Genomic DNA, 55,086 nt, shown 5'->3' with positions numbered 1-55,086 from the left:
CGGTCGGCCGGGGCGTCCAGAGCCGCCCGCAGCGAGGCCAGCAGGGCGTCGGTGTGCCGCTGGGCGAGGGCGGCGTACAGTCCCCCCTTGTCGCCGAAGTGCCGGTAGAGGATCGGTTTGGTGATGCCCGCCTCGGCGGCGATCGCGTTCATCGAGGCGTGCGGGCCGTCGCGCAGCACCACCCGGTCGGCGGCCTCCAGCAGCTCGCGCCGGCGGCGGTCGGCGGACCTCTGCTGATCGGTCCGCTGTGTGGTGTCCATGATCTCTCCCCACCCCTGCTGATTCGGTGACGCCCGGGCAAACTAACACTGACGGTGTGACCTGCGGCGGACGGGACGTCGGGAGGGCCGGGGGAGTTGACTTTTCCTACTTGCCGGTAACAGACTCTGGTTACTGCAAGTAACATGCGCGTGCGCCGCCGCTGGAGGGGACATGGCCGAGTTCACCATGGAGCTCAACGACGAACAGAAGGAAGTCCGGGACTGGCTCCACGGCTTCGCCGCCGATGTGATCCGCCCCGCGGCCGCCGAGTGGGACGAGCGCGAGGAGACTCCCTGGCCGGTCATCCAGGAGGCGGCCAAGGTCGGCATCTACTCGCTCGACTTCTACGCCCAGCAGTACTTCGACACCACCGGTCTCGGCATCCCCATGGCGATGGAGGAACTGTTCTGGGGCGACGCGGGCATCGCCCTGTCCATCGTCGGCACCGGCCTCGCGGCCGTCGGCGTCCTCGCCAACGGCACCGAGGAACAGATCGGCACCTGGATCCCCCAGATGTACGGGGAGGCCAACGACGTCAAGGTCGCCGCCTTCTGCTCCTCCGAGCCCGACGCCGGCTCCGACGTGGCCTCCCTGCGTACGCGTGCCGTGTACGACGAGGCCAAGGACGAGTGGGTGATCAACGGCACCAAGACCTGGGCGACCAACGGCGGCATCGCCAACGTCCACGTCGTCGTCGCGGTCGTCGACCCGGAGCTCGGCTCCAAGGGGCACGCCTCGTTCATCATCCCGCCGAACACCCCCGGCTGCTCCCAGGGCCAGAAGTTCAAGAAGCACGGCATCCGGGCCTCGCACACCGCCGAGGTGATCCTGGACGGCGTCCGCGTGCCCGGTTCCTGCCTGCTCGGCGGCAAGGAGAAGCTCGACGAGCGCCTGGCCCGCGCCCGGGAGCGGGCCAGGCAGGGCGGGGAGCGGGTGAAGAACGCCGCGATGGCCACCTTCGAGGCGTCCCGCCCCGCGGTCGGCGCCATGGCGGTCGGCACCGCCCGCGCCGCCTACGAGGTCGCCCTGGAGTACGCGCAGACCCGCGAGCAGTTCGGCCGCCCGATCATCGACAACCAGGGCGTCGCCTTCCAGCTGGCCGACATGCGCACCCAGATCGACGCCGCCCGCCTCCTGGTGTGGCGTGCCTCCTGGATGGCCGTGAACGGCAAGCCGTTCACGGCGGCCGAGGGCTCGATGTCCAAGCTGTACGCCAGCGAGACCGCCAAGACGGTCACCGCCCAGGCCATACAGATCCTCGGCGGCAACGGCTACACGCGTGAGTACCCGGTGGAGCGCATGCACCGCGACGCCGCGATCTACACGATCTTCGAGGGCACGAGCGAGATCCAGCGCCTGGTCATCGCCCGCACCCTGTCGGGCATGCCCATCCGCTAGGTACGGACGCCGGCGGCCGGGGGCGGGCAACGAGGGCGGCACGGCGGCGTGGTTCACGTTCCGGGCGCCGTGTCGCCGGAGGACTGCCGTGCCCCGGCCCGCCGGGCGCCGTGTCGTTTCGGGTGACGTCCACCGGCTCCTGGGAGACCATGGTGGGGGAACCGGTCACCCCACGGACCGGCCGACCGACGCGACGGAGACCGCGATGACGCGCACGGCCCGGGAACTGCTGGAGACGATCACGCGGGAACTGGCCCCGGACCCCCGGTCCAACCCGCTCGTACCGCTGATCGCCCGCGGTGAGGCCGGCCGGGACACCCTGGCCGCGCTCGCCCTGGAACAGAGCCGGGTGATACCCGCCGACCGCCGTGCCTTCCAGCACCTGGCGGACCGGTCCGCGGACCAGCCGGGGGCCGCCGCGTACTTCACCGCCCTCGCCGGGGGCGAGGACCTGGCGGCGGCCCGGCTGGACGCCTTCGCCGCCGCCTGCGGCGTGGACCGGGAGCGTGCGGCGGCGTACGATCCCCTGCCCGGCTGCCAGGCCTATCCCGCCTACGTCGCCTGGCTGGCCCTCAACGCGGCACCGGCCGACGCCGTCCTCTCCGTGACCGCCAACTTCTCGGCCTGGGGAGGCTACTGCGCCACCATCGCCCGGGCGCTGCGCACGCACTACGGCTTCACCGACGAAGCCTGCGCGTTCTTCGACCTCTTCGCCGAACCGGCCCCCGACCTGGACCGGACGGCGGCGGAAGCGGTCCAGGACGGCCTGGACACGGGCCGCCTCGACGAGAGCCTGGCGCGGCGGTACGGCCACCTGCTGCAGAGCTACGAGTCGCTGTTCTGGAGGACGCTGCTCCGGCCGGTCTGAACACATGACCGGCGGCCGCCGGCCGCACCCTAAGCCCTGCCCCCGCTGCTGTGCGCGATGCACGCCACGTCGATCCGGTCGGCCAGCTTCGCCAGTTCGATGGTGAGTGCGGCGACCGTGTCCTCGTCGAGCCGGTCGTCGCCGGACTCCACGAGATGCAGCCACCGGCCGCCCACCGTGCGCAGCAATTTGCTCACGTCCGCCGCGGAGACCTGCAAGGTACCGCGGTGGTCGACGATCAGAGGCAGAGTCACTTCGCGGTTCACAGACCGGATCGTAGCCGCGTGAGCGTCACGCACCGTGCCAAACCGTGGTGATGTTGCAGAACTCGCGGATTCCGTGCCCGGACAGCTCACGCCCGTACCCGGACCGCTTGACCCCGCCGAACGGGAACGCCGGATGGGACGCCGTCATCCCGTTCACGAAGACGCCGCCCGCCTCCAGATCGCGCACGAAGCGGTCGACCTCGGTCCCGTCACGCGTCCAGACATTGGAACTCAGGCCGAACGGGGAGTCGTTGGCGATCAGCACCGCCTCGTCCAGATCCGCCGCCCGGTACAGCGTGGCGACCGGGCCGAAGGCCTCCTCCCGGTGGACGCGCATGTCGCGGGTGATCCCGGCCAGGACGGTCGGCGGGTAGTACCAGCCGGGCCCGTCCGGGAGTTCACCGCCGCACAGCACACGGGCTCCGGACCGTACGGCGTCCTCGACCAGCTCCGCCAGATCCTTTCGGCCCTGCTCGCTGGAGAGGGGGCCGACGTCCGTCGCCTCGTCCATGGGGTCGCCGGTCCTCAGCGCCCGCATGCCCCGGGTGAAGCGCTCGGCGAAGGCGTCGTAGACGTCGGTGTGCACGATGAAGCGCTTGGCGGCGATGCAGGACTGCCCGTTGTTCTGCACCCGCGCGGTGACCGCGACCTCGGCGGCCCGGTCCAGGTCGGCGGACGGCATCACGACGAACGGGTCGCTGCCGCCCAGTTCCAGCACCGTCTTCTTGATCATCTCTCCGGCGGTGGCGGCCACCGCGCGTCCGGCGGGCTCACTGCCGGTGAGGGTGGCCGCCCTGACGCGTTCGTCCCGCAGGATCGCGTCGACGGCGGCGGAGCCGATGAGCAGGGTCTGGAAGCAGCCTTCGGGGAAGCCCGCCCGGTGGAACAGGTCCTCCAGGTACAGGGCGGTCTGCGGCACGTTCGAGGCGTGCTTGAGCAGGCCCACGTTGCCGGCCATCAGCGCGGGCGCGGCGAACCGTACGACCTGCCACAGGGGGAAGTTCCACGGCATCACGGCGAGCACCGGACCGAGCGGCCGGTAACGCACCAGAGCCCGGGAGCCGCCGGAGTCCTTCACGTCGGACGCGTCGGGCTCCTCGTCGGCGAGAAGGCCCGCGGCGTGGTCGGCGTACCAGCGCATCGCCTTGGCGCACTTGGCGGCCTCCGCGCGTGCCTGCCCGACCGGCTTGCCCATCTCGGTGGTCATCACCTCGGCGATGCTGTGCCGGTCCTCGTCGAGGAGCTCGGCGGCCCGGTGCAGCAGGCGGGCGCGTTCCCCGAACGTCGTCGTCCGGTACGTGCGGAACGTGGCCCTTGCGAGCCGGAGCCGGCGCTCGGTCTCCTCCTCGCCCATGGCCTCGTACGTCCTGAGCGTCTCGCCGTTCGCCGGATTCACCGTTGCGATGGGCATGGCTGGCCTCCCTGGGGACGGGGCGTTCATGTCGACCCTCCCGCGCGGCGGTGGGCGTCGCAACGCGGGAGCGTTCCTCGGGGCGAGTGCTCCGCCAAGCGGTCGAGAAACGCGACCTGGGCGGAGACGACCAGCGCCCGCGCCCGGTCCGGGGAGAGCCACTCCGCCCGGTCCAGCTGCGGGAACTCCCGCATCCGCCCCGATCCCGGCGGCCACTCCGTCCGGAAGGTGCCGGGCACGACGGCCGCCGGGTCGAGGTCGCCCTCGACCGCCCAGGCCGTGACGTTCTTGCCCCCGGCTGCCGGACCTCGCCGAGCGGCACGGCCTTTCCGTCGGGCGGCGGCAGCCCCAGCTCCTCACGGAACTCCCGGCGCGCCGCGGCCCAGGCCGTCTCACCGGTGTCGTACTCGCCCTTCGGCACGGTCCACGCGCCGGCGTCCCGGCGGGCGAAGAACGGGCCGCCCACATGACCGGGCAACACCTCGAGCCCGTGATCGGTGTGCCGGAACACCAGCAGGCCGGCGCTCCGGGCGCCGGTCACGGCAGCAGCCCGGGGTGCGCGGCGAGCAGGGACTCCACGGTGTCCGCCTCGTCCGGCCGCTTGTCCCCGCGGTAGCGGACCACCCGCGCGAAGCGGAGGGTGACGCCGGCCGGGTAGCGGGTGGAGCGCTGGAGGCCGTCGTAGGCGATCTCCACGACGAGCTCCGGGCGTACGGTGACGACGTACGCGTTCGCGTCGCCTCCGCCGGTGTCGACGGCCAGTTCGCGCAGCCGGTCGGTCTGCCAGGTCAGCATGGCGTCGGTCATTCCCTTGAAGGTCTTGCCGAGCATCACGAAGCCGCCCTCGGCGGTGCGGGCGCCCAGGTGCAGGTTGGACAGCCTGCCGGTACGGCGGCCATGCCCCCACTCGGCCGCCAGCACCACCAGGTCGAGCGTGTGCACGGGCTTGACCTTCAGCCAGGCCGCGCCGCGCCGCCCGGCGCTGTAGGGGGCGCCGAGTCCCTTGACCACGACGCCCTCGTGACCGCGCGCCAGCGTGTCGGCGAGGAAGTCCTCCGCCGCCGGTACGTCCCCGGGGCCGGACACTCTGGTGCCCCGTACCCGCATGGCCTGCGGCACCAGCCGGGCCAGCTCCGCGTGCCGCTCGGCGAAGGGAAGATCCAGCAGCTCACGGCCGTCGACGGACAGCGCGTCGAAGAAGACGGCGGCGACGGGCAGGTCCCGGGCGGCGGTGGCCACGTCCGACCGGGAACCGACCCGCCCGGCGGTCTCCTGGAACGTACGGGGACGCAGCCGCTCGTCGAACGAGACGACCTCGCCGTCCAGGATGAACCGTTCGCCCGGCAACGCCCGTGCCGCCGCCGCCACTTCGGGCAGCCGGTCGGTGATGTCGTCCAGGGTGCGGGTGTGCACGCGCACCGTGTCGCCGTCGCGGTGCACCTGGACGCGGATGCCGTCCAGCTTCTCCTCGACCGCCGCCGCCCCCAGCTTCTCCACCGCCTCGGCGACCGAGGAGGCGCTGTGCGCCAGCATCGGCAGCACCGGGCGCCCCACGGTGAGACGGAACCGCTCCAGCGCCTCGGGGCCGTCCGCGAGCAGTGCCCCGGCCACCGTCTGCAGCGAGCCCGCCAGCATCACCGCCCGCCGCACACCCGCCGGCGGTGCCCCGGTCGCCCGCGCCAGCCCCTCCACGGCGACCGCGTCCAGAGCCCCCTGCCGGACCTCGCCGGTGAGCAGGCCCAGCAGGAACCGCTGTTCCTCCTCGGTCGCCGCGCCCAGCAGCTCCCCGACCAGCAGGGCACGCGCGGCCTGAGAACCGGGCCCGGACACCTCGGCGAGCCGGCCGAGCCGGGCGTCGACCGCGCGCACCGTCAGGGTCGGCCGGCCCGCCGGGGCGACCGGCCGGCTCAGCGTCCTCCGGCCCACGCCGATCCGGCCCTGCGGCAGCCGGCCCGCCAGATACGGGATGACGACGGGCGCGTCGTCCGGCTCCGCGTCCCGGAACAGCTCGGCGAGCAGCTCGACCTTCCGGGACCGCGCCGAGGCGGCGGCGACCTCCTGCGACACACGGGCCAGCCGGGACAGCAGCATGCAGCCATGGTGCTACGGAGCCCGGCGCTCCACACCCGGGCCGCCTCGGACCACCAGCCGCGGATCACCCGGTCGTCGCGGTGTCCAGGTCCGTCATCAGCAGATCCCCGACGATCGCGGCCGCCGCGCGGTATCCGCCGCTCGCCGCGTGGACGACCTGCTCGGCGAAGCCGACCGCGTTGCCCGCCGCCCAGACACCCGGCACGGAGGTCAGCCCCGTCGGGTCCACCACCGGGTACGCGCCGAACGGGGTTTCGGACAGCTCGGCGCCGAGCCGCTCCAGCAGGCTCGTCCGCGGCACGGGACGTGGCCCGACGTACAGTACGGAGCGGGCGTGCACGGAGCCGTCGGCGAGGCGGACGCCGGTGAGCCGGTCGTCCTCGGCCACCAGCCCCGCGACCTCGCCGGGCACCACGTCGACGCCGGCCGCGGCCAGCCGGCGCAGGTCCTGGTCGGACAGTTCCTCCTCGGCGACCGTGTGCAGGAAGAAGACGACGTCCTTGGACCACCGGGACACCATCAGCGCCTGGTGCACACTCATGGCGCTCGACGCGAGCACCCCGAACGGCTGGTCGCGGACCTCCCAGCCGTGGCAGAACGGGCAGTGCAGCACGTCCCGCCCGAACCGTTCGGCGACACCGGGGACCGCGGGCAGCTCGTCCTTCAGTCCGGTGGCGACGATCAGGCGCCGCGCGCGGACGGTCCGGCCACCGTCCAGCAGTGCGGTGAAGTCCGCGGTGCCGGTGCCGGTGTCGTTCCGGGTCACGTCCGTCACCCGGCCCGCGAGCAGTTCGACGCCGTAACCCGCGACCTCCTCGCGGCCGGCTGCCAGGAACGCCGCCGGTGACATCCCGTCCCGCGACAGATAGCCCTGCATGTGGGACGAGGGCGCGTTGCGCGGCTCGCCCGCGTCGACGACCAGGGCCCGCAGCCGGGCCCGGCCGAGCACCAGCGCGGCGGACAGCCCGGCCGCACCTCCTCCGACGACCACCACGTCGTAGCCGGTGCCGTCCCTTTCTCCGGTCCCGTGCGCGAATCCGTCGCGGGGCTTCCCGCTCTTCTCGGTCATGCTGACCACCTCCACGTCGACCGTCGCCCGAGTACTGCAGGATTGACAAATGTCTTTGCCGAACCTGCAATATCCGTATGACCACCGACGACGTCCTCGCGGATGTGGGCCCCCGGCTGCGGCGGATCAGGAAGGAGCGGGAGGTGACGCTCGCCGCGCTGTCCGAGGCGACCGGCATCTCCGTGAGCACCCTCTCGCGGCTCGAGTCCGGACTGCGCAAACCCAGCCTCGAACTCCTGCTGCCGATCGCGCAGGCCCATCAGGTGCCGCTGGACGAACTGGTCGGCGCGCCGCCGGTCGGCGATCCGCGCATCCGTGCCAAGCCGTTCCAGCAGGGTGGCCGCACCCACTGGCCGCTCACCCGCCAGCCCGGCGGACTCCAGGCGTACAAGGTGCTCGAACCGCAGCGCGCGTTCGAGCCCGAACCCCGTACACACGAGGGCTACGAGTGGCTGTACGTGCTGTCCGGCAAGCTGCGCCTCGTGCTGGGCGAGCACGACGTGGTGCTGACGGCGGGGGAGGCCGCCGAGTTCGACACGCGCGTGCCGCACGCCTTCGGGTCGACGGGGGAGGGGCCGGTGGAGTTCCTCAGCCTGTTCGGCCCGCAGGGGGAGCGGATGCACGTACGGGCACGTCCCAAGCGGTCCTGACGGACGAGGCGCCCCCTGGCAGGCGCAGGTGCGGGAGGCCGTGATGTGCGAGACGGTTCCCCGGAAGGCAAGCGACCGCTTAGTATGCAGTGGACCCGGTCAGGCGAACACGACGTTCACAGTCCCGTGGAGGCTCCGCATGCAGGCATGGCAGGTGCACGAGATCGGCGAGCCGGGCGAGGTGATGCGCCTCGCGGACGTGGAGCGGCCGGCACCCGGTGAGGGCCAGGTCCTGCTGAAGGTGCGCGCCGCGAACATCAACTTCCCGGACGCACTGATGTGCCGGGGCCGGTACCAGGTCAGGCCGCCGCTGCCGTTCACCCCGGGCGTGGAGATCTGCGGCGAGACCGAGGACGGGCGCCGGGTGCTCGCCAGTCCCGCGCTGCCGTACGGCGGCTTCGCCGAGTACGCCGTCGCGGACGCCGCCGGACTGCGCTCCGCGCCGGACGCGCTGGACGACGCCGAGGCCGCGGCCCTCCACATCGGCTACCAGACCGGCTGGTTCGGGCTGCACCGGCGGGCCGGTCTCGAGGCCGGCGAGACCCTGCTCGTGCACGCCGCCGCGGGAGGCGTCGGCAGCGCGGCCGTGCAGCTCGGCAAGGCCGCCGGCGCCACCGTCATCGGCGTGGTCGGCGGAGCCGCCAAGGTGTCCGTCGCCCGCGAGCTGGGATGCGACGTGGTGATCGACCGGCGCGAGCAGGACGTCATCGCCGCGGTGAAGGAGGCCACCGGCGGCCGCGGCGCCGATGTGGTCTACGACCCGGTCGGCGGGGACGCCTACACCCAGTCCACCAAGGTCGTCGCGTTCGAGGGCCGGATCGTGGTCGTCGGCTTCGCGAGCGGCACGATTCCCGGCGCGGCGCTGAACCACGCCCTGGTGAAGAACTACTCGATCCTCGGCCTGCACTGGGGCCTCTACAACACCAGGAACCCGGAACTCGTCCAGCACTGCCACGAACAGCTCCTGGAGCTGGCCGCCCGGGGTGTCGTCAAACCACTGGTGAGTGAGCGCGTGCCGCTGTCCGGCGCCGCCGACGCCGTGCAGCGGGTCGCGGACGGCGTCACCACCGGACGCGTCGCCGTGCTGCCCGCAGCGAAGAACGGAGCCGCCGCATGACCGACGCAGCCGGACTGAGGCGGCGCACCCAGGAGCTGCTGTCCGCACAGCCGCCCGCCACCACCAGCCGCCTCGACTTCCTGCGCGCCCGCTTCGACGCGGGACTCGCCTGGGTGCACTACCCCGAAGGGCTCGGCGGGCTCGGCGCCCCCCGGTCCCTCCAGGCCGTCGTGGACGCCGAGCTGGAGGCCGCGGGGGCGCCCGACAACGACCCGCGGCGCATCGGCATCGGCCTCGGCATGGCCGCACCGACGATCCTGCGGTTCGGCACGGAGCAGCAGCAGCGCCGCTACCTGCGGCCGCTGTGGACCGGCGAGGAGGTCTGGTGCCAGCTGTTCAGCGAGCCGGGCGCCGGATCGGACCTGGCCGCCCTCGGCACCCGCGCGGTCCGCGTGGACGGGGACGGCTGGGTGGTCGACGGGCAGAAGGTGTGGACCTCCAGCGCCCATGCCGCCCGCTGGGCCATCCTGATCGCCCGTACCGACCCGGACGTGCCCAAGCACCGGGGCATCACCTACTTCGTCTGCGACATGACCGACCCCGGAGTCGAGGTGCGGCCGCTGCGCCAGATCACCGGTGAGGCCGAGTTCAACGAGGTCTTCCTCACCGGTGTCCGCATCCCCGACTCCTGCCGGCTCGGCGAGGTCGGTGACGGCTGGCGGGTCGCGCAGACCACCCTCAACAACGAGCGCGTGGCCATCGGCGGCATGCGGCTGCCCCGTGAGGGCGGCATGATCGGCCCGGTCGCGAGGACCTGGCGCGAACGTCCCGAACTGCGCACCCACGATCTGCACCAGCGCCTGCTGGGGCTCTGGGTGGAGGCAGAGGTCGCCCGGCTCGCCGGCGAACGCCTGCGCCAGCAGCTGGTCGCCGGCCAGCCCGGCCCGGAGGGCGCCGGGATGAAACTCGGCTTCGCCCGCCTCAACCAGCAGATCAGCGGCCTGGAAGTGGAATTCCTCGGAGCAGAGGGCCTGTTGTACGACGACTGGACCATGCGCCGGCCCGAACTGGTCGACTTCACCGGCCGTGGGGCCGGCTACCGCTACCTCCGCTCCAAGGGCAACAGCATCGAGGGCGGGACCAGCGAGGTCCTGCTGAACATCGTCGCCGAGCGCGTCCTGGGTCTTCCGGCCGAGCCGCGTACCGACAAGGACGTCGCCTGGAAGGAGCTGGCCCGATGAGTACGACGAGCCCGACGAGGACCGGCCCGGTGAGTCCGGCGGATGGGGAGAGCGCACAGCCCGCTCTCCTGTACTCGGAGGAGGAAGAGGCGCTGCGCGCCGCCGTCCGGGACCTGCTCACCGACCACTGCGACGCGGCCCGGGTGATCTCCCGCACCGAGTCGGACACCCCGCACGACCTGTCCCTGTGGAAGGCGCTCGCCGACGGCATGGGCCTCGCCGGGCTGCTGGTGCCCGAGGACCGCGGTGGTCAGGGCGCCACGCACCGGGAGGCCGCGGTCGTCCTGGAGGAGCTGGGCCGGGCCGTCGCCCCCGTGCCCTATCTGACCAGCGCCGTCGTGGCCACCGATGCGCTGCTGGCCTGTGCCGACGGGGGCGAGGTGCTCGCCTCGCTGGCGTCCGCGCGCAGGATCGGCGCCCTCGCCGTCCCTCTGCACACCACCCCCGGCGCGCCCTTTCCCGTCGCCCGCGCGGCGGACGGCGCCCTGCACGGCGAGCTGGCAGGTATCGCGGACGCGGACGCGGCCGATGTGCTGCTCGTACCGGCGGACGACGGTGGGCTGTACGCCGTCGGGGCGGACGCCGCCGGCGTCACCGTCACCCGGCAGACGTCCCTGGATCTGACCCGCCCCCTCGCCCGTGTCGTCCTGGACGGCGCCCCGGGACAGCGGGTCGGCGCCGCCGGACCTGCTGTGCGGCGGGCTCTGAGCACGGGCGCCGGGCTGCTGGCCTCGGAACAACTCGGGCTCGCAGAATGGTCGTTGACGGAGACCGTCCGCTACCTGAAGGACCGCAGGCAGTTCAACCGGCCGGTGGGTGGCTTCCAGGCGCTCAAGCACCGGCTCGCCCAGCTGTGGCTCGAGGTCGTCAGCCTCCGCGCTGCGGCCCGCAACGCGGCGGCCGCGCTGAGCGCCGGCGCGGCGGCAGCGGGTGAGGACGCCGATGCGGCCGTCGCCGTCGCCGTCGCGCAGGCCTATGCGGGCCAGGTCGCGGTCCACGCCGCCGAGGAGGCACTGCAACTGCACGGCGGCATCGGGATGACCTGGGAGCATCCGGTCCACCTGTACCTGAAGCGGGCCAAGGCCGATTCGATCGCCTACGGTACGGCGGGCGCCCACCGCGAGGCACTGGCCGAACTCGTGGACCTGCGAGCGCCCTGACGCAGCCTCACCCACCCGGTCGTACCACCGGACCCCACGGGGGAGCCCGCCCTCAGGCGCGGTCTCCCCCGTGCGTCTGCGCGTCCGTGCGCCTGTACGCGCGTGCGTCTGTGCGTCCGGCGGTTCCCGGAGGTGAACGGTCGACGGCGGATCGGCCAACTTGCTTCACAGCGCTGCTCCCCGGACCCGCGGGGACCTCATACTCCAGAGGTCCCCGTACGCCGTTCCAGGGAGGCGGAGCATGGCCCTCACCACCCGTCGCAGAGCCCTCACCACCCTCGGCGCCGCCCTCGCGGCCTCGATCGCTCTGCCGGCCACCCAGGCGCTGGCCGGTGAACACGGTTACCGGCCGCGGCCGTTGTGGCGGGCCCACGCCCACAACGACTACGAGCACCCGCGTCCCCTCATCGACGCCCTCGACCACCGTTTCGGCAGCGTCGAGGCCGACATCCACCTCGTGGGCGACCAACTCCTGGTCGCCCACGACCCCGAGGACCTCGACCCGTCCCGCACCCTCGAGTCCCTCTACCTCGACCCCCTCGCCGCCCGCGTGCGGGCCCACCACGGGACGGTGTACCGAGGGCACCGCACGCCGCTCCAGCTGCTCATCGACATCAAGACCGAGGGTGCGTCCACCTACCTCGAGCTCCACCGCCACCTTTGGCGGTACCGGCACCTGTTCACCACCTGCGCGGGCGGCCGGGTGCTGCCCGGACCGGTCACCGCCGTCGTCTCGGGCCACCGTGCCGCCCGCGCGCCCATGGAGGCCCAGCGGGTGCGGCACGCCTTCTACGACGGCCGGCTGACCGACCTCGGCGGCCCGGCCCGCTCCTCCCTGATTCCGCTGATCAGCGACAACTGGGCGCTCAACTTCTCCTGGCGGGGCGTCGGCGCCTTCCCCGACGCCGAGCGCCGCAAGCTGCACGACATCGTGGGCACCGCGCACGCGCGCGGCCGGACGGTACGGTTCTGGGCCACCCCCGACCTGCCGGGCCCCGCCCGGGACGCCCTGTGGGGCGAACTGGTCGCCGCGGACGTCGACCACCTCAACACCGACGACCTCGCAGGACTGGAATCCTTCCTCGACGCGTACCGCCCGCGGTAGGACGCCTGCCTCCCGCGCCGGGACGCGTACCGGCCGCGGTACGTCGTGGACACCACACGTTCGGAGGACAGGCCGGTCGCCCGGACGAACCCTCCGCTACGCCACACTTGCGGCCGAACGCCGCGAAGCGGACGTGGCGGAGGAGGTTGACGATGGCCGTTTCCATCTCTGTGGTGCTGCTGCTCACGATCCTGGCGGTGATCTTCCTGCGCAACGGAGGGCTGAAGCCCTCCCACGGGATCGTCTGCCTGTTGCTCGGGTTCTGTCTGGCCGGCTCGGACATCGCCCCCGCCATCCACAGCGGCCTGACCGCGACGGCGGACATCGTCAGCGGTCTGCGGCCGTGAGGCCGGGCGCCGCGGACGAGTGGGGCCCTTGACCCGCTCCGTCAAGGAGCGGGCGTCCTCTCAGCGTTCGGTCACCGGGTCGCGCGGCAGCACCGTGACCCGGTGGAAGTTGCATCCGGTGGCCGCCGGCAGGGGGGAGGGCGGCGGGGTGGCCTGGTGGGCCTTGAGGGCGACGCTCACCAGGGTCAGCAGCAGGTCGATGTCGGTCTCGCAGTCCAGATGCACCGTCACCCAGTTCGACCCCGGTACCAGCTGGATCGCGGTCGAGGCGCTGAGGTCGTAGCGGAAGCGCTGGATGGCGCGGCGGGTGAGGTGGAGGTCGACGTCCCGTCCCGAGTGGAAGTGGACGACCTCGTCCCGGACGGAACGGAGAGCCTGTCCGGTACCGCATCCTGCCGTGCAGGCGGTGAGGTCGGGCCAGGCCCGAAGTCGCTCCATGGCTCGCTGCGCCGGTGTCATGGCCTCATAGTGACTCGCTCACCGTGCAGTAACCAGTAGTTGGGCGTTTCGTAATCGATCAGTGAGACGACGCATCTCTCACGTACGATCACATCATGACAGACAGCCACCTCGTGGCGGTGCGCGGAGTCTCCGTTCTCACGGGTGACAACGACGGAACGGAACTGGGCGGTGGTCGGACCGCTCTCGATCCGATCGGTGCTGCCCTGGGGTGTCAGGCGGACACGGTGGCGGTCCCGGTCGGGCGAGTGGCGGACGACTTCTTCTCCCTGCGCTCGGGCATCGCCGGCGAGGCGGCGCAGAAGTTCGTCACCCACCGTCTCCGCCCGGCGGTCATCGGCGACATCGCCTTCCGCGTGGCCGGCAGTGATGCCCTGCGCGACGTCGTGCGCGAGGCGAACCGCGGCCACCAGCTCTGGTTCGTCCCCGACCGCGCGGAACTCGAGGAGCGGCTGGGGTGAGGACGGGCCCAAGGGCCGGGTGAGGACACCGCCCGGAGGCCCTCCGGGCTCTCCTCGGGGCCGGTCACGGGGGGCATGCGGGGCATCAGGCACACTTTGCGTGTCGTAGTCCGCCCCGACGAAGGAAGACCCACCCATGATCACGCTCACGAAGGAAGACGGCCCGGCAGACCTGGACGGAGTGACCCACCTGTCCATCGGGGTCTCCTGGGACCCGACCGCCGGCAGCAGCGGCGGAGTGCTGGGCAAACTGCGCCGCAAGACCGGCACGGACCTCGACCTGATCGCCGTCGCCCTGCAGGGCGGGGACCCGGTGCGCCTCGCGGGTCTCGACTCGCTCGACCCCCTGGGCAACGGCGCGTTGGTCCACAGCGGCGACAACCAGACCGGACACGGCGACGGGGACGACGAGACGGTCACCGTCGAGTTCGCCCGGGTCCCGCCCAACATCACGTCGATCGTGTTCGTCGCCGCCGCGTACAAGAAGGGCTCCTCCTTCCAGAAGGCGCGCAACATCAGCTTCAAGGTCTACGACGCGAGCGGGGGCAGCACGCAGCAGGTCGCCGACATCTGGCCGAGCCTGCTGACCCAGGACAACGGCTGCGCCGTGGCCAGGGCGATCCGGGTCGGTGGCACGTGGAAGCTCGAAGTGATCAACACCACCGGTAAGGTCAAGCAGGGCGACGAGCACGCCCTGATGCGCTTCGCTGTCGGCAACTAGCCGTCGGCGACCGACGGGGCGGTTCGGGCTCCGCCGGGCCCACCGCGTGGGCATGGGGGACGGGGGGTGTGGTGAGCAGGGTGCTCTACGGGGAGCAGTCGTGGAATCCGCTGGCGCGGACCGTGGAGCTTTCCGGGGACCGGCTGCGCAGGGGTGGCAGGAGCACGCCGTTGAGCGAGCTGAACCTCCACGCCATGGCCGAGGCGTTCCAGCGAGGCAACTGGCTCGGCGGCGGCGGCGGGGCGGAGCGCCCGCTGGCGTGGCTGCCGGCCGGGGCCGGGGCGGTCCCGGTGACCCGCGTCACCGGCACGAGCACGCCGGTGAAGGTACGGCGGGCCGCGGAGTTCGCCCGCACGCTGGGGGAACTGGCGGTCCGGCAGTGCGGCGGGCCCGACCGGGTGGCCGCCCTCGCGGCCCGGGCCCGCGCCGAGGGCGTGCCGCTGTGGATCGCGCGGCGGACCGCGGCGGGGCCCGCCGGACCGGTCACCGTCGCCGTGGACCGCCGGCTGGTGCGCGTGGACGTGTGGGGACCGGGTGCTCCCGTCGTACGGATCAGGGCGCCGCGCGGCTTCGACCCTGACAGCTTCGAACCGTCCAGGGGCCTGCGCCTGACCGTCGGCGAGGTTGCCGCGGAAGCCGTTCTCACGAAGAGGCTGCGCAAGTCCAAGCGGTCCGTGGAGGTGGGGCTGCCCGACCGGCGCTGGGTACTGCGGCGGGAGAACGCGGAGAGCTCGTGGCTGCTGCGCGACGAACGGCCGGTCGCCCTCCTCAGGCGTCCCCCGAGTCGGCCGGTGCCGGAGCGGGACACGGTGCTGCTGCCGCTGGCCCCTGTGCGGTACGAGGGCCCCGACCCGCTGGACGCCGTCATGGCGCAGGTCTTCGCCGTCGCCTTCGGGATCGGGGACACCACGGGGTCGGCGCGGTTCCGGTCGGGCCGGCGCCCGGTCGGCAGCGACGAGCCGCTCGTCGCCGACGACGAGTGGTGGGGCCGTCCCTGGTTCAGCAACCTCGGCCGAGGGAGGGACGACAACGAGCCCGGAGGCGGCGACGGCTGGGGCTCGGACGGCGGCGACAGCGGGGGGAGCGACGGCGGGGGCGGGGACGGTGGAGGCGGCGGTGGGGGCGGGGACTGACCAGGGCCCGCGGCGAGCGTGACGCCTGCCGTGCGACGCCCGGCAGGCACTCCCGACGCACCGCCCGGAAGCCCGGGTACGCCCGCCCGGTACGAGGGCTTCCGGACGGCACGCCGGGAGCACGCTTCCCCGAGCTCTCGGCTTCGCCGAGCAGAGATGGCCCCATGACGCCGCGCGGCCGCCCTCCGGGCGACGACGCCACCTGCGCCACAGGCCCTGGGCGCACTGACCCGCGGCAACCACCTTCCACGGTGGCTTGAACGGCACCGTGCGCACAGGGGCTGACTCAGGCCCGTTCGGTGGCGGACGCGGGGTCGTCCAGGACGCCCCGGATCACCGAGTGCGCCGCGCCCAGGAGGGGGCCCTCCGGGCCCAGGGCCGACACCGAGACGGGGCAGGCCGGGCCCGCCGTGCGCCGGGCCAGCTCGGAACGGAGCGAGGGCAGCAGCCAGGGGGCGAGCCCGGACAGCGCGCCGCCCAGGACGACACTCTCGGGGTCCAGGAGATTGACCGCCCCGGTCAGCGCGATGCCCAGCGCCGTTCCCGCGTCGTGCAGGGCACGTCGTACGGCGGGGTCGCCCTGCTCGGCGCGGCCCGCGAGCAGGCCCACGCGGTCCTCGCCGGGCTCCAGGCCGGCGGCGCGCAGCACGGCCTCCTCGCCGGCGTACTGCTCCAGACAGCCACGGCCGCCGCACGCGCACTCCGGGCCGTCCGGCCAAACCGGCACATGACCCAGCTCGCCGGCGAAGCCCCGCTTTCCGAGCAGTAGTTGCCCGTCCACGACCACCGCGGCGCCGATGCCGATCTCGGCCGACACATGGAGGAAGTCGCGCGGGGTCTCCTCGCCGAGCCAGAGCTCGGCCAGCGCGCCGCAGTCGGCCTCGTTGGCCACGGTCAGCGGGAACCGTGCCGGGAGCAGGGCGCCGAGGTCGGTGTCGTGCCAGCCGAGGTTCGGCGCGCGGACGACGGTCCGCGCGTCGCGTGCCACCAGGCCCGGTACGGCCACGGTCAGCCCGGCCGGCCACAGGCCCTCGTCCTCGATCGTGGCGACGACCCGGAGCAGCAGCGCGGTCAGCTCCCCGATCACCGCCCGGGGGGCACGACCGCGGTTCGGGACGTGCCGCACGGCCCGCGTCCGGACCTCCCCACGCAGGTCGACCGCGCAGACCGCGAGATGGTCGACGCCGATCTCGGCGCCGATCCCGGACGGCCCGCGCCCGCTGACGGCGAGGGCCGAGCCCGGCCGGCCCACGCGTCCGGGCCGTTCGGGGCCCAGCTCCTCCAGCAGGCCCCAGCGGATCAGCTCGTCGACCAGGGTGGACACCGCCGCCCTGGTCAGGCCGATGCGCGAGGCGACGGCAGCCCGGGACAGGGGTCCCTGGGCGCTGACGGTGTGCATCACCCGTGAGAGGTTGCGGCGGCGCATGCCCTGCTGGGTGTCGGGCAGCGCGCGCTCCGGACCGGCCGAGGGCAGTACCCGCCCCGGAGCGGCCGGTCGGGCCTCGTGCAGCGGTGCGCTCATGCCTCCGTCAGTCCTCGGTCGGTCAGGGGAGCGCTCGGTCGTTCCCGGTCGGTGGTGAGGGGGGCCCGGTCCGGTCCTGGATCGGACCGGGCCGTCAGGCGGTGTCCGTGCCGCGCTCCAGGAGGGGGGCCGCGTCGGAGAGTACCCCGGCGATCCTGGCCAGTGTCTCCTCGTCCCGCTCCACCGCCTCCAGTACCGGTCCCGCCGCCGTGTCCCAGCGGCGGGCGACCGCGGCCGGATCCTCGCCGGTGAGCAGACCGGCCGCCTGTGCCGCCGCTCCCAGCGCGACCAGCTCCCGTGCCTCGGGCACCTGCACGGGCCGCCCCGACAGCCGCCGTACGGTCCGCTGCCAGGCGGTGCCCCGCGCACCGCCGCCGATCAGGAGCAGGGGAGCCGACGGGTCCGCGTCCTCGTCGGCCACGCGGTCCAGCGCGCCCAGCAGTGAGTGCACGGCGCCGTCGTAGGCGGCCTGGAGCACCTGGCCGCCGGTCGTGTCGTGGCGCAGCCCGTGCAGCAGCCCGGACGCGTTCGGCAGGTTCGGGGTGCGCTCGCCGTCCAGGAAGGGCAGGAGTGTGACGCCGTCGCCCGGCTCGACGGCCTCGCGGTCCAGGCCCAGCAGCGTCGCGACCCGGTCCACGGCGAGCGTGCAGTTGAGCGTGCAGGCGAGCGGCAGCCAGTCGCCGCGCGCGTCGGCGAAGCCCGCCACGATGCCGGTCGGGTCGGCGGGCCGCCGCCGCGACACGGCGTACACCGTGCCGGAGGTGCCGAGGCTCATCACCGGCGTGCCGGGCCGTACGCCGAGGCCCAGTGCGGCGGCCGCGTTGTCCCCGGTGCCGCACGCCACCAGGGTGCCCTTGGAGAACGGCAGCTCATGGCCTTCCCGCACGGTCCCGGCCACCTCGCCGGGGTGTACGACACGGGGCAGCAGCGCCTGGTCCAGCCCCACGTGCGCGAGGATCTCCTCGTCGTACGCCTCGCTCCCGGAGGCCCACCAGCCGGTGCCGGAGGCGTCGCCGCGGTCGGTCGTGCCCTGCCCGGTGAGCCGCTCGGTCAGATAGTCGTGGGGGAGCCGGACGGCCCTGGTGGCACGGACCGCCTCCGGCTCGTGCTCCGCCAGCCAGGCCCACTTGGTGACCGTGAAGGAGGCGGCCGGCACGCTTCCGGTGCGCTCGGCCCAGAACTTCGCGCCGCCCAGTTCCTCGGTCAGCCGGTGGGTCTGGGGCGCGGAGCGCACGTCGTTCCACAACAGTGCCGGGCGCACCGGCTCGCCCCGCGCGTCCAGGGTGACCAGCCCGTGCTGCTGGCCGCCGATCGACACCGCGGCGGCCTCGTGCGCGGCCTGGCCGCACTGGCGCAGCGCCTGGGTCAGGGCGTCCCACCACTGACGCGGATCGCTCTCCCGGCCGGCCCCCGAGGTCACCGTGTGCGGTGCCTGGCCGCTCGCCACGACCCGTCCGGTGGCCACGTCGACGACGAGCGCCTTGGTGGACTGGGTGGACGTGTCCACGCCGACGACGAGCGGACCCTCGGCTGCTGACATCGATTTCTCCCTCTAACGCGGCTCGGCGGGCTGACCATCTTCCCAGAGATGCTGCTGCATACTAATTTGTAAATCGCCATGACGAAATAGTCTCAGTGAGCAAGGAGCCGCGGCATGAACTACCAGCCCACCCCCGAGGACAGGTTCACCTTCGGCCTGTGGACCGTCGGCTGGCAGGGACGGGATCCGTTCGGTGACGCCACCCGACGCGCCCTCGACCCGGTCGAATCGGTGCAGCGCCTGTCCGAGCTGGGCGCCCACGGCGTCACCTTCCACGACGACGACCTGATCCCCTTCGGCTCGAGCGACAGCGAGCGCGAGGGCCACATCAAGCGGTTCCGGCAGGCGCTGGACTCCACCGGCATGAAGGTGCCGATGGCGACGACCAACCTGTTCACCCACCCGGTGTTCAAGGACGGCGCCTTCACCGCCAACGACCGCGACGTGCGCCGCTACGCACTGCGCAAGACCATCCGCAACATCGACCTCGCGGTCGAGCTCGGTGCCGAGGTGTACGTGGCCTGGGGCGGCCGCGAGGGCGCCGAGTCCGGTGCCGCCAAGGACGTACGGGTCGCCCTGGAGCGCATGAAGGAGGCCTTCGACCTGCTCGGCGAGTACGTCACCTCCCAGGGCTACGACATCCGCTTCGCCATCGAGCCCAAGCCGAACGAGCCGCGCGGCGACATCCTGCTGCCGACCGTCGGCCACGCCCTGGCGTTCATCGAGCGCCTGGAGCGGCCCGAGCTGTACGGCGTCAACCCCGAGGTCGGCCACGAGCAGATGGCCGGGCTGAACTTCCCGCACGGCATCGCGCAGGCGCTGTGGGCGGGCAAGCTGTTCCACATCGACCTCAACGGCCAGTCCGGCATCAAGTACGACCAGGACCTCCGGTTCGGCGCCGGTGACCTGCGCGCCGCGTTCTGGCTGGTGGACCTGCTGGAATCGGCCGGCTACAGCGGCCCGAAGCACTTCGACTTCAAGCCGCCGCGGACCGAGGACCTCGACGGTGTGTGGGCCTCGGCGGCCGGCTGCATGCGCAACTACCTGATCCTCAAGGACCGCGCGGCCGCCTTCCGTTCCGACCCCGAGGTGCAGGAGGCGCTGCGCGCGGCCCGCCTGGACCAGCTGGCCGAGCCCACGGCGGCCGACGGCCTCCGGTCGCTGCTCGGCGACCGTTCCGCCTTCGAGGACTTCGACGCCGACACGGCCGCCGCACGCGGCATGGGCTTCGAGCGTCTCGACCAGCTGGCGATGGACCACCTGCTGGGCGCCCGGGGCTGAGTCCCCGGGGCGCTGCCTCACCGCGCGGTGCCGGACGGAGACCGTCCGGCACCGCGCGGGGACCGGGCGACGCCGATGTCCGACGCCGGCTCCGAAGCCGCGGTCCGAGGTCCGGCTCCGTGCCGGATTCCGTGCGGGATGCTCGCACAGGGGGGCCTCCGAGGCGACCATGGCCGGTATGGCCACGCCACCGGTACCGCCCCAGCCACCCGGCCCGCCGGGTGCCACGCCGCCTCCGGGCGGCGGCTTCGGACCCCCCTCGTACGGCGGCGCACCGCCACCCCAGGGGCCCCCTCCGCCGACGGGCCCGCCCGACGACGGGGACGGCCCGGGGCGCGGCCCCGGCGGACGCCGGAGTCTCCTGCTCATCGTGCTCGCGACGATCGTGGCCGTGGTGGCCGCCGGCGTGATCGGGCTGATGGTGTCGGGAGACGACGGGTCGCCGGACGACCAGCCCACCGGGAACAGCACCGACGGCTCGCCGGAGCCTTCCCCGGGCATCCCGTCCGGACTCCCCAGTGGCCTGGAGAGCCTGCTGCCGTCCGGATTCCCCACCGAACTGCCCTCGGACTTCCCCACCGAACTGCCCTCGGACTTCCCGAGTGAGCTGCCCAGCGGTCCGGAGAGCCTGCTGCCGACCGACCTGCCGGATCTGCCCACCGAACTTCCGAGCAACGTACCCGGCAACCTGCCGAGCGGCCTCGAATCGCTCCCGCCGTCCCTGGGCGAGGCCGCGCTGCGCTGAACCGGGCGGAAACGCGAGGGCGTACGGGGCCGGCGGGGCGGCTCTTCGGGAGGCCTACGTCCCGAAGAGCCGCCCCGCACGCGTCCCCGCGCCCGCCCCGGTCTGCGTACCCGGCTCCGTCGAATCCTCCGCGTCCGCCGTGGCCAGGGCCGTCGCCGGGTCCTGGGCGGCGGCTCCGGCCGGGACCCAGCGTCCGCGCTCCTTGCGGTACGGCCACCAGCGGCCGTCGCGCCCGAGACGCAGCTGGATCCGGCCGCCGTCGAGGGTCCAGCGGTTGGCGCGGACCCGGAACGCCGGCCGCTCGGCTTCGCCGCTCTCGGCCCAGGCCGACTGCAGGGCGGCACGCGCGCGTGCGAAGGCCCCGGCGTCCACCGCCCACTCCTCGTCGAGCACGGCCAGCGCCGCCGTCCCGCCCTGGTGCCAGGCCCGTACCGCCACCGCCAGCCCTTCCCGGCCACGGCCCGAACCATCGGCGAGCCGGTCCGTCACGGCGCGCGGAGGCTCACCGGCGGCCAGCCGCACCGCGTCCCGCGCCACCGTCGGCTCCGGCGCCACCGGCTGCTGCTCGTGCCCGTCCCCGAGCGCCTCCGCCAGCAGACGGCGGGCCTGCGCGGCCGTCCGCGAGGCGAGGAACTCCAGGGCGGCCGGGTCGACCCCGGCGACGGGAGGCCCGTCCGTGTCCAGCGACGGCGGCACCCCCGGCTCCGGGGGAAGCGGGGCGACGCCGGGCAGCGCAGGCCGGATGCCCCCGGCCGCGAACGCCTCGGCCGCATCCACGCCCTCCGGCCGGGGCCGCTTTCCGGAGGCGGATGCGGACGACGGCCCGCCACGGGACTGGAGCGCGTCCAGCAGGGCGCGTTCACCGCGCCCCCGGACCAGGAGCAGGACGAACGGGTCCTGGTCCAGCAGCCGGGCCACCTGGTAGCAGAGCGCCGCCGTGTGACCGCAGTGGTCCCACGCCCCGCAGCCGCACTCCGGTTCCAGATCGCCCGGGCCGGGCAACAGGTCGATCCCGGCCGGCTCCGCGTCCTCCACCAGATGCGGCGGCACCTCCCGGTCGAGCAGCGCCGCCACATGCCCGGCCCGCTCGACGGCCATGTCCAGGAAGCGGTCCCACTGTTCGCCGGACAGTTCCTGCAACAGCACGTCCGCGCGGTGGGCCGTGCGGTCACGGCCCTGCACGACGGCCGTGATCCGCCCCGGTCGTACGGACACGGCACCGACCGCTCCCGCGCGGGCGAGCCGGCGGCCCGCCGTGAGCTGCTGGGCGTCCAGCGCCGTGCCCTCCAGCGCCGTCAGCCAGGCCCGGCCCCACCACGTCTGCGCGAAACCACGCCCCCGCGCGGGAGGCAGCGCGGCGAACGTCCGCTCCACGCCGGCCCCACCGTCGACCCCTTTCCCGCCGGTTTCGTCCGGGCCGGTCCCGTCCGCCCGGGCTCCCTCGGGCTCGTGCCAGTCGTCGGCGTCTTCCACGTCGGCTCCGTCACCGTCGTCGTACCGGGTCATCGCGGCCCCCCTCGCAGTGCCACCAGATCCGCCAGTTCCGCGTCCGTCAGCTCCGTGAGCGCCGCCTCGCCGGAGCCGAGCACCGCGTCCGCCAGCTCGCTCTTGCGGACCAGCAGTTCGGCGATGCGGTCCTCGATCGTGCCCTCGGCGATCAGCCGGTGCACCTGCACCGGGCGGGTCTGCCCGATCCGGTACGCGCGGTCCGTGGCCTGCGCCTCCACCGCGGGGTTCCACCAGCGGTCGTAGTGCACGACATGCTCGGCACGGGTGAGGTTCAGCCCCGTGCCCGCCGCCTTGAGCGACAGCAGGAAGACCGGGACCTCGCCGTCCTGGAAGCGCCGCACCATCGTCTCGCGCTCGGCGACCGGTGCGCCGCCGTGCAGGAACTGCGAGGGCACACCCCGCCCGGCGAGGTGCCGCTCCAGCAGCCGAGCCATCCGCACGTACTGTGTGAAGACCAGCACACAGGCCCGTTCGGCGAGCGCGGTGTCGAGGAGTTCGTCGAGCAGTTCGAGCTTCCCGGACCGTCCCGCGATCACCGGACGCTCCTCCTTCAGGAACTGTGCCGGGTGGTTGCAGATCTGCTTCAGCCCGGTCAGCAGCCTCACGATCATTCCCCGCCGCGCCATGCCGCCGGGCCCGAAGACGTCGGAGGTGCCGGAGATCTCGGCCAGGGCCTCACGTACCACGGCCTCGTACAGCGTCGTCTGCTCCTGCGTGAGCGGCACCGCGTGGTCGGTCTCCGTCTTCGGCGGCAGTTCGGGCGCGATACCCGGGTCGGCCTTGCGGCGGCGCAGCAGGAACGGCCTCACCAGCCGGGCCAGCCGCTCCGCCGCGGCAGGGTCCTGTCCGCCCTCCACGGCGTCCGCGTACCGTCGGCGGAAGGTCCCGAGCCGGCCCAGCAGGCCGGGCGTCGTCCAGTCGAGGACGGCCCACAGCTCCGACAGGTTGTTCTCCACCGGAGTGCCGGTGAGCGCCACGCGCGCGCGTGCGCCGATGGACCGCAGCTGCCGGGCCGTCGCCGAGTACGGGTTCTTCACGTGCTGCGCCTCGTCGGCGACGACCATCCCCCAGGACGCCTCGGCGAGCCGGGAGGCGTCCAGACGCATGGTGCCGTACGTGGTGAGCACGAACTCGCCGTCGGCCGGATCCGCCAGCGAGCGGCGCGCCCCGTGGAACCGGCGCACCGGGGTGCCGGGCGCGAACCGCTCGATCTCCCGCTGCCAGTTGCCCATCAGGGAGGTCGGGCAGACCACGAGGGTGGGCCCGGCGGACGCGGGGTCGGACTGCCGGTGCAGATGCAGGGCGATCAGGGTGATCGTCTTGCCGAGCCCCATGTCGTCGGCGAGACAGCAGCCCAGTCCCACGGACGTCATGTGGGCCAGCCAGTTCAGCCCGCGCCGCTGGTAGTCCCGCAGGGTGGCGGCGAGGGCCGCGGGCTGCGGGACGGGCTCCTGGGACCCGGGGTCCGCGAGCCGGTCCCGCAGGGTCGCCAGCCAGCCGGTGGGCCTTGCCTCGAACCTGCGGCCGTCCACCTCCACCGAGCCGGTCAGGGCCGCCCCGAGCGCGTCGACAGGTGTGACCTCGTGGTCCTGGCGTGCGCGGGCGCGGGCCGCCTCCTGAGGGTCGATCAGCACCCACTGGTCACGCAGCCGCACGACGGGCCGCTTGCTCTCCGCGAGCCGGTCCAGCTCCGCGCGGGTGAGTGTCCGGTCGCCCAGGGCGAACGACCAGTCGAAGGCGAGCAGCGCGTCGGCCGACAGGAAGGACGGTTGCCGGGAGGCGCCCTCGAAGCCTGCCCGGGAGGGTGACCGCTCCCCGTCGGCGGGACCGATCTCCGCGCGGGTGGTCAGTCCGCGGGTCAGCTCCTTGGGCCAGTGCACGTCGACGCCCGCGGCCGCGAGCGCCCTCGCGCCCTCGCCGAGGAGTTCGGTGACCTCTTCGTCGGCGAGTTCGACCGCGTCGGGCACCGTCGCCGACAGCAGGGGAGCGAGCGGGGGCCAGGCGCGGGCCGCCCGGCGCAGCGCGAGCAGTGTGCCCATCCGGGCCCGCGGTCCGAAGCCCTCGTCCGGTCCGGCCGGACCGGACGGACCGTGCCGGTCTTCTGCGGGCCCGGCCCACACGTCGGCGGCGTGTGCGACGAGCGCGGGACTGCTCACGGAGTGCACCTGGAGCACGGCCCGGAACGTGGCGTCGATGCTGTCGTCGGTGGGGTGGGCGGAGGGAGCGGCGTGGCCCGTGGCACCCGGCGCCTCCGGTGCGTCCCAGACCTTTGACGCGTCGGTGAGGCCGTACACCTCGATCCGCAGCGACAGGCGGACGCCCGCGTCGTGGCCCGCGGCGACGTCGGCGGCCCAGTCGCGCAGTTCGGGCAGATGCTGGGGCTCGGGCACGGTGTAGGCGGGGGAGCCGGTCACCAGGGGCGCGGCGGGGGAGCGGGGCAGGGTGTCGGCGACCGCGTCGAGGAAGGAGCGCAGCAGCCGTTCGGGGTCGGGCAGCCGCAGGGGCCCGGCGCCGTCCAGCGGCCGGGCGTGCGCCTCGGGCGGCATCGCGGCGGCGAGCCGGCGCACCGCCTCCACGTCCTCGGCGTCCAGCGGACCCGCGCGCCAGGCGTCGTGGCCGGCCGGGGACAGCCCCGGCAGCAGCAGACCGCGCGCCACCAGACGCAGTGCGTGCAGGGCGGCGGCCCCCCAGAACACGGGGGCGGGATGCCCGTCACCGCCGGCTCGTGCGCGCGTGAGGACGGGCAGGGCGGCACGCAACGGCAGCACGACCGCACGGACGCCCACCGCCGCCACACCCTCACCGCCGGGCACGACGACGGTCAGGTCCTCGACCTGTGCCGTGTCCACGGCAGGGGGATCCGCCCCGTCGGGCCGCCAGAAGGCCATGCGGCCGGTACGGGCGGGGTCACCGGGGACGAATACGGCGGAGCAGCGGGCCAGGCCGGCGTCCTGGGCGGGGGAGGAAGGCACGGGAGTCGTCTGCGCAGCGATCACGGAATCCTTGATTCATCAAACTTGACTAGTGGAGATGGGGTCACCGAGAGTACAACACGGCCGCAGCCGGCCGGGTATGCCTGGGACGTGAACTGGGACACCATGGACACGCGGTCGTGCTCCGCCCCGGCCGGCCTGCCGGCGGACCGGGGGTCCGGCGAGCCGACGACGGCCCTCCGGGGAAACCCTAGGGGTGAACCTCGGGGACGTCTCAGGGGTGCGGTCGGAACCGCCGGGAGCGCGGGGCCGTTTTCATGACAGAGAGCGGCAGTGGCCGCGAAGGAGGCGACACCATGTCGAAGAATGCCAAGATCGCCGCGGGAGGTGTGGCGGCCGGGCTCGTCCTGCTCATCTGGCTGCCCTGGTGGGCGGCGCTCCTGATCATCCTGGGAGTCCCGGCCGCCGCGTACCTTGCCCTGGACCCCTCGCAGCGGAGCAGGCTGCGCCGCGTTTCGCGCAAGGAGCTGGGCCGCTGAGACACAGGGGCCCGTCCCCAAGGGCCGGGCCCCTGCCGGGCGCTGCCACCCCGCCGCCGCCCCGGCACCGTCCGGGGCGCAGGAGTCGACCACGCCACCGTCCGCGGGCCTGCCGGTCGTCCGGCCCGCCGGCGGCCCGACGTCGTGCCCCCGGCGCGCACACCAATCCGGCCCCGAGCCCTTTGCCGCGACCCCGAACCCGTACCTGGGCCTGGACCTGTGGTTTTCCATCCCGGCCGGGGCGAATCTCCCCTCGATCGTTCACTCCCCGCCGCGTGGACCACGCGGCGGCACCCGGCCGACCAGGTCAGCCCTCCCGGACGGCCAATGCCAAAAACCGCGTGTCCTCGTCGATGCAGGACGTCATGCGCCAACCCGAACCAGCCAGCAGCGGACGGAGGTTGGGTTCCGCGCGGAGGTCGTCCGGCGTGATCGTGCGACCCTGGCGGGCGGCGAGCGCCGCCCTGCCGATCGGATGGAACAACGCGAGCACCCCGCCGGAACGCACCACCCGGGCCAGCTCCCTGAGATTCACGGCCGGGTGAGGCAGGTGCGCGATCAGACCCGCCGCGAACACGGCGTCGAGCGCCCCCGGACGCAACGGCAGTGCGGCGACATCCGTGAGCAGCAGCGTGGCGTCACGGTCCCGTCCCGCCCGCGCGGCCTCCCGCAGCATGGCCGGGGTCAGATCCGCCCCGAGGACCGTTCCGGAGGGCCCGACGGCCGCCCGCAGCGGGGGCAGGGCCCGCCCGGTGCCACAGCCGGCATCAAGGACCCGGTCGCCCTCGCCCAATCCGAGTGCGGCGACCGCGGCCGCGTAGCCGGGGCCGTCGTCGGGAAACCGGCGTTCCCAGTCGGCGGCGCGTGCGGTGAAGAACTCCTGGACGTGTGTGTGGTCGTCGCTCATGTCCGGCATGATCCCCCACCTGCCGGCCCGCACCCCAGTACCCCGCGGCGGCTCGCCCCCGTCCCTCGTGCCCCGCGCTCCGTACGCGATCACGCGCGCCACCGGGCCACCGGATCCGGCCACCGGCCCGGCGGTCGGCCCGGTGGTCAGTCCGCGACGTTCTTCTCCGCCAGGACCTTCTCGACGGTGACGCGGACGAGGAGTTCGCCCGGTACGCCGTTGCGCTCCCCGAACTCCTCGGCACGGTCCTCGCCCATGTACCGCGCGGCGATCCGGGTGGCCCAGCTCACCAGGTCCTCGCCGTCCCCGGAGATCCGCGCACGGCCCCGCAGCACCACGAAGGAGAACGGCGGCCGGTCGTCGTCCACGCACAGGGCGACCCGCCCGTCACGGGCCAGGTTGTGTCCCTTCACCGTCGCCTCGCCGGTGTTGAACACGATGTCGTCCCCGTCGAGCACGAACCAGACCGGTGCCACGTGCGGACTGCCGTCGGCGCACACGGTGGAAAGCTTGGCGGTCCGGGTTCCGTACGAGACGAACTCCCGCCATTCCTCGTCGGTCATCCTCTGTCCCATGGCTCCTATCCTCCTTGTCCGGCGCCCGGTCGTGGGGAAGGCTGGCGGAGGAATCTGCACGGGGCAGAGCAAGGGGGGATCCGCCGCATGGCGCAAAACCGGGGACTCGACTGGCTGCTGGACGACCTGACCCAGAGAGTCGAGGAGGTACGGCACGCACTGGTCCTGTCCAACGACGGACTGGTGACCGGGAGGAGCACGGGGCTGCGAGGCGAGGACGCGGAGTACTTGGCCGCCGTGTCGTCCGGACTGCACAGTCTGGCCAAGGGCTCCGGACAGCATTTCGGCGCGGGCGGGATGCGCCAGACGATGATCGAGTTCGACGACGCGGTGCTCTTCGTCACCGCGGCCGGTGCAGGCAGCTGCCTGTGCGTGCTCAGCGGGGCCGAGGCCGACATCGGCCGGATCGCGTACGAGATGACCCTGCTGGTCAACCGGGTCGGCGAACATCTGGACGTGGACGCCCGCCGGCCGGAACCCGAGGACTCCGTAGGCGACTGACCCGCATGTTCGTCGACCCCTGCGGAGTTGTCCACAGGCCTGTCACGAGGAGTCGCGAACCGGATACGGTTTCTCCGGGCGGCGCGCACGGCGTCGGCCCCCGCGAACACCGGCCGGCGCCCCGCCCGGCTTCCGCCACCATCCCGCACCGGCGGGGCCGACGCCCCGGGAGCCGGAGCGCCCACACGGGGTGTTCCGCGCCCCGCCCGCCCGGCGACGCGGCCGAAAACGAGGGCCGGGCGCCCGGCGGCTGCTTCCCGGTGGCTCGGGCGGCGGCTGCCCGCCGCCCTGCCGACCGGGGTGATCCGCCCGCGATCTACAGCGCCCGGAACAGTCCCTCCTGGACGACGGACACCAGCATCCGTCCCTCACGGTCGTAGATCCGGCCCCGGGCCAGACCGCGCCCGCCCACGGCGATCGGTGACTCCTGGTCGTACAGGAACCACTCGTCCGCGCGGAACGGACGGTGGAACCACATCGCGTGGTCGAGCGACGCCATGTCGAAGCCGCGCGGACCCCACAGGGGTTCCACCGGGAGCCGGACGGCGTCCAGCAGCGTCATGTCACTGGCGTAGGTGAGAGCGCAGGTGTGTACCAGCGGATCGTCGCCGAGCGGGCCCATCGCACGCATCCACACGGCGCTGCGCGGTTCGGCGTCCTTGACGTCGTCCGGGTCCCAGCGCAGCCGGTCCGCGTAGCGGATGTCGAAGGGCTGACGGCGGGCCATCCGCTCCAACTGCTCCGGCAGTTCGCCCAGATGCTCGCGGATCTCCTCCGTGACCGTCGGCAGCGACTCCGGATCCGGGACCTCGCGGGCCGGCGGCAGTTGGTGCTCGAAACTCCCCTGTTCAGGCTGGTGGAAGGAGGCGGTGAGAGTGAAGATCGTGCGGCCCTGCTGCACGGCGGTGACCCGGCGGGTCGTGAACGACCGGCCGTCCCGCACCCGTTCGACCTGGTACACGATCGGAACCCCGGGCCGGCCGGGGCGCAGGAAGTACGCGTGCAGCGAGTGCACGGGGCGGTCGCCCTCCGTGGTACGGCCCGCGGCGACGAGCGCCTGGCCGGCCACCTGGCCGCCGAAGACCCGCTGCAGCGACTCCTGCGGACTGCGGCCACGGAAAATGTTGACCTCGATCTGCTCCAGGTCGAGCAGGGCGACGAGGCTCTCGGTCGGGTTCGTCATGGGCACATTGCTCCTGCGTTCACAGCTGGCCGACATCGGTGACCCGGACGACCGCACGGCCCTCCGCGTCGGAGGCGGTGAGGTCGACCTGGGCGCTGACCCCCCAGTCGTGGTCGCCGTTCGGGTCGTCGAAGATCTGCCGGACCCGCCACAGTCCGTTGTCCGGTTCCTCGTCGATCAGCAGCAGCTTGGGACCGCGGGCGTCGGGGCCGGTGCCGAGTTCCTCGTACTCGTCCCAGTACTTGTCCATGGCCTCACCCCAGGCGCCGGCGTCCCAGCCGGCCTCGGCGTCCAGCTCGCCCAGCGCGTCCACCTGGTCCAGAGCGGCCAGTTCGACACGGCGGAACATGGCGTTGCGGACCAGGACACGGAAGGCGCGCGCGTTGGCGGTGACCGGCTTGACCTGGTCGGCCTTCTCCTGGGCCTCCTCGGCGGTCATCTCCGCGGGGTTGGCCAGCTGCTCCCACTCGTCCAGCAGACTCGAGTCGACCTGGCGCACCATCTCGCCCAGCCAGGCGATCAGATCCTGGAGATCCTCGGACTTCAGGTCGTCCGGGACGGTGTGCTCCAGGGCCTTGTAGGCGCTGGCCAGGTACCGCAGCACGATGCCCTCGGTCCGGGCCAGCTCGTAATGGGACACCAACTCGGTGAAGGACATGGCTCGTTCGTACATGTCCCGCACCACGGACTTCGGCGACAGCGGATGGTCACCGACCCACGGGTGGCTCTTGCGGTAGGTGTTGTACGCGTGGAAGAGCAGTTCCTCCAACGGCTTCGGGTACGTGATGTCCTGGAGGCGCTCCATGCGCTCCTCGTACTCGACACCGTCCGCCTTCATCAGGGCGACCGCCTCGCCGCGCGCCTTGTTCTGCTGGGCGGCGAGGATCTGGCGCGGGTCGTCCAGCGTGGACTCCACCACGGACACCATGTCGAGCGCATAGGACGGCGACTCGGGGTCCAGCAGCTCGAACGCGGCCAGCGCGAAGGTGGACAGCGGCTGGTTCAGCGCGAAGTCCTGCTGCAGATCCACGGTGAGCCGGACGATTCGCCCCTCGGCGTCCGGGCTGTCCAGCTTCTCGACGATGCCGCCGTCCAGCAGCGAACGGTAGATGGCGATCGCCCGCCGGATGTGCCGGAGCTGCTGCTTGCGCGGCTCGTGGTTGTCCTCGAGGAGACGGCGCATCGCCTCGAAGGCGTTGCCGGGCCGGGCGATCACCGACAGGAGCATCGTGTGCGTCACCCGGAAACGGGAGGTCAACGGCTCGGGATCGGAACCGATGAGCTTCTCGAAGGTCTGCTCCGACCAGGCGACGAACCCCTCCGGAGCCTTCTTGCGGACCACCTTGCGGCGCTTCTTCGGGTCGTCGCCCGCCTTGGCCAGCGCCTTCTCGTTCTCGACGACGTGCTCGGGGGCCTGCGCGACGACGAACCCCTCGGTGTCGAAGCCGGCCCGTCCGGCCCGGCCCGCGATCTGGTGGAACTCACGGGCCCGCAGCGTGCGCACCCGGTTCCCGTCGTACTTGGTCAGGGCGGTGAACAGCACCGTGCGGATCGGGACGTTGACCCCCACGCCCAGCGTGTCCGTACCGCAGATGACCTTCAGCAGACCGGCCTGTGCGAGCTTCTCCACCAGCCGCCGGTACTTGGGCAGCATGCCGGCGTGGTGCACGCCGATGCCGTGCCGCACGTAACGGGACAGGTTGCGGCCGAACTTGGTGGTGAAGCGGAAGTTGCCGATCAGGTCGGCGATCTTCTCCTTCTCCTCGCGCGTGCACATGTTGATGCTCATCAGCGCCTGCGCCCGCTCCACCGCCTGGGCCTGCGTGAAGTGCACGATGTACACCGGTGCCTGCCGGGCCGCCAGCAGGTCGGTGAGCGTCTCGGTGAGCGGTGTGTAGCGGTACTCGTAGGACAGCGGGACCGGCCGGGTCGCCGAACGGACCACCGACGTGGGGCGGCCGGTGCGGCGGGCGAGGTCCTTCTCGAAGAAGGAGACGTCGCCGAGCGTCGCCGACATCAGCACGAACTGTGCCTGGGGCAGTTCCAGCAGCGGAATCTGCCAGGCCCAGCCCCGGTCCTGCTCCGCGTAGAAGTGGAACTCGTCCATGACGACCTGGCCGACGTCGGCGCTCCCCCCGTCGCGCAGCGCGATCGACGCAAGCACCTCGGCGGTGCAGCAGATGACCGGGGCATCGGCGTTCACGGACGCGTCGCCGGTCAGCATGCCGACGTTCTCCGTACCGAAGATCTTGCACAGTTCGAAGAACTTCTCCGACACCAGCGCCTTGATCGGCGCGGTGTAGAAAGTGACCTCGTCCCGCGCCAGCGCGGCGAAGTGCGCGGCGGCCGCGATCATGCTCTTGCCCGAACCGGTGGGTGTCGAGACGATCACGTTCGCCCCGGAGACCACCTCGATCAGCGCCTCCTCCTGGTGGGGGTAGAGCGTGAGGCCGCGCTCCCCGGACCAGGACTCGAAGGCTTCGTACAGGGCGTCGGGGTCGGCGGTCGGTGGCAGCTGATCGATGAGGGTCACGCCCCCATCTTGCCTGCCGCCGGGCCCCGCGCGGGAATCGGATTCGGTTACGAAGATCGCGAACGCTACGCTGTGGCGCCGAAGGGGCGGCAGCGCGCCTGGTCAACCGGACAGCGGCACAGGAAGAACAGGGCGGGCAACGGGGATGATGGGACCAGCACACTCACTGTCGGGTGCCGCGGCATGGCTCGGAGTGGGCGCGGCGACGGCCGCCGCGGGGAAGCCGATGCCGTGGCCGGTGCTTCTGGTCGGCGCACTGATATGCGCCGGCGCCGCCCTCGCTCCGGACCTGGACCACAAGGCGGCGACGATCTCGCGGTCCTTCGGGCCGGTGTCCCGGCGGCTGTGCGAGATCGTCGACAAGCTCTCGTACGCCGTCTACAAGGCCACCCGGAAACCGGGCGACCCGCGCCGCTCCGGCGGCCACCGCACCCTCACCCACACGTGGCTGTGGGCGGTCCTGATCGGAGGGGGCGCGTCCGTCCTGGCGATCACGGGCGGCCGCTGGGCGGTACTGGCGCTCCTCTTCGTCCACATGGTGCTGGCCATCGAGGGCCTGCTGTGGCGGGCGACCCGGGGCGCCAGCAGCGAGGTCCTGGTGTGGCTGCTCGCCGCGACCAGCGCCTGGATCCTCGCCGACATTCTGGACCAGCCGGGCAACGGCGCCGACTGGCTGTTCACGGCACCGGGCCAGGAGTACCTGTGGCTGGGGCTGCCGATCGTCCTGGGAGCGCTGGTGCACGATGTCGGAGACGCCCTGACCATCTCCGGCTGCCCGATCCTGTGGCCCATACCGGTGGGCCGCAAGCGCTGGTACCCCCTCGGTCCGCCGAAGGCGATGCGGTTCCGGGCGGGCAGCTGGGTGGAGGTCAAGGTACTGATGCCAGGGTTCATGCTGCTCGGCGGCGTGGGCTGTGCGGCCGCCCTCAACCTGATCTGAGGCGCGGACGAAGGGGCCGTGCCCCTCGCCCTGCCGCAGGCGCGACCCGTTGGCCGCCGTCCTCGGCTCAGCCGGAGCTTTCACCGCCGTAGCGGCGCTCGAAGCGGGCGACGCGTCCTTCCGTGTCCACGGTCCGTGCCTTTCCCGTGGAGAAGGGGTGGCTCTCCGAGGAGATCTCCACCTCCACGACCGGATAGGTCTCTCCGTCGTCCCACTCGATCGTCTGCTCGCTGGTCGCCGTGGACCGGGTCAGGAACGCGTATCCGGCCGCCCGGTCGCGGAAGACGACGGGGTGGTAGTCGGGGTGCTTGTCCTGCTGCATGGATGCTCCTCGTGCGAGGTGGGCGATGCGTGCGGCGCGTGCCGGGTGACCGGCCCCGCCGGTTTGGACGACCGGAACGGCCTGGGTGAACCGGATCACCGGGACCGTTCGGGGGACGGACCAGTCGGCCGGCCGCGCCCGGCCGTATCGGCCGTCGTGGCCGGGAAGCAGTGGCGTCAGCCGGGCAGGTCGTCCTCGTCGACGACGTGCATGGCAGCCTCCTCGGCCGAGGCCGCCGCCCCGTCGATGCCGACGTCCGTGGCGACCAGGGCGGCCTCCTCGTCCTCGTGCGCCCCTTCGTCGGGAGCCACGAGCCGGCCGGAACGTGCGGTGCCGACCTCGTTGTCCAAGAGCTCGCCGTCGGTGCTCCCACTGTCGCCCAGCCCGTCACCGTCGAAGGCGGCGGCGGGCTCGGGCAGCTCCTCGGCGAGCCGCTGGTCCAGCGTCTCGCCCGCCCTGCGCTCCGACGCGGTCACCCCGCGGTGTTCCACGGCCCATGGCCGCTCGGGAGGGGACCAGCCCCGGTCGAGGGGATCGTCGACGCCGTCGTTCTCGAGAGTGTCCTCGGCGTCGAGCAGTCCGGCGTCGTCCTGGACCTCGGATCCGTCGGGCTGGTAGACATCGTCTCCCCAACCGCCGGCTCTGTTCACGGGGACCTCCAGGGGGTGGGGACGGGCCCGTTCCCGCCATGGGCCGCTGCGGGCCGCGCCTGTACGGGGCACTGGCATCACCCGCACCCCGGTTCCCCGGAGACTTGGGCGTCCCCCGAGCCGGTGCCTGACTCCACCCTTCCACCCTGATTCGGCTCCGCGCAACGGCACGGCCCGTACCTGGCGGCGCCCGGTCACGGACCGCACACCCGGCGAACCCGCGCCCGGGCCTGCCGCGCACCGCGGCTGGGGGGACCGGCCCCCGGGCACGGCCGCACGGCCCACCACACAGTCCCCCGCGCTGCGGGGGAAGCGGGCCGACCACGGCTGAGACCCGTGGTCCCGGCCTCGCGTGCCTGCTCGTCGAGCGGGCCGGGGCCGGGCGTCCGCCCCTCGTCCTCATGGCCGTCGCCGACCCCGCCCGGCTGCAGATCTTCCGCATCATCGAGCGTGCGCCGGCCGGCGAAGCCCGTGTGTGGGGGGCCTCGTCGACTGCCCGGGCTTCCGGCAGCCGGCCCCGAGCCATTGCCTGAAGATCACGCCGGATCCGGTGGCCGGCAGCCGGGCGACGCGGAACTCCCGACCGGGTGCGGCCGCGATACCGCAGCTCCGGATCCCTTCGGTGCCGATCCGCGGCGCAAGGGCCGGCCCTTTGACGTCGCCGCTCAGCCGAGGTGGTCGGCCGGCTCGCGTTCCGGCGCGGCCTTCGGCTTGGCGCCGACGATCGTCCGGACGACTTCTCCGCCCCTGTGGACGTTCATGGTCGGGACGGACATCACGCCTTCTCCATGAGCCCGGGGCCCTGGACACGGCTGGGGAAGCCGGGGAGGTTCTCGGCCTCGGTCGTGGTCGTCAGCGAGCCGCCGACGAAGACGGCGCCGCCGAAGACGAGGAGGTTCGGACCGGCGGAGGCGGTGGAGAGCGCGGCGGCGTAGCCCGCGGGGCCCGAGCCGATGACGACGACGTCGCGGACGTCCGTGGTGGTGCTCATGCCTGCGGCTCCGGGGCGATCTCCTCGATCAGGCCCTCGGCCAGCACCTTGATCTCGTCGCGGATGGGACGGACGGCCTCGACACCCTGGCCGGCCGGGTCCTCCAGCCGCCAGTCCAGATACCGCTTGCCGGGGAAGACGGGGCAGGTGTCGCCACAGCCCATGGTGATGCAGACGTCCGACTCCCTGACCGCGTCCACGGTGAGCATCTTCGGCACCTCGGCGGAGATGTCGATGCCGACCTCGCGCATGGCCTCGACGGCGGCCGGGTTGACGCCGGCCCCCGGGTTCGAGCCGGCGGAACGGACCTCGACGCGGTCCCCGGCCAGGTGGGTCAGCCATGCGGCGGCCATCTGCGAGCGGCCGGCGTTGTGGACACAGACGAACAGCACGGAGGGCTTGTCGGACATCAGGAGGTCTCTCTTGTCTCACGACGGCATCAGGTGCGAGTGACTTCAGCACCCAGTGGTGTCAGTCGCCACTGATGTGAGAGTGTCGGTCCATGATGACGTCAGTCGACACTGACCTGATCCGGGTTCTGGCCGACCCGCTCAGGCTTCGAATCGTGACCCTGCTCGCCAAGGAGACGCTCTGCACCACCCACCTGGTGGAGGAGACCGGTGCCCGGCAGACCAACCTCTCCAACCACCTGAGAGTGCTGCGCGAGGCCGGTGTCGTCGAGACGGAGCCGTGCGGCCGCTACACGTACTACAAGGTCCGGCCGGACGTCATCGCCTCGCTCGCCGGTGGGTTCGCCGACCTGGCCGAGTCCGCCCGCAACGCCGCCGACAACAAGAGGGCCTGCCCGTGACCCGCACCGAAGCACCCGCGACCACCGAGGAATCGTCGGCCGTCGCGAAGCTGTCGACACTCGACCGCTTCCTCGCCGTCTGGATCCTCGTCGCCATGGCCGTCGGGCTCGGCCTGGGCAGGGCCGTCCCGGGCCTGAACGACACCCTCGCCAAGGTCGAGATCGGCGGCATCTCCCTGCCGATCGCCATCGGCCTGCTGATCATGATGTACCCGGTCCTGGCCAAGGTCCGCTACGACAGGCTCGACGCCGTCACGGGCGACCGCAGGCTCATGGCCTCGTCGCTGGTGATCAACTGGACCGCCGGCCCGGCGGTGATGTTCGCCCTGGCCTGGATCTGTTTGCCGGATCTTCCCGAGTACCGCACCGGCCTGATCATCGTCGGCCTCGCCCGCTGCATCGCCATGGTCATCATCTGGAACGACCTCGCCTGCGGCGACCGTGAGGCGGCGGCCGTACTCGTCGCGCTGAACTCGGTCTTCCAGGTGTTGGCGTTCGGCCTGCTGGGCTGGTTCTACCTCGACCTGCTGCCCGGCTGGCTGGGCCTGGGCGACGGCGAGCACCTGGACATCTCGATGTGGAAGATCGCCCTGAACGTCGTCATCTTCCTCGGCGTGCCGCTGCTGGCCGGTTTCCTCACCCGCCGCCTCGGAGAGAAGAAGCTCGGCCGCGAGAAGTACGAGTCCGACTTCCTGCCGAGGATCGGCCCGTGGGCGCTGTACGGCCTGCTCTTCACGATCGTCGTCCTCTTCGCCCTGCAGGGCAAGAGCATCACCTCCCAGCCGCTGGACGTCGTGCGCATCGCGCTGCCGCTGCTGGTGTACTTCGCCGTGATGTGGGCCGGAACCTTCCTGCTGGGCAAGGCCATCGGCCTGGCCTACGACCGCACCGCCACGCTCGCCTTCACCGCCGCCGGCAACAACTTCGAGCTCGCCATCGCGGTCGCCATCGCCACCTTCGGCGTGACCAGCGGCCAGGCCCTGTCGGGAGTCGTCGGCCCGCTCATCGAGGTCCCGGTCCTGATCGGTCTCGTCCACGTGTCCCTGGCCTGGCGCAAGAAGTTCGCCCCGTCCGCTCTGACCACTGAGGGAAGGGGCCACTGATGCACCGCCCGGGCTGCCGCACACAGGGGACGACCGCCACGGCCCTCGGTGTCCGCCACGACCGCGCAGCCGCCGTCCGCCACGAGCACACGCCCGTCGCGAACCGTGTCGTGCACGGGGAAGCCGTGCGCCAGGGCTCCCGTCCCGGACGGCAGGGCGAGGTCGTGGCCCGCACCGTACGGTGCACCACGCGTGGGGCGGCGGCGCGGGCGGCATGACAGGGCACACCGACGTGGTGGTGATCGGCGGCGGCCAGGCAGGGCTCGCCGCCGGCTACCACCTGCGCCGCCAGGGCCTGGACTTCGTCGTCCTCGATGCCCGGGCCACCCCTGGCGGGGCCTGGCAGCACACCTGGGACTCGCTGCACCTGTTCTCCCCGGCCGCCTTCTCCTCCCTCCCCGGCCGCCTCATGCCGACGCAGCCGGGCGAGGAGTACCCCGACGCCGGACACGTGGTGGCGTACTTGAGCGACTACGAGAAGCGGTACGAGCTTCCCGTGCAGCGGCCGGTCCAGGTGCTCGGCGTGCACGACGACGGACGGCTGCTGCGAGTGGAGACCGACTCCGGCACCTGGCACGCACGCGCGGTGATCAGCGCGACCGGTACCTGGTGGCGCCCCTTCCTCCCCGCCGTCCCGGGCCGTGGGGACTTCGCGGGCCGGCAACTGCACACCGTCTCCTACCGCCGACCGCAGGACTTCGCGGGCCGACGCGTGATCGTCGTCGGGGCGGCAACTCCGGCGCGCAGATCGCCGCCGACCTCGCCCACGACACCGAACTGACCTGGGTGACCCGGCGTCCACCCCGCTTCCTCACCGACGACATCGACGGCCGCGCCCTGTTCGACGCGGCCACCGCCCGCCGCCGCGCCCTCGACGAAGGCCGCACCGACACCGGAGGCATCGCCTCACTGGGGGACATCGTCGCCGTACCGCCGGTGCGCGAGGCCCGGGACGCCGGACTGCTCAAGGCCTCGCCCCTGTTCGTACGCCTCGACCGCGACGGTGTCGTCCGGGCCGACGGTACGAGGACGCCCGCCGACGTGGTGATCTGGTGCACCGGCTTCCGGCCGGCCCTCTCGCACCTGCCACCCCTGGGCCTGCGCGGCCCGCGCGGCCGCATCGCCACCCGGGGCACCCGCTCCGTGGAGGAACCTCGGCTGCACCTCCTCGGTTACGGCGACTGGACGGGCCCCGCCTCCGCCACGCTCATCGGCGTCGGACGGCCGGCTCGCGACGCGGCCCGAGAGATCGCCGGGCTTCTCGGCGCCCGAGGACGACCCACCCGGCGCCGGCCCGACGTGCCGATCGTCTCCCGCACTTCGGCGGCGACGGACCGGGCCTCGCCTTCCGGCAGGGCCGCCGGCCCGTCCGGCCGGTCGGCGTGGCGTGCCGGGCGGTGAGCGCTGCCGCGGCCGAGGCCGGAGCGAGGACGGTGAACAGGTGGGGCAGCCGCCGAGTGGGACGGGCGCGGAGGCGGTCGTCGCGAGGGCGGCGAGAGTCCCGGACAGGCGGTCGTAGCCGTCGGCGCCCCATCGGTCGGTGATGGCGGTGGCCTGCGGGACAGGGGCAGGTCGCCGCGGACGATGCCGGCGGCGACGGCCGGCCCGTGTGTGCGACATCGCGGATGCCGGCGTCTGCCGGTCCGCGGCCGGCCGCCGTCCGGGGGAGCTCCGGGAACCGGGCCTGCCGCTGCCGGAGCGGCGCGGCACCCGGGTCCTCGCATGCGCTGCCAGGGGTTCACCGACGACGGGCGCGAGACGGTCCGCCGGGGGATCGCGAAGGGCCGCGGCGCTGCGCACCGGTTGGGGGCCGCGATCGACACCGGCCGGTTCACCCTGGACGAGCAGCCCGCCCGGCTCCTCAAGGACGGGTGCGGCCCGTGGACGACGGCGCCGCACCGCGAAGGACCGCTGCTAGGAGGCCTTGCTCAGGGCGGGATCGGTGCGCCAGACGGCGCCGAGTTCGGACAGTGGTATGCCGAGTACCTCGCTGAGCCGGACGACGGTGCCGAACGCGGGCGTCGGCAGCCGACCGGTCTCGATCTTGCGGAGGGTCTCCGGCGAGATCTCCGCCGCCGAGGCCACTTCGACGGGGCTGCGTCCGGCCCGGGCGGAGCGCAACGCGGCCCCGAGGCGTCGGCCCGCCTCGATCTGTTCGGGGGCGAGCGGATAGCGAACCATGCGCACATGCTAGAGCCGCAGGTGACCGGCGGCAACCACTCCCCCTGGTATAAATATACCTGTCAGTGCCCCGGGGAATCGAGGACCGCAGTGATCGAGCACAAATCTCCCAAAGACATCGAGCGTATGCACGTCACCGGACAGTTCGTCGGCCAGGTACTGGCCGAACTCGCCGACCTCGCCGCAGTAGGGGTCAACCTGCTGGACCTGGAGCATCACGCCCGCCGCCGGATCAAGGAACGCGGTGCGGAGTCCTGCTACTGGGACTACGAGCCCTCGTTCGGCAAGGGCCCGTTCCGCAACGTGGTGTGCCTCTCGGTCAATGACGCCGTGCTGCACGGACTGCCGCACAGCTACACGCTGCGCGACGGGGACCTGCTGACCATGGACATGGCGGTGGTCATCGACGGCTGGGCCGCGGACTCGGCCCACTCCGTGATCGTCGGCACCCCGGCCGAGGAGGACCTGCGGCTGATCGAGGCCACCGAGGTCGCCCTGGAAGCCGCGATCGAGGTCGCCCGGCCGGGCAACAGGCTCGGGGACATCTCGGCGGCCATCGGCGCGGTCGCCGCCGAGTACGGCTACCCGGTCAACCTGGAGTTCGGCGGTCACGGTATCGGCCGCACGATGCACGAGGACCTGCACATCCCCAACGACGGTCGTCCCGGCCGCGGTTGGAAGCTGCGTCCCGGCCTGACGATCGCGATCGAGCCCTGGTTCGCCGCCGGCACCAACAAGATCGTTTTCGACCCGGACGGCTGGACGATCCGCTCGGCCGACGGCTCGCGCACCGCTCATTCCGAGCACACGGTTGCCATCACCGAGACCGGCCCGCTCGTGCTCACCCGACGCCCTCAGGGCGATGAAGGGCTGGAGGACCAGCGGAAATCATCGGCGACCGGACGCTGACCTGGGCTTCGTCGAGGACGAAGCCCAGGTGGCCGACGACACGGCGACCGCTGCCATCGGCCGGGCACGAGCGGGGGATCCCCCGGCTGCGTGGTCTCACAGCCCCCGTCGGTGAGGGGCCCGTTCATGGGACGACGGGCAGGCACTCACCCGTGCTCACCCGTGCCAGGAGCGCCACAGTGCCGCGTACGCGCCGTCCGCCGCGACCAGTTCGTCGTGGCTGCCCAGCTCGCTGATGCAACCGTCCTCGACGACGGCGATGACGTCGGCGTCGTGTGCGGTGTGCAGGCGGTGGGCGATGGCGACGACGGTGCGGCCGTCGAGGACGCGGGCCAGTGAGCGTTCCAGGTGCCGGGCCGCGCGGGGGTCGAGCAGCGAGGTCGCCTCGTCCAGCACCAGCGTGTGAGGGTCGGCCAGGACCAGACGGGCCAGCGCGATCTGCTGTGCCTGGGCCGGGGTGAGCGCCAGCCCGCCCGAGCCGACCTCGCTGTCGAGGCCGTCGTCGAGCGCACGCGCCCAGCCGTCCGCGCCGACCGCGCCGAGCGCCGCCCACAACTCGGCGTCCTCGGCACCCGCCCGGGCGAGCCGCAGGTTGTCGCGCAGGGAACCCACGAAGACGTGGTGCTCCTGGTTGACCAGGGCCACATGGGTGCGGACGTCTTCGGCGGTCATCCGGGACAGCTCGGCGCTGCCCAGGGTCACCGTGCCGTCCCGGGGAGCGTAGATCCCGGCGAGCAGCCGTCCCAGGGTGGACTTGCCCGCGCCGGAGGGGCCGACCAGCGCCAGCCTGGTGCCGGGCGCGACCTCGAGCGACACCTTGCGCAGCACGTCGACACCCTCGCGGTAGCCGAAGTGCACCCGATCGGCCCGCACCTGGCGCCCGTCGGGGGCCAGGGCGGCGTCACCGGCGTCGGGCTCGATGTCCCGTACCCCGACCAGCCGGGCCAGCGACACCTGGGCCACCTGCAACTCGTCGTACCAGCGCAGGATCAGCCCCACCGGGTCGACGAGCATCTGTGCCAGCAGCGCTCCGGTCGTCAGCTGGCCGACGTCTGTCCAGCCCTGCAGGACGAAGACGCCACCGATCATCAGCACCGAGCCGAGCACGGTCACATGGGTGATGTTGACGACGGGGAAGAGCACAGACCGCAGCCACAGCGTGTAGCGCTCCCAGGCCGTCCACTCCCTGACCCGCTGGTCCGACAGCGTCACCCGGCGCTCGCTGAGGCGGTGCGCCTCGATGGTCCGCCCCGCGTCCACGGTCTCGGCGAGGGCCGCGGCCACGGCGGCGTACCCGGCGGCCTCGGAGCGGTACGCGGCCGGCGCCCGCCGGAAGTACCAGCGGCAGCCGGCCACCAGCAGCGGAACGGCGACCAGCACGGCCGGCGCCAGTTCGGGGGCCGTGACGACCAGGCCGCCCAGCAGCAGCACCGCCCACACCACGCCGATGGCCAGCTGGGGCACCGCCTCGCGCATCGCGTTGCCGAGCCGGTCGATGTCGGTCGTGATCCGGGACAGCAGGTCACCCGTCCCGGCCCGCTCCAGCACACCGGGCGGCAGCCCGACCGACCGCACCAGGAAGTCCTCACGCAGATCGGCCAGCATCCGCTCGCCGAGCATCGCCCCGCGCAGCCGCACCTGCCGCACGAACACCGCCTGGACGACCAGCGCCAGCACGAACAGTGCGGCGGTGGGACCCAGGTGGAGCTCCCGTGCGCGGTCCGAGACGCGCTCCACCAGGCCGCCCAGCAGATACGGGCCGACCATCGAGGAGATCACCGCGACGGTGTTCACCGTGATCAGGAGCACGAAGGCCCTGCGATGCCTGCGGAGGAGCTCGCCCACATAGGCGCGGACGGTGGCGGGCGCGCCCACGGGCAGGGTGCCTGCCGTGGTCGGGGCCGCCGGGTCGTAGGACGGTGGCGCCACGCCGATCATGCTGTCTCCTCGATCTCCACGAGCTGGTCCAGGCCGGCCAGGTCGTCCGTCCCGGCCGGTGCCCCGTTCCTCGTCCCGGTCTCCGTCTCCGTCCCGCGGGTCACCACGGCCCGGTACCGGGGCTCGGTACGCACCAGCTCGCGGTGGCCGCCGACGGCCACGACCGTTCCGTCGTGCAGGAAGACCACCTGGTCCGCCCGGTCCAGCAGCAGGGGCGACGAGGTGAGGACCACGGTCGTACGGCCCGACCGCAGCCCTCGCAGACCCTCGGCGATCCGGGCCTCGGTGTGCGAGTCGACGGCGGAGGTCGGCTCGTCCAGGACGAGGACCTCCGGGTCGGTGACCAGCGACCGGGCCAGTGACAGCCGCTGCCGCTGGCCGCCGGAGAGGGACCGTCCGCGCTCGGTGAGCTGTGCGTCCATCGGGTCCGCGGCGTCGAGTGAACCCTGCACCAGCGCCGCCAGCACGTCCCCGCACTGCGCGGCGTCCAGCGCCTCGCGTGCCGGGACGGCCCCGGACGCGGGCACGTCGAGCAGTTCGCGCAGCGTGCCGGACAGCAGTACCGGATCCTTGTCCTGGACGAGGACGCAGCCGCGCGCGGAGTCCAGCGGCAGCTCGTCGAGCGGCACGCCGCCGAGCAGCACCGAGCCGTCCCGCTCGGTGTGCGTGGTGTGCGCCGCGTGCCCGCCGAGCCGCTCGGCGAGGTGTCCCGCCGCGTCCGGATCCCCGCACACCACCGCGGTGAGCCGGCCCGCCGGGGCGAGCAGACCGGTCGCCGGATCGTACAGGTCGCCGGAAGGCAGCTCGGGGCCGCGCGTACCGGAGGTGTCCGTGGCCCGTTCCAGTGACAGCACCCGTGCAGCCCGCTTGGCCGACGGCCGGGAGAAGGAGTAGGCCATCGCGATCTCCTCGAAGTGGCGCAGAGGGTATGCGAGCAGCATCACCGAGCTGTAGACGGTGACCAGTTCACCCACGGTGATCCGCCCCTGACGGGCCAGGTGAACTCCGTAGCAGACCACGGTGATCAGCAGAAGTCCCGGCAGCAGCACCTGGATCGCGGCGATCAGGGACCACATCCGGGCACTGCGCACGGCGGCGTGGCGGACTTCCTGGGACGCGCGGCGGTAGCGGTCCAGGAACAGCTCCTCGCCTCCGATGCCGCGCAGCACACGCAGTCCGGCGACGGTGTCCGAGGCGAGTTCCGTGGCCCGGCCGGCCTTCTCCCGCTGGACGTCGGCCCGCCGGGTGGCGCGGGGCAGCAGCGGCAGGACCGCGAGCGCCAGCAGGGGCAGGCCCACGACGACGACCACACCGAGCGCGGGCTGGTAGAGAACCAGGCCGACGCAGACCAGCACGATGGTGACCAGGGCCGCGGTGAACCGGGACAGGGCCTCGACGAACCAGCCGATCTTCTCGACGTCACCGGTGGAGACGGCCACGACCTCACCGGCCGCGACGCGCCGGGTCAGTGCGGAACCCAGGGTCGCGGCCCTACGGGCCAGCAACTGCTGGACACGGGCGGCCGCGGTGATCCAGTTGGTGACCGCGGCCCGGTGCAGGAAGGTGTCGCCGATCGCGTTGCCCGCGCAGGCCAGGGCCATGAGTCCGCCGGCCAGGGCGAGCCGGGTGCCGGAACGGTCGACGGCGGCCTGGACGCCGATGCCCACACAGAACGGGAGCGAGGCGACGGAGGCGAAGTGGAGCAGTCCCCAGGCCAGGGACTTGAGCTGGCCCGGCAGCTGGTTCCGAAAGAGCCACCGCAGGAATCGAGGGCCCGAGCGGGCGTCGGGCACGCCCGGGTCGGGATACGGAAGGTCTTGGATCTGCATGACGTCCCAGGGGCTCGCGGAGGCGGGGCCGCGCGCCGTCCTCGGACGGCGGCGACAGCAAACCGTGACAGGTTGACGCCGTTTCGTGCCGTAAAGCAAACGATTTTTCACACCGTCGCGCAGAACCGGCGCGATCCGCCGGACGGGAACCTCGCGGCACACCGGTCCGGCGCGGCAAGGGCCGCCGGGTGACCCCGACGCGGCACACCGGCCGACGACGTCACAAGGCTTCGGGACAGGTCCCCGCGCGGAGGCTCAGCAGGGCGCGTCGCGGTGCTGCGGGGTGGCGGACGGGCCGTCGACCAGCGTGTCCAGCAGTGCGCCGAGAACCTCGCGCTCCTCGTCCGCCAGCGGAGCCAGGATCTCCTCCGCGGCGGCCCTGCGTGCGGCGTGGAGCTCCCGCAGGGCCGCGTGTCCGTCGTCGGTGAGCTCGATCCGGATCACCCGCCGATTGGCCGGATCGGGCACCCGCCGCACCTTGCCGCCGGCCTCCAGCCCGTCGACCAGCGTGGTCACGGCGCGCGGCACGACCTCCAGCCGTTCGGCCAGGTCGGCCATGCGGGGCGGCGAGGCGTAGTGGGCGAGGCTGCGCAGCAGCCGGGACTGGGCCGGGGTGATGCCCAGCTCGCGCCGCACCAGATGGCGCTTCTGGATGCGGTGCACCCGGCGGGTCAGCCGAAGCAGCTGCTCGGCCAGCAGGCCGTCGGGGTCGGGGGTGGTCATGTGCGGAACAATATCAGCATGCCGTTCATTGTGAGTATAGGTAACAATGAGCTAGGCTCCGCTGTCCCGGCACTCGCGGGGGCCTGCCCCTGTCCGGGCCCCCGGTCCCGCCGGGCTCACGCCCCCGGTATCCCGCCCCCGAGCCCTCGAAGGAGACCATGCACCCCGACCATGAACCCGCCTGGAGCGCACCCGCGGGCGCCGAGGAGCAGCCCCGGCAGGTACGCCGCATCCTGCGGCTGTTCCGTCCCTACCGGGGCCGCCTCGCGATCGTCGGTCTGCTCGTCGGAGCGGCGTCGCTCGTCTCGGTCGCCACCCCGTTCCTGCTCAAGGCGATCCTCGACGTCGCGATCCCCGAGGGCCGCACCGGACTCCTCAGCCTGCTGGCCCTCGGCATGATCCTCGGCGCCGTCCTCACCAGTGTCTTCGGCGTGCTCCAGACGCTGATCTCCACGACCGTGGGCCAGCGCGTGATGCACGATCTGCGCACCGCCGTCTACGACCGGCTCCAGCGCATGTCGCTCGCCTTCTTCACCCGCACCCGCACCGGCGAGGTCCAGTCCCGCATCGCCAACGACATCGGAGGCATGCAGGCCACCGTGACCTCCACGGCGACCTCCCTGGTCTCCAACCTCACCAGCGTCGTCGCCACCGTCGTCGCGATGCTCGTCCTCGACTGGCGGCTGACCGTCGTCTCGCTGGTCCTGCTGCCGGCCTTCGTGTGGATCAGCCGTCGTGTCGGCAACGAACGCAAGAAGATCACCACCCGGCGTCAGAAGCAGATGGCCTCGATGGCCGCCACGATCACCGAGTCGCTGTCGGTCAGCGGCATCCTGCTGGGCCGCACCATGGGCCGGTCCGACTCGCTGACCAGTGCCTTCGCCGAGGAGTCCGACCGTCTGGTGGACCTGGAGGTCCGGTCGAACATGGCCGGCCGCTGGCGCATGGCGGTCATCACGATCGTCATGGCAGCCATGCCCGCCGTCATCTACTGGACCGCGGGCATCGCTCTGAGCACGAGTGGGCCCGGGGTCTCCATCGGGACGATCGTCGCCTTCGTCTCGCTCCAGCAGGGCCTGTTCCGGCCGGCCGTGAGCCTGCTGTCGACCGGGGTCCAGATCCAGGCCTCACTCGCGCTGTTCCAGCGCATCTTCGAGTATCTCGACCTCCCCGTGGACATCACCGAGCGCGCGGATCCGGTTCACCTCGACCGGGTCGGCGGCGAGGTCCGGTTCGAGAACGTCACCTTCGGCTACGACGGCAAGAGCGGCCCCGTCCTCGACGGAATCGACATCACCGTCCCCGCCGGCACCAGCCTCGCGGTGGTCGGCTCGACCGGCGCCGGCAAGTCCACCCTGGGCCACCTCGTGCCACGGCTGTACGACGTCACCGGTGGCAGGGTCACGCTCGACGGTGTCGACGTGCGCGACCTCGACTTCGACACCCTGGCGCGCGCGGTCGGCGTCGTCTCCCAGGAGACGTACCTCTTCCACGCCTCCGTCGCCGACAACCTGCGGTTCGCGAAGCCCGACGCCACGGACGAGGAACTCCACGCGGCGGCCCGGGCGGCGCAGATCCACGACCACATCGCCGCCCTGCCCGACGGGTACGACACCGTCGTGGGGGAGCGGGGCCACCGCTTCTCCGGCGGTGAGAAGCAGCGCCTGGCGATCGCCCGGACCATTCTGCGGGACCCGCCCGTGCTCGTCCTCGACGAGGCCACCAGCGCGCTCGACACCCGTACCGAGGCCGCCGTCCAGCAGGCCATCGACGCGCTGTCGGCCGACCGCACCACACTCACCATCGCCCACCGGCTCTCCACCGTCCGCGGCGCCGACCAGATCGTGGTGCTCGACGCGGGACGCGCGGTCGAACGCGGCACGCACGAGGAACTCCTGGAGCGGGACGGGCGGTACGCGGCCCTCGTCCGCAGGGACGCCCAACTGGAGCCGACAAGATGAAAATATGCCAGGTTTGTGACGATACGCGGGTTACCGTGCCCGCATGCAGACGAACACTCCGTCACGAAGCACGATCCGACTGACGCGCCGGGGGCGGCTCGCCCTCATCGCGACCGGGGCCGTCGTGGCCGGTACCGCCGTGGCGGTGCCCCTGCTGGTCCTGGGCGACGACGGCGACTCCCGCCCCACGACCCTGGTGATCCCGGAGGGCCGACGGGCGAGCCAGGTGTACGCGGCCGTCGACAAGGCCCTCGAACTGCCCGCGGGGAGCACGAGGAAGTCCCTCGCGAAGGCCGGCCTCGAGCTGCCGGCCGACGCCGAGGGGAATCCGGAGGGCTACCTCTCCCCGGGGACGTATCCGCTGAAGGAGAAGACGACACCGGAGCAGTTGCTGGCGCTGATGGTCGAGACGGCCAACAAGAAGTTCAACGGAGCCCCCGTCGCCGCCGGGGCACAGCGCAACGCGATGAACGTCTACCAGGCCGTCACCATCGCGAGCATCGTCCAGGCCGAGGCGTCCACCAAGGCCGACATGGGCAAGGTGGCCCGGGTGATCTTCAACCGCCTGGAGCGCGGAATGCCGTTGCAGATGGACTCGACGGTCGACTACGCCCTGGACCGTTCGACGCCCGGCGTCAAGGAGACCGACATCGGGGCCGACAGCCCCTACAACTCCTATACGCGCATGGGACTGCCGCCGACCCCGATCGACAACCCCGGCGAGGAGGCGATGCGCGCGGCGATCAATCCGACGCCGGGTGACTGGCTGTACTTCGTCACGGTCAAGCCGGGCGACACCCGCTTCACCTCCGACCACAAGGAACACCGGAGCGACGTTGCCGAGTCCACCGCGCGGCAGAAGGAGCAGCGGGAGAAGCACGAACAGCCGGCGGAGAAGTGAGACGAGCCGCACCGGTCGTCCGCGTCGGACCGCGGCACGCTCCCCGGCCCGCCCCCTCAGACCGCGACGCGCTCCTCCGCCAGCAGGCGCCTGATGTCCCGTACCGCCGCACGCCCGGCGCGGTTGGCGCCGACGGTGCTGGCCGAGGGGCCGTAGCCGACGAGGTGCACGCGTGGATCGGCGACCGCCCGGGTGCCCTCGACCCGGATGCCGCCACCGGGTTCCCGCAGCCGCAGCGGGGTGAGGTGGTCGACGGCCGGACGGAACCCGGTGGCCCACAGGATGACGTCGGCCGCCACCCGCCGCCCGTCCTTCCACTCCACACCCTCCGGCGTGATCCGGTCGAACATCGGCCGGCGGTCCAGCACCCCGTCGGCGATGTTCCGGCGGATCGCGTCGGTCAGCGGCAGCCCCGTGACCGAGACGACACTGCGCGGCGGCAGCCCCTGCCGCACCCGCTCCTCGACCAGCGCCACGGCCGCCCGTCCCGCGTCCTCGTCGAAAGGTCCCTCGCGGTAGACCGGAGGCCGCCGGGTCACCCAGGTGGTCTCCGCCGCGTACGGGGCGATCTCCATCAGGTGCTGGGTGGCCGAGGCGCCTCCTCCCACCACGACGACCCGCAGACCGGCGAACGCCTCGGGGCCCGGGTACCGGGCGGTGTGCAACTGCCTCCCCCGGAACGTCTCCTGGCCCTCGTAGCGCGGCCAGAACGGTCGGTCCCAGGTGCCGGTGGCGTTGATCAGCGTCCGCGTCGACCAGGTGCCCGCCGCGGTCTCCACGAACAGCCGCCCGCCGGCTCCCTCCCGTACCGTCCGCACCTTCACCGGCCGCCTCACCCGCAGGTCGAACGTCCGCTCGTAGCGGTCGAAGTACTCGGTGACGACCTCGGAGGACGGCCGGGCCGGATCGGCGTCCGTGAGTTCCATGCCGGGCAGCGAGTGCATTCCGTGCACCTTGTCGTACGTGAGCGAGGGCCAGCGGTACCGCCAGGCCCCGCCGGGGCCCGGGTTGTGGTCGAGCACCACGAAGTCGTGCCCCGGCTCGAACCCGGTGCGCCGCAGGTGATGGGCGCCGGACAGGCCTGCCTGTCCGGCGCCCACGACGACGACCTGGACCTCGGCCGCCCGGGCCTGCGCGGCCCGGTCCTCGGTCACCGCAGCCCCACTCATGCAGTTCACATTTCTACTAACACTGCTGAGGGTGCACGTCTTCCCGCGGACCGTTGCGGCCGCCCGGGAGGCCGCGGATCCCGAAGACCTCCGGCGCATGGGCCAGGATGGGACGCATGTCAGACACCTTCAACACCCGGGTCCTGAACGTCGCCACCGGCTCCGTGGAGCGGATCGCCGACATCACCCGTGACTGCGAGTCCTTCCTGCGCGAGGTGGCGGCCGGCCGTGACGGACTGCTCAACGTCTTCGTCCCGCACGCCACCGCCGGCATCGCCGTCATCGAGACCGGCGCCGGCAGCGACGACGACCTCCTCGCGGCCCTGCACAGCCTGCTGCCGGCCGACGACCGCTGGCAGCACCGCCACGGCAGCCCCGGCCACGGCCGCGATCACGTCCTGCCCGCCATCGTCCCACCGCACGCCACCCTGCCCGTACTGGGCGGACAACTGGAACTGGGCACCTGGCAGTCCGTGTGCCTGGTCGACACGAACCGCGACAACCCGGACCGCCGGGTCAGGCTGAGCTTCCTCGGAGGCCGGTGAGCCGGAACGGGGCTCGCCCCCCGGAGCTTCACCACCGCGCAGGTGTGTCCGACGCCCCTGCCGCCGTGTCACTCTGCCGACGGGTCACTGCTCGCCGCGGACGACGGTGACCGGGCAGCCGGCGTGATACAGCAGCGCCTGGCTCACCGAACCCAGCAGCATCCCGGTGAACCCGCCGTGCCCCCGGGCCCCGGCCACCACCAACTGGGCTTCCTCGGCGGCGCCGAGCAGCGCGTGCCGTACCCGGGACCGCTCGAGCCGCAGCTCCACGGGCACCTCCGGACGCGCGGCCCGCCAAGGGGCCACCGTCTCCTCCAGCCGGCGCCGGTGCTTCTTCCGGAGCTGATCAGGGTCGACCGCCACGTTCAGCGGGTCGGCCGGGCCCTCGTACGGTGTCGGCTCGCTCCAGGTGTTCCACACGTGCAGCGCGATCAGCGAGGCTTCCCGCAGCGCCGCCTCGGCGAAGGCGAACTCGCCTGCCGCGGCCCCGGCGGGTGAACCGTCCACGGCGAGCAGCACGGGGCCCCGTGGACCGGGCCGGCCCCGGACCGCCATGACCGGGCAGTGCGCGTGGGCGGCCAGCTGGACGACCGCCGAGCCGAGCAGCAGATCCCCGAACCGGGTGTGGCCCCGCCCGCCGACCACCGCCAGTACCGCGTGGCGCGATTCGCTCCGCAGCACCGTCAGGGTGTCCCCGGACACCACGGTCCTGGTCACCTCCAGGCCCGGCGCACGGTCATGGGCCCGCTGTTCGGCCTGAGCCAGGACGCCGTGGACCATCGGGTCCAGGTCGGCGGAGTGGCTGAAGGCGTGCACGATCCGCAGCTCCGCGCCGCGCAGGCGCGCCTCGTGGGCCGCGACGTCCACCGCGGCCAGGCCGGCCGGCGACCCGCCCACACCGACGATCACCGCGTCGTCCACCACTCACTCCCGTCCGCCCCGGTGCGCCCCGAGTACCCGCGGGTGGAGACGGAACACCTCATGCGAACCCCTGCTCGTCCACGCGCCCAGGGCGGGTGGACGAGCAGGGAGGGAGAGGAGGAAAGGGGAAAGCGGGACGCGCGCGAGGCCTACGCGTCCCCGTCCTTCTCCCCGCCGCCGCGGACGACCGCCACCGGGCAGTGGGCGTGGTGCAGCATCGCCTGGCTGACCGAGCCGAGCAGCAGTCCGGAGAACCCGCCCCGTCCCCGGGCCCCGACCACCAGCAGCTGAGCCGTACGGCTCGCCCCGATGAGCGCTTCGCGTGTGCCGCCGTGCACCACCTCGTGCCGCACCTTCACACCGGGGTACCGCTCCTGCTGGCCGGCCAGCGCCTCGGACAGCAGACGCTCCTCGGCCGCCCCCAGCTCGCCGGGCCGGCTCGCGTAGGGAGCCTTCTCGTCCTGCGGCGTGGGCGCGGGCGCGTTCCAGCTGGTCCAGGAGTGCAGCGCGACCAGTTCGGCCCCGCGCAGCGACGCCTCGGCGAAGGCGAAGTCGATCGCCTTCGCACCCGCCGGGGAACCGTCGACCCCGAGCACCACCGGCCCGTCCGCGGCTCCCGTCTCCCGCACGACCAGCACCGGGCACTGCCCGTGACTCGCCAGATGCACCGCCGTCGAGCCCACCAGGAGCCCGACGAAACCGCCCATGCCGCGCGATCCGACGACCACGAGTTCCGTGTCGCGGGACTGGGCCTCCAGCACGGTCAGCGGTTCGCCCGTCACCACGGCGTGCGAGACCTCCACGTCCGGTGCCACGGACTCGGCGTGCGCCACCGCCTCGGCCACCAGCTTCTCGGCCATGGTCCGCAGACCGCCCTCGGGCGGCCCCAGCGGCGAGGCGCCCAGTGGCACATGCATGGCGGGCCAGAGGAACGCGTGCACCACTCGCAGCCCGGCCCCGCGCCGCCGGGCCTCCACCGCCGCGGCCCCCACCGCGGCCAGGCTCGATGCCGACCCGTCGACTCCCACAACGATCAGACCACTCATCACGCCTCCAGAATCAGTACGTCACGGAAATGCTCCCACGCGCGCGTCCCCCCGCCATGGGCCCCATGGGGCACACCCCACCGCCGGACGGACCCGGAGGTTCCCGAGCCGCAGGCCCGGGACCCGGCCGGTGCGGTGGACGACCGGTGGTCGTTGCGTCTGTTGTCCATCCGTGGCAATACCCGACATCCCGGCGGGACCGCGGGATGACACCATGTCCTCCCCGGGGCCGCCCATCAGCGTGATGAGGGCCCCCGGCCATGGACGGATGACCAGAAGAAGACCGGGAAGGGGACGGGCTGTGCCTGCTCCACGGATGAGCACCACGCCACTGCCGGGCATCGGCGTGAAATACGATCTCACCACGCGTGAGCAGCAGCACCTGTCCGTGATCGCGCACCGGGACGGCGCCCGCACGGTCAACGTCTACCGTTCCGACGACCCGGACGCCTGTGCCCAGTCACTGCGGCTGAACGTCGCCGAATCGGCCGCCCTGATCGACGCGCTGATGCCCGCTCACCACAGCCCGAACGTGCTGCACACGACCGACCTGGGGCTGGTCGCCGAGCGCATCGAGCTGTCCGCCGCCTCGCACTGGAACGGCAGGGTGCTGGGCGAGACGAGGATGCGCACCGACACCGGCTCCTCGATCGTGGCCGTGCTGCGCCGGGCCGAGGCGATCCCGTCGCCGCCGCCCGACTTCCGGCTGGCGGGCGGTGACACGCTCATCGTCATCGGCACGCGCGAGGGCATCGAGAACGCCGCCGAGATCCTCGGGCGGGAATGAGCGCATGCACTCTTCCGCGATCTTCCTGATCGAGTTCGGCGCGATCATTCTCGGACTCGGTCTCCTGGGGCGCCTCGCCGGGCGCCTGCGGTTCTCCCCGATCCCGCTCTACCTGCTGGCCGGCCTGGCCTTCGGCGAGGGCGGGCTGCTGCCGCTCGGCGCGAGCGAGGAGTTCGTCGCGATCGGCGCAGAGATCGGCGTGATCCTGCTGCTGCTCATGCTCGGCCTCGAGTACACCGCCAGTGACCTGGTCTCCAACCTCAAGACCCAGTACCCGGCCGGCCTGGTCGACATGCTGCTGAACGCCGTCCCGGGCGCGATCCTCGCCCTGCTGCTGGGCTGGGGCCCGGTCGCCGCCGTGGTCCTCGCCGGCGTCACCTGGATCTCCTCCTCCGGCGTCATCGCCAAGGTCCTCAACGACCTCGGACGGCTCGGCAACCGGGAGACCCCGGTCATCCTCAGCATCCTCGTGCTGGAGGACCTGGCGATGGCGGTCTACCTGCCGATCATCACCGCCCTGCTGGCCGGCGTCAGCCTGGCCGCGGGAAGCGTCACGCTGGCCATCGCGCTCGGTGTCGCCGGACTCGTCCTCTTCGTCGCCGTCCGCTACGGGCGGGTCATCTCACGCTTCGTCTCCAGCGACGACCCGGAGAAACTGCTGCTGGTGGTCCTCGGCCTGACCCTGCTCATCGCCGGTCTCGCCCAGCAGTTGCAGGTGTCGGCCGCCGTCGGGGCGTTCCTCGTGGGCATCGCCCTGTCCGGCGAGGCGGCCGAGGGCGCGCACAGCCTGCTGGCCCCGCTGCGTGACCTGTTCGCCGCGGTGTTCTTCGTCTTCTTCGGACTGCACACCGACCCGCAGTCCATCCCGCCGGTGATCCTGCCCGCCTTCGTGCTCGCCGTCGTCACCGCGCTGACGAAGACAGCCACCGGCTGGTGGGCCGCCCGACGGGCCGGAATCTCCGGGAAGGGACGCTGGCGCGCGGGCGGCGCGCTGGTCGCCCGCGGCGAGTTCTCCATCGTCATCGCCGGACTCGCGGTCACCGCGGGCATCGAGCCCCAGCTCGGCCCGCTGGCCACCTCCTACGTCCTGATCCTGGTCATCCTGGGCCCGCTCACCGCCCGCTACACCGAGCCCATCGCCCTCCGCCTGACTGGGAAGAAGACCCCTGCGAACGCCACGGCCACCCCTGTCGGGGCCGTGCCCGCCCTGGAGACGCTGGAGCCGGTCGAGGACGGCAGGACCGAACGGCCGTAGCGCGAGGGCCGTCCACTTCCGCAGCACGGGTCCCGTGCTCCCACCCCGACCGGGGACGTGGAGCACGGGGCCTTTTCGGTATTTCGGTGAGGTGAATCCGGGCCCCGGGCCCTGTGGCCTGTGGCCTGTGGCGGAAGGGGCGTCGTCGCCCGAGGGGCGGCCGCGCGGTGTCATGGGGCCCCTGCTCGAGCGAAGCAGGGGGCTCGGGGGAGCGTGCTCCCGGCGTGCCGCCCCAAAGCCCTCGTACCGGGCGTACCCGGGCTTCCGGGCGGTGCGGGTGCGGGGGCGGCGGGAGTGCGTGCCGGGGTCGCGCGGCAGGCGTCACTCCCGCCACCGGCCCCAGGGCGTGTGGCGAAAGTCCCGTCTGCCCGGCGGCGTCCGGCACGCACGCTCGCCGCGTTGTCGGGGTCGCCCCGATACGGCCAGTATCGGGGCGACCCTCCGCCTTGCGATCGCACGCACCGGACGACGCCGGGCCTGCCCTCCGGGCAGACGACGCTCCTTCCGCCACAGGCCCTAGCCATCCAGCCGGACCGGCATCAGCAGGGAGAACGTGTCCTCGTCGTCCGGCCGGCGGATCGCGAGGGGCGCCGTGGGGGCGCCGAACTCCAGGACCAGCTGTTCGCGGGCCCCGGCGTCGAGGGCGTCCAGCAGGAACGCGCGGTTGACCGCGAGACGGTCGCCGTCCCCGTCCCTCCTGCCGTCCCCGTCCGCACCGTCGTCGCAGACGCGCACCGTGCCGTCTGCGCCGGCCTCGATCACACTGACGTCGAAGACCACCCCGTCCTCCTCGCGCACCTCGTCCGTGCGGACGGGGCCCTCCTGCACCGCTTCCCGGAAGGCGGCCACGTCGACCGGGGCGCGGCGCCCGGCGGGAAGACCGACCAGACGGCGGTAGTCCGGGAACTCGTGATCGAGGACCCGGCCGGCCACCTGGCGGCCCCCCTCGGTCTCCAGCGTCACCCGGTCACCGTCGACGGCGAGCCGTACGGGCTCGGGGCCTCCGGCCAGCGCACGCATGGCGTCGACGAGCGGCAGGGGCACGAGGACCCGCACGGGGGACCCGCTGTGCCCGGTGACCGGGGCCCGCGCGACAGCCAGCCGGTACCGGTCGGTGGCCACGAGGCGCAGGGCGTCGTACTCGAGGTCGAAGAGGATCCCGCCGAGCATCGGCAGCTCGGGGCCGGTACCGGCCGCGAAGCGGACCGCGTCCAACGCGGCGGCCAGCTCGGGCGGGGCAAGGGCCGACCGGGCCGAGGAGGTACGGAGCGAGGTCATGGGGTTCTCCCTGTCGTCGAGTAGGGCTCGGAGCGTGGAGAACTCACCGCGGGCACGGGACAACCCCTGTTCCAGCCGGCGCAGGTGCGCCTGAAGAAGCTGCCGTACGAGGTCGGTGTCCGTGCCGGCCCAGCCGGCCAGCACCAGCCTGATGTCGGCCAGCGGCATGCCGGTCCGCCGCAGCCGCGCCAGCAGCCGGGCCTCGTCCAGCTGTCCGGGGGCGTACCAGCGGTATCCGCTCACCGGATCGACCCAGGCGGGGACCAGCACACCCGCACGGTCGTAGAACCGCAGGGCACTCACGCTCAGTCCGCAGTCCCGGGCCGTCTCACCAATGCTGCGCATCTCGCTCTCCACGCCCACGACCCTCGTGCCTCGACAAGGTCGAGGGTCAACCCGGACCCGGAAAGGCCCGGCGACGGTCGGTCCGCCCGCTCACCGTGCCCGGTTGCGGCACCCGCGGTCGTCGCGGGGACCCACAGCAGGCGACGGGCTCGTCCACGTCACTTCAAGGACACGGACGGGCCCGTCGTCACATTCGGGAACACGGTGACGCCGCACGGCCGCGAGCGCCACGAACGCGGTCCACCCGTCCCGGTGGATCCGCGGCACGGGGCCGTCTCCCACGGTCTTGGAGTCCCGTACGTGCACGGCGCCCGCTCCGGCGGCCACCTCGACGCAGTCGCCGCCGTTGGTTCCGCTGCAGCTGCTCCTGAACCACGCGAGGTTGCCGGGCCGCTCAATGTGCTGGCCGATGCTCACGGCTCCCCTGCCAAGCGCTCGATGGACCTGGCGGACTCCTCGGTGTTGAGGGCCTGTGAGCGCGGCATCCCATATCTCGTTGCCACCCCGAATCTCGTTGCCACCCCGACGACGCCCGACGCGGAGTCCGGGCGCGGCCTGCTCCTCGTCGAGGCGTATGCGGACCGCTGGGGCTGTGGTGTCCGCGGTGCGTACGCCAGAACTGTCTGGGCGGAGGTGTCTCTTCGTACGGGGCATGCCCCGGTGAGGGCCTCCGGGAGAGGTGAGTGATGTCCTCCCCGCGAGGGCGGGGTGGTCGTCTGCCGTCGGCAAGTCGAGGGTCTGCGGTCAAGACCGCCCCGTGACGTGAGGGGAGGGGAGCGGAGGGCACGCCGGGGTCAGCCGGTCTGCTTCGCGCGCTCCGCGTCCCGCTGCTTGAGGCGTTCCGCCTCCTTGCGCACCTCCGCCTGAGTGGCCTGCTCACGCTCCAGCCACTCGGGGCGCTCCTCCCTGAGGGCGTCGATCTGCTCCGTGGTGAGCGGCTCGGTGACTCCGCCGCGGGCGAGACCGGCGATGGAGACGCCCAGCCTCGACGCGACCACGGGGCGGGGGTGCGGAC

Annotated in this window: 51 protein-coding genes and 5 pseudogenes (2 of these 56 cut by a window edge); 26 read left to right on the top strand and 30 right to left on the bottom strand. The window is 72.8% G+C overall.

Annotation, left to right across the window (positions count from 1 at the left end; genetic code table 11):
• Nucleotides 1–260, bottom strand: partial view of a TetR family transcriptional regulator gene (locus tag TU30_RS14520; protein ID WP_042169602.1) — the start only. 382 nt of this gene lie to the left of the window's left edge; the window shows 260 of its 642 coding nt (coding positions 1–260); its start codon is at nucleotides 258–260; the stop codon falls past the left edge of the window.
• Nucleotides 261–432: 172 nt separating this feature from the next.
• Here TU30_RS14520 and TU30_RS14515 point away from each other — a divergent pair, with 172 nt between their 5' ends.
• Nucleotides 433–1,659: an acyl-CoA dehydrogenase family protein gene (locus TU30_RS14515; protein WP_042169600.1), complete on the top strand. Its 1,227-nt coding sequence runs from the start codon at nucleotides 433–435 to the stop codon at nucleotides 1,657–1,659.
• 205 nt (nucleotides 1,660–1,864) lie between these two features.
• Complete coding sequence (locus TU30_RS14510) at nucleotides 1,865–2,527, top strand: hypothetical protein (RefSeq protein WP_042169598.1); 663 nt, start codon at nucleotides 1,865–1,867, stop codon at nucleotides 2,525–2,527.
• A 29-nt stretch (nucleotides 2,528–2,556) separates the two neighbouring features.
• Here TU30_RS14510 and TU30_RS14505 read toward each other — a convergent pair whose 3' ends face one another.
• The 5 genes and pseudogenes from TU30_RS14505 to TU30_RS14485 all read right to left on the bottom strand — a co-directional run bounded on the left by TU30_RS14505 (nucleotide 2,557) and on the right by TU30_RS14485 (nucleotide 7,379).
• Nucleotides 2,557–2,793 carry a DUF6213 family protein gene (locus TU30_RS14505; protein ID WP_042169596.1) on the bottom strand — a complete coding sequence of 79 codons (237 nt, stop codon included), beginning with the start codon at nucleotides 2,791–2,793 and terminating at the stop codon, nucleotides 2,557–2,559.
• A gap of 25 nt (nucleotides 2,794–2,818) precedes the next feature.
• Complete coding sequence (locus TU30_RS14500; protein ID WP_042169594.1) at nucleotides 2,819–4,204, bottom strand: NADP-dependent succinic semialdehyde dehydrogenase; 1,386 nt, start codon at nucleotides 4,202–4,204, stop codon at nucleotides 2,819–2,821.
• Nucleotides 4,205–4,230: 26 nt separating this feature from the next.
• Nucleotides 4,231–4,745 (bottom strand): annotated as a pseudogene (locus TU30_RS14495) (NUDIX domain-containing protein).
• A complete protein-coding gene (locus tag TU30_RS14490; protein WP_042169592.1) occupies nucleotides 4,742–6,295 on the bottom strand; it encodes an ATP-dependent DNA ligase in 1,554 nt (517 codons plus the stop codon). The pseudogene TU30_RS14495 and the gene TU30_RS14490 overlap by 4 nt, the downstream one beginning before the upstream one ends.
• Nucleotides 6,296–6,359: 64 nt before the next feature.
• The gene (locus TU30_RS14485) at nucleotides 6,360–7,379 is read right to left on the bottom strand and encodes an NAD(P)/FAD-dependent oxidoreductase (protein WP_042169590.1); all 1,020 of its coding nucleotides are present in this window, start codon (nucleotides 7,377–7,379) and stop codon (nucleotides 6,360–6,362) included.
• A gap of 62 nt (nucleotides 7,380–7,441) precedes the next feature.
• Between TU30_RS14485 and TU30_RS14480 the strand changes: the two genes are divergently transcribed.
• The 6 genes from TU30_RS14480 to TU30_RS14455 all read left to right on the top strand — a co-directional run bounded on the left by TU30_RS14480 (nucleotide 7,442) and on the right by TU30_RS14455 (nucleotide 12,924).
• Entirely contained in the window at nucleotides 7,442–8,014 is a 573-nt protein-coding gene (locus TU30_RS14480) for a helix-turn-helix domain-containing protein (protein WP_042169588.1), read from the top strand.
• 139 nt (nucleotides 8,015–8,153) lie between these two features.
• Complete coding sequence (locus TU30_RS14475; protein ID WP_042169585.1) at nucleotides 8,154–9,131, top strand: NADPH:quinone oxidoreductase family protein; 978 nt, start codon at nucleotides 8,154–8,156, stop codon at nucleotides 9,129–9,131.
• Complete coding sequence (locus tag TU30_RS14470) at nucleotides 9,128–10,312, top strand: acyl-CoA dehydrogenase family protein (RefSeq protein WP_042169582.1); 1,185 nt, start codon at nucleotides 9,128–9,130, stop codon at nucleotides 10,310–10,312. The genes TU30_RS14475 and TU30_RS14470 overlap by 4 nt, the downstream gene beginning before the upstream one ends.
• Entirely contained in the window at nucleotides 10,309–11,472 is a 1,164-nt protein-coding gene (locus tag TU30_RS14465) for an acyl-CoA dehydrogenase family protein (protein WP_042169580.1), read from the top strand. Before TU30_RS14470 ends, TU30_RS14465 begins: the two co-directional genes overlap by 4 nt.
• A gap of 241 nt (nucleotides 11,473–11,713) precedes the next feature.
• Nucleotides 11,714–12,577 (top strand): phosphatidylinositol-specific phospholipase C/glycerophosphodiester phosphodiesterase family protein, encoded by an 864-nt coding sequence (locus TU30_RS14460; RefSeq protein ID WP_042169578.1) that lies wholly within the window; start codon nucleotides 11,714–11,716, stop codon nucleotides 12,575–12,577.
• Between the two features lie 152 nt (nucleotides 12,578–12,729).
• Nucleotides 12,730–12,924, top strand: a complete 195-nt coding sequence (locus tag TU30_RS14455) for a hypothetical protein (RefSeq protein WP_042169576.1) — start codon at nucleotides 12,730–12,732, stop codon at nucleotides 12,922–12,924.
• 60 nt (nucleotides 12,925–12,984) lie between these two features.
• Here the strand turns inward: TU30_RS14455 and TU30_RS14450 are convergent, their stop codons facing one another.
• The gene (locus TU30_RS14450; RefSeq protein ID WP_042169574.1) at nucleotides 12,985–13,383 is read right to left on the bottom strand and encodes a luciferase family protein; all 399 of its coding nucleotides are present in this window, start codon (nucleotides 13,381–13,383) and stop codon (nucleotides 12,985–12,987) included.
• Between the two features lie 95 nt (nucleotides 13,384–13,478).
• Between TU30_RS14450 and TU30_RS14445 the strand changes: the two genes are divergently transcribed.
• The 3 genes from TU30_RS14445 (at nucleotide 13,479) to TU30_RS14435 (ending at nucleotide 15,698) form a co-directional block, all read left to right on the top strand.
• Complete coding sequence (locus TU30_RS14445; RefSeq protein WP_042169571.1) at nucleotides 13,479–13,844, top strand: DUF4180 domain-containing protein; 366 nt, start codon at nucleotides 13,479–13,481, stop codon at nucleotides 13,842–13,844.
• A gap of 136 nt (nucleotides 13,845–13,980) precedes the next feature.
• Nucleotides 13,981–14,565, top strand: a complete 585-nt coding sequence (locus tag TU30_RS14440) for a TerD family protein (RefSeq protein ID WP_042169569.1) — start codon at nucleotides 13,981–13,983, stop codon at nucleotides 14,563–14,565.
• A 71-nt stretch (nucleotides 14,566–14,636) separates the two neighbouring features.
• The gene (locus tag TU30_RS14435) at nucleotides 14,637–15,698 is read left to right on the top strand and encodes a hypothetical protein (protein ID WP_042169840.1); all 1,062 of its coding nucleotides are present in this window, start codon (nucleotides 14,637–14,639) and stop codon (nucleotides 15,696–15,698) included.
• A gap of 286 nt (nucleotides 15,699–15,984) precedes the next feature.
• Here the strand turns inward: TU30_RS14435 and TU30_RS14430 are convergent, their stop codons facing one another.
• Both TU30_RS14430 and xylB read right to left on the bottom strand, forming a co-directional pair.
• Nucleotides 15,985–17,220, bottom strand: coding sequence for an ROK family transcriptional regulator (locus tag TU30_RS14430; protein WP_042169568.1), 1,236 nt, complete (start codon nucleotides 17,218–17,220; stop codon nucleotides 15,985–15,987).
• Nucleotides 17,221–17,314: 94 nt separating this feature from the next.
• Nucleotides 17,315–18,760 (bottom strand): xylulokinase, encoded by a 1,446-nt coding sequence (gene xylB, locus TU30_RS14425; RefSeq protein ID WP_042169566.1) that lies wholly within the window; start codon nucleotides 18,758–18,760, stop codon nucleotides 17,315–17,317.
• Between the two features lie 114 nt (nucleotides 18,761–18,874).
• On the opposite strand from xylB, the gene xylA reads away from it, so the two are divergent.
• Together xylA and TU30_RS14415 are read left to right on the top strand one after the other, a co-directional pair.
• Nucleotides 18,875–20,041: a xylose isomerase gene (gene xylA, locus TU30_RS14420; protein WP_042169565.1), complete on the top strand. Its 1,167-nt coding sequence runs from the start codon at nucleotides 18,875–18,877 to the stop codon at nucleotides 20,039–20,041.
• Between the two features lie 370 nt (nucleotides 20,042–20,411).
• Nucleotides 20,412–20,786, top strand: coding sequence for a hypothetical protein (locus TU30_RS14415; protein WP_063837636.1), 375 nt, complete (start codon nucleotides 20,412–20,414; stop codon nucleotides 20,784–20,786).
• A gap of 54 nt (nucleotides 20,787–20,840) precedes the next feature.
• On the opposite strand, the gene TU30_RS14410 is transcribed toward TU30_RS14415, so the two are convergent.
• A complete protein-coding gene (locus tag TU30_RS14410; protein ID WP_234307863.1) occupies nucleotides 20,841–22,292 on the bottom strand; it encodes an SWF or SNF family helicase in 1,452 nt (483 codons plus the stop codon).
• On the bottom strand, nucleotides 22,289–25,183 hold the full coding sequence (locus TU30_RS14405; RefSeq protein ID WP_234307868.1) for a DEAD/DEAH box helicase: 2,895 nt from the start codon (nucleotides 25,181–25,183) through the stop codon (nucleotides 22,289–22,291). Before TU30_RS14405 ends, TU30_RS14410 begins: the two co-directional genes overlap by 4 nt.
• A gap of 401 nt (nucleotides 25,184–25,584) precedes the next feature.
• Between TU30_RS14405 and TU30_RS14400 the strand changes: the two genes are divergently transcribed.
• Complete coding sequence (locus TU30_RS14400) at nucleotides 25,585–25,767, top strand: hypothetical protein (protein WP_042169563.1); 183 nt, start codon at nucleotides 25,585–25,587, stop codon at nucleotides 25,765–25,767.
• Between the two features lie 307 nt (nucleotides 25,768–26,074).
• Here TU30_RS14400 and TU30_RS14395 read toward each other — a convergent pair whose 3' ends face one another.
• Complete coding sequence (locus TU30_RS14395; RefSeq protein ID WP_042169833.1) at nucleotides 26,075–26,674, bottom strand: class I SAM-dependent methyltransferase; 600 nt, start codon at nucleotides 26,672–26,674, stop codon at nucleotides 26,075–26,077.
• 146 nt (nucleotides 26,675–26,820) lie between these two features.
• Entirely contained in the window at nucleotides 26,821–27,249 is a 429-nt protein-coding gene (locus TU30_RS14390) for a PPOX class F420-dependent oxidoreductase (protein WP_042169562.1), read from the bottom strand.
• An 87-nt stretch (nucleotides 27,250–27,336) separates the two neighbouring features.
• On the opposite strand from TU30_RS14390, the gene TU30_RS14385 reads away from it, so the two are divergent.
• Complete coding sequence (locus TU30_RS14385; protein ID WP_042169560.1) at nucleotides 27,337–27,750, top strand: roadblock/LC7 domain-containing protein; 414 nt, start codon at nucleotides 27,337–27,339, stop codon at nucleotides 27,748–27,750.
• A gap of 316 nt (nucleotides 27,751–28,066) precedes the next feature.
• Here the strand turns inward: TU30_RS14385 and TU30_RS14380 are convergent, their stop codons facing one another.
• A complete protein-coding gene (locus TU30_RS14380) occupies nucleotides 28,067–28,933 on the bottom strand; it encodes an acyl-CoA thioesterase II (RefSeq protein WP_042169558.1) in 867 nt (288 codons plus the stop codon).
• 19 nt (nucleotides 28,934–28,952) lie between these two features.
• Nucleotides 28,953–31,466 (bottom strand): RNA helicase, encoded by a 2,514-nt coding sequence (locus TU30_RS14375; RefSeq protein ID WP_042169557.1) that lies wholly within the window; start codon nucleotides 31,464–31,466, stop codon nucleotides 28,953–28,955.
• A gap of 145 nt (nucleotides 31,467–31,611) precedes the next feature.
• Here TU30_RS14375 and TU30_RS14370 point away from each other — a divergent pair, with 145 nt between their 5' ends.
• Nucleotides 31,612–32,406, top strand: a complete 795-nt coding sequence (locus TU30_RS14370) for a metal-dependent hydrolase (RefSeq protein WP_042169555.1) — start codon at nucleotides 31,612–31,614, stop codon at nucleotides 32,404–32,406.
• A gap of 67 nt (nucleotides 32,407–32,473) precedes the next feature.
• On the opposite strand, the gene TU30_RS14365 is transcribed toward TU30_RS14370, so the two are convergent.
• The 5 genes and pseudogenes from TU30_RS14365 to TU30_RS14345 all read right to left on the bottom strand — a co-directional run bounded on the left by TU30_RS14365 (nucleotide 32,474) and on the right by TU30_RS14345 (nucleotide 34,779).
• Entirely contained in the window at nucleotides 32,474–32,728 is a 255-nt protein-coding gene (locus TU30_RS14365) for a type B 50S ribosomal protein L31 (RefSeq protein ID WP_042169554.1), read from the bottom strand.
• Between the two features lie 176 nt (nucleotides 32,729–32,904).
• Nucleotides 32,905–33,378 carry a DUF5709 domain-containing protein gene (locus TU30_RS14360; RefSeq protein ID WP_042169552.1) on the bottom strand — a complete coding sequence of 158 codons (474 nt, stop codon included), beginning with the start codon at nucleotides 33,376–33,378 and terminating at the stop codon, nucleotides 32,905–32,907.
• A 665-nt stretch (nucleotides 33,379–34,043) separates the two neighbouring features.
• Nucleotides 34,044–34,160, bottom strand: a pseudogene (locus TU30_RS14355) (thiol reductase thioredoxin); the annotation flags it as partial.
• A gap of 2 nt (nucleotides 34,161–34,162) precedes the next feature.
• Nucleotides 34,163–34,369, bottom strand: a pseudogene (locus tag TU30_RS14350) (FAD-dependent oxidoreductase); the annotation flags it as partial.
• Nucleotides 34,366–34,779, bottom strand: a complete 414-nt coding sequence (locus tag TU30_RS14345; protein WP_042169546.1) for an arsenate reductase ArsC — start codon at nucleotides 34,777–34,779, stop codon at nucleotides 34,366–34,368. The pseudogene TU30_RS14350 and the gene TU30_RS14345, both read right to left, overlap by 4 nt.
• A 92-nt stretch (nucleotides 34,780–34,871) precedes the next feature.
• Between TU30_RS14345 and TU30_RS14340 the strand changes: the two genes are divergently transcribed.
• The 4 genes and pseudogenes from TU30_RS14340 to TU30_RS38290 all read left to right on the top strand — a co-directional run.
• Nucleotides 34,872–35,180 (top strand): helix-turn-helix transcriptional regulator, encoded by a 309-nt coding sequence (locus tag TU30_RS14340; protein ID WP_042169542.1) that lies wholly within the window; start codon nucleotides 34,872–34,874, stop codon nucleotides 35,178–35,180.
• Nucleotides 35,177–36,283: an ACR3 family arsenite efflux transporter gene (gene arsB, locus TU30_RS14335; protein WP_042169539.1), complete on the top strand. Its 1,107-nt coding sequence runs from the start codon at nucleotides 35,177–35,179 to the stop codon at nucleotides 36,281–36,283. Before TU30_RS14340 ends, arsB begins: the two co-directional genes overlap by 4 nt.
• Nucleotides 36,284–36,497: 214 nt before the next feature.
• Nucleotides 36,498–37,546 (top strand): annotated as a pseudogene (locus TU30_RS14325) (ArsO family NAD(P)H-dependent flavin-containing monooxygenase); the annotation flags it as partial.
• Between the two features lie 321 nt (nucleotides 37,547–37,867).
• Nucleotides 37,868–38,137 (top strand): annotated as a pseudogene (locus TU30_RS38290) (DUF6192 family protein); the annotation flags it as partial.
• Between the two features lie 60 nt (nucleotides 38,138–38,197).
• Here the strand turns inward: TU30_RS38290 and TU30_RS14320 are convergent.
• A complete protein-coding gene (locus tag TU30_RS14320; protein WP_042169827.1) occupies nucleotides 38,198–38,464 on the bottom strand; it encodes a helix-turn-helix domain-containing protein in 267 nt (88 codons plus the stop codon).
• Between the two features lie 90 nt (nucleotides 38,465–38,554).
• Between TU30_RS14320 and map the strand changes: the two genes are divergently transcribed.
• Nucleotides 38,555–39,373 (top strand): type I methionyl aminopeptidase, encoded by an 819-nt coding sequence (gene map, locus TU30_RS14315; RefSeq protein ID WP_042169535.1) that lies wholly within the window; start codon nucleotides 38,555–38,557, stop codon nucleotides 39,371–39,373.
• A 156-nt stretch (nucleotides 39,374–39,529) separates the two neighbouring features.
• On the opposite strand, the gene TU30_RS14310 is transcribed toward map, so the two are convergent.
• The 3 genes from TU30_RS14310 to TU30_RS14300 form a co-directional block, all read right to left on the bottom strand.
• On the bottom strand, nucleotides 39,530–41,311 hold the full coding sequence (locus TU30_RS14310) for an ABC transporter ATP-binding protein (RefSeq protein WP_042169533.1): 1,782 nt from the start codon (nucleotides 41,309–41,311) through the stop codon (nucleotides 39,530–39,532).
• Complete coding sequence (locus TU30_RS14305) at nucleotides 41,308–43,140, bottom strand: ABC transporter ATP-binding protein (protein ID WP_042169529.1); 1,833 nt, start codon at nucleotides 43,138–43,140, stop codon at nucleotides 41,308–41,310. Before TU30_RS14305 ends, TU30_RS14310 begins: the two co-directional genes overlap by 4 nt.
• 255 nt (nucleotides 43,141–43,395) lie before the next feature.
• Nucleotides 43,396–43,863, bottom strand: coding sequence for a MarR family winged helix-turn-helix transcriptional regulator (locus tag TU30_RS14300; RefSeq protein WP_042169526.1), 468 nt, complete (start codon nucleotides 43,861–43,863; stop codon nucleotides 43,396–43,398).
• A 158-nt stretch (nucleotides 43,864–44,021) separates the two neighbouring features.
• On the opposite strand from TU30_RS14300, the gene TU30_RS14295 reads away from it, so the two are divergent.
• Nucleotides 44,022–45,824 (top strand): ABC transporter ATP-binding protein, encoded by a 1,803-nt coding sequence (locus TU30_RS14295; RefSeq protein WP_042169523.1) that lies wholly within the window; start codon nucleotides 44,022–44,024, stop codon nucleotides 45,822–45,824.
• A gap of 43 nt (nucleotides 45,825–45,867) precedes the next feature.
• Nucleotides 45,868–46,725, top strand: coding sequence for an endolytic transglycosylase MltG (mltG, locus tag TU30_RS14290; protein ID WP_042169520.1), 858 nt, complete (start codon nucleotides 45,868–45,870; stop codon nucleotides 46,723–46,725).
• A 56-nt stretch (nucleotides 46,726–46,781) separates the two neighbouring features.
• Here mltG and TU30_RS14285 read toward each other — a convergent pair whose 3' ends face one another.
• Nucleotides 46,782–47,894, bottom strand: a complete 1,113-nt coding sequence (locus TU30_RS14285) for an NAD(P)-binding domain-containing protein (protein ID WP_042169517.1) — start codon at nucleotides 47,892–47,894, stop codon at nucleotides 46,782–46,784.
• 116 nt (nucleotides 47,895–48,010) lie between these two features.
• Here TU30_RS14285 and TU30_RS14280 point away from each other — a divergent pair, with 116 nt between their 5' ends.
• Entirely contained in the window at nucleotides 48,011–48,439 is a 429-nt protein-coding gene (locus TU30_RS14280; RefSeq protein WP_042169514.1) for a YjbQ family protein, read from the top strand.
• A gap of 84 nt (nucleotides 48,440–48,523) precedes the next feature.
• Here the strand turns inward: TU30_RS14280 and TU30_RS14275 are convergent, their stop codons facing one another.
• Nucleotides 48,524–49,360, bottom strand: coding sequence for a universal stress protein (locus TU30_RS14275; protein WP_199816854.1), 837 nt, complete (start codon nucleotides 49,358–49,360; stop codon nucleotides 48,524–48,526).
• Nucleotides 49,361–49,509: 149 nt separating this feature from the next.
• A complete protein-coding gene (locus tag TU30_RS14270) occupies nucleotides 49,510–50,406 on the bottom strand; it encodes a universal stress protein (protein ID WP_042169511.1) in 897 nt (298 codons plus the stop codon).
• 316 nt (nucleotides 50,407–50,722) lie between these two features.
• Here TU30_RS14270 and TU30_RS14265 point away from each other — a divergent pair, with 316 nt between their 5' ends.
• Nucleotides 50,723–51,193, top strand: a complete 471-nt coding sequence (locus TU30_RS14265; protein ID WP_042169509.1) for a cation:proton antiporter regulatory subunit — start codon at nucleotides 50,723–50,725, stop codon at nucleotides 51,191–51,193.
• Between the two features lie 4 nt (nucleotides 51,194–51,197).
• Nucleotides 51,198–52,448 (top strand): cation:proton antiporter, encoded by a 1,251-nt coding sequence (locus TU30_RS14260; RefSeq protein ID WP_042169506.1) that lies wholly within the window; start codon nucleotides 51,198–51,200, stop codon nucleotides 52,446–52,448.
• Nucleotides 52,449–52,964: 516 nt separating this feature from the next.
• Here the strand turns inward: TU30_RS14260 and TU30_RS14255 are convergent.
• The 3 genes from TU30_RS14255 to TU30_RS14245 all read right to left on the bottom strand — a co-directional run.
• Nucleotides 52,965–54,071, bottom strand: a complete 1,107-nt coding sequence (locus TU30_RS14255; RefSeq protein ID WP_042169821.1) for a MerR family transcriptional regulator — start codon at nucleotides 54,069–54,071, stop codon at nucleotides 52,965–52,967.
• A gap of 90 nt (nucleotides 54,072–54,161) precedes the next feature.
• Nucleotides 54,162–54,725 (bottom strand): DUF397 domain-containing protein, encoded by a 564-nt coding sequence (locus TU30_RS38285; protein WP_370626652.1) that lies wholly within the window; start codon nucleotides 54,723–54,725, stop codon nucleotides 54,162–54,164.
• A 140-nt stretch (nucleotides 54,726–54,865) separates the two neighbouring features.
• On the bottom strand, nucleotides 54,866–55,086 hold the 3' portion of the coding sequence (locus TU30_RS14245) for a DUF5997 family protein (protein ID WP_042169503.1). The gene runs 172 nt beyond the window's last position; the window shows 221 of its 393 coding nt (coding positions 173–393); its start codon lies off the right edge, out of view; its stop codon occupies nucleotides 54,866–54,868.

This window comes from Streptomyces sp. NBRC 110035 (assembly GCF_000829695.1).
Classification (GTDB): Bacteria; Actinomycetota; Actinomycetes; order Streptomycetales; family Streptomycetaceae; genus Streptomyces.
The sequence above is the reverse complement of the archived record's forward strand: the minus strand, read 5'-3'. Positions and strand labels throughout refer to the sequence as shown.

Coding starts and splice junctions, on each gene's coding strand:
- TU30_RS14515 (WP_042169600.1), top strand. CDS start 433: ATGGCCGAGTTCACCATGGAGCTCAACGACGAACAGAAGGAAGTCCGG.
- TU30_RS14510 (WP_042169598.1), top strand. CDS start 1,865: ATGACGCGCACGGCCCGGGAACTGCTGGAGACGATCACGCGGGAACTG.
- TU30_RS14500 (WP_042169594.1), bottom strand. CDS start 4,204: ATGCCCATCGCAACGGTGAATCCGGCGAACGGCGAGACGCTCAGGACG.
- TU30_RS14490 (WP_042169592.1), bottom strand. CDS start 6,295: ATGCTGCTGTCCCGGCTGGCCCGTGTGTCGCAGGAGGTCGCCGCCGCC.
- TU30_RS14480 (WP_042169588.1), top strand. CDS start 7,442: ATGACCACCGACGACGTCCTCGCGGATGTGGGCCCCCGGCTGCGGCGG.
- TU30_RS14475 (WP_042169585.1), top strand. CDS start 8,154: ATGCAGGCATGGCAGGTGCACGAGATCGGCGAGCCGGGCGAGGTGATG.
- TU30_RS14470 (WP_042169582.1), top strand. CDS start 9,128: ATGACCGACGCAGCCGGACTGAGGCGGCGCACCCAGGAGCTGCTGTCC.
- TU30_RS14465 (WP_042169580.1), top strand. CDS start 10,309: ATGAGTACGACGAGCCCGACGAGGACCGGCCCGGTGAGTCCGGCGGAT.
- TU30_RS14460 (WP_042169578.1), top strand. CDS start 11,714: ATGGCCCTCACCACCCGTCGCAGAGCCCTCACCACCCTCGGCGCCGCC.
- TU30_RS14455 (WP_042169576.1), top strand. CDS start 12,730: ATGGCCGTTTCCATCTCTGTGGTGCTGCTGCTCACGATCCTGGCGGTG.
- TU30_RS14450 (WP_042169574.1), bottom strand. CDS start 13,383: ATGACACCGGCGCAGCGAGCCATGGAGCGACTTCGGGCCTGGCCCGAC.
- TU30_RS14445 (WP_042169571.1), top strand. CDS start 13,479: ATGACAGACAGCCACCTCGTGGCGGTGCGCGGAGTCTCCGTTCTCACG.
- TU30_RS14440 (WP_042169569.1), top strand. CDS start 13,981: ATGATCACGCTCACGAAGGAAGACGGCCCGGCAGACCTGGACGGAGTG.
- TU30_RS14430 (WP_042169568.1), bottom strand. CDS start 17,220: ATGAGCGCACCGCTGCACGAGGCCCGACCGGCCGCTCCGGGGCGGGTA.
- xylB (WP_042169566.1), bottom strand. CDS start 18,760: ATGTCAGCAGCCGAGGGTCCGCTCGTCGTCGGCGTGGACACGTCCACC.
- xylA (WP_042169565.1), top strand. CDS start 18,875: ATGAACTACCAGCCCACCCCCGAGGACAGGTTCACCTTCGGCCTGTGG.
- TU30_RS14410 (WP_234307863.1), bottom strand. CDS start 22,292: ATGACCCGGTACGACGACGGTGACGGAGCCGACGTGGAAGACGCCGAC.
- TU30_RS14405 (WP_234307868.1), bottom strand. CDS start 25,183: ATGGCCTTCTGGCGGCCCGACGGGGCGGATCCCCCTGCCGTGGACACG.
- TU30_RS14400 (WP_042169563.1), top strand. CDS start 25,585: ATGTCGAAGAATGCCAAGATCGCCGCGGGAGGTGTGGCGGCCGGGCTC.
- TU30_RS14395 (WP_042169833.1), bottom strand. CDS start 26,674: ATGAGCGACGACCACACACACGTCCAGGAGTTCTTCACCGCACGCGCC.
- TU30_RS14390 (WP_042169562.1), bottom strand. CDS start 27,249: ATGGGACAGAGGATGACCGACGAGGAATGGCGGGAGTTCGTCTCGTAC.
- TU30_RS14385 (WP_042169560.1), top strand. CDS start 27,337: ATGGCGCAAAACCGGGGACTCGACTGGCTGCTGGACGACCTGACCCAG.
- TU30_RS14380 (WP_042169558.1), bottom strand. CDS start 28,933: ATGACGAACCCGACCGAGAGCCTCGTCGCCCTGCTCGACCTGGAGCAG.
- TU30_RS14370 (WP_042169555.1), top strand. CDS start 31,612: ATGATGGGACCAGCACACTCACTGTCGGGTGCCGCGGCATGGCTCGGA.
- TU30_RS14365 (WP_042169554.1), bottom strand. CDS start 32,728: ATGCAGCAGGACAAGCACCCCGACTACCACCCCGTCGTCTTCCGCGAC.
- TU30_RS14345 (WP_042169546.1), bottom strand. CDS start 34,779: ATGTCCGACAAGCCCTCCGTGCTGTTCGTCTGTGTCCACAACGCCGGC.
- TU30_RS14340 (WP_042169542.1), top strand. CDS start 34,872: ATGATGACGTCAGTCGACACTGACCTGATCCGGGTTCTGGCCGACCCG.
- TU30_RS14320 (WP_042169827.1), bottom strand. CDS start 38,464: ATGGTTCGCTATCCGCTCGCCCCCGAACAGATCGAGGCGGGCCGACGC.
- TU30_RS14310 (WP_042169533.1), bottom strand. CDS start 41,311: ATGATCGGCGTGGCGCCACCGTCCTACGACCCGGCGGCCCCGACCACG.
- TU30_RS14305 (WP_042169529.1), bottom strand. CDS start 43,140: ATGCAGATCCAAGACCTTCCGTATCCCGACCCGGGCGTGCCCGACGCC.
- TU30_RS14300 (WP_042169526.1), bottom strand. CDS start 43,863: ATGACCACCCCCGACCCCGACGGCCTGCTGGCCGAGCAGCTGCTTCGG.
- TU30_RS14295 (WP_042169523.1), top strand. CDS start 44,022: ATGCACCCCGACCATGAACCCGCCTGGAGCGCACCCGCGGGCGCCGAG.
- mltG (WP_042169520.1), top strand. CDS start 45,868: ATGCAGACGAACACTCCGTCACGAAGCACGATCCGACTGACGCGCCGG.
- TU30_RS14285 (WP_042169517.1), bottom strand. CDS start 47,894: ATGAGTGGGGCTGCGGTGACCGAGGACCGGGCCGCGCAGGCCCGGGCG.
- TU30_RS14280 (WP_042169514.1), top strand. CDS start 48,011: ATGTCAGACACCTTCAACACCCGGGTCCTGAACGTCGCCACCGGCTCC.
- TU30_RS14270 (WP_042169511.1), bottom strand. CDS start 50,406: ATGAGTGGTCTGATCGTTGTGGGAGTCGACGGGTCGGCATCGAGCCTG.
- TU30_RS14265 (WP_042169509.1), top strand. CDS start 50,723: ATGAGCACCACGCCACTGCCGGGCATCGGCGTGAAATACGATCTCACC.
- TU30_RS14260 (WP_042169506.1), top strand. CDS start 51,198: ATGCACTCTTCCGCGATCTTCCTGATCGAGTTCGGCGCGATCATTCTC.
- TU30_RS14255 (WP_042169821.1), bottom strand. CDS start 54,071: ATGCGCAGCATTGGTGAGACGGCCCGGGACTGCGGACTGAGCGTGAGT.
- TU30_RS38285 (WP_370626652.1), bottom strand. CDS start 54,725: ATGCCCCGTACGAAGAGACACCTCCGCCCAGACAGTTCTGGCGTACGC.